General features: G+C 38.4%; 48 protein-coding genes and 1 tRNA gene (1 of these 49 running past the window's edge). 11 read left to right on the forward strand and 38 right to left on the reverse strand.

The window, feature by feature from the left end:
- Positions 1 to 933: 933 nt before the first annotated feature.
- From EO112_RS06840 to EO112_RS06855, 5 genes are all read right to left on the reverse strand, one after another.
- Positions 934 to 2,061 (reverse strand): efflux RND transporter periplasmic adaptor subunit, encoded by a 1,128-nt coding sequence (locus tag EO112_RS06840; protein WP_164723963.1) that lies wholly within the window; start codon positions 2,059 to 2,061, stop codon positions 934 to 936.
- Positions 2,062 to 2,392: 331 nt separating this feature from the next.
- Positions 2,393 to 2,473, reverse strand: coding sequence for a putative holin-like toxin (locus EO112_RS08435; protein ID WP_370106745.1), 81 nt, complete (start codon positions 2,471 to 2,473; stop codon positions 2,393 to 2,395).
- Between the two features lie 355 nt (positions 2,474 to 2,828).
- The gene (locus tag EO112_RS06845; RefSeq protein ID WP_164723964.1) at positions 2,829 to 5,720 is read right to left on the reverse strand and encodes an AAA family ATPase; all 2,892 of its coding nucleotides are present in this window, start codon (positions 5,718 to 5,720) and stop codon (positions 2,829 to 2,831) included.
- A complete protein-coding gene (locus EO112_RS06850) occupies positions 5,710 to 6,954 on the reverse strand; it encodes a DNA repair exonuclease (RefSeq protein ID WP_127163597.1) in 1,245 nt (414 codons plus the stop codon). Before EO112_RS06850 ends, EO112_RS06845 begins: the two co-directional genes overlap by 11 nt.
- 1 nt (position 6,955) lies before the next feature.
- Positions 6,956 to 8,356 carry a PLP-dependent aminotransferase family protein gene (locus tag EO112_RS06855; protein ID WP_126941127.1) on the reverse strand — a complete coding sequence of 467 codons (1,401 nt, stop codon included), beginning with the start codon at positions 8,354 to 8,356 and terminating at the stop codon, positions 6,956 to 6,958.
- A gap of 701 nt (positions 8,357 to 9,057) precedes the next feature.
- On the opposite strand from EO112_RS06855, the gene bioB reads away from it, so the two are divergent.
- Positions 9,058 to 10,074: a biotin synthase BioB gene (gene bioB, locus EO112_RS06860; protein WP_127163599.1), complete on the forward strand. Its 1,017-nt coding sequence runs from the start codon at positions 9,058 to 9,060 to the stop codon at positions 10,072 to 10,074.
- Between the two features lie 284 nt (positions 10,075 to 10,358).
- Here the strand turns inward: bioB and EO112_RS06865 are convergent, their stop codons facing one another.
- The 3 genes from EO112_RS06865 to EO112_RS06875 are packed head-to-tail and all read right to left on the reverse strand — an operon-like array spanning position 10,359 to position 13,732.
- A complete protein-coding gene (locus tag EO112_RS06865; protein WP_127163602.1) occupies positions 10,359 to 11,675 on the reverse strand; it encodes a DUF445 domain-containing protein in 1,317 nt (438 codons plus the stop codon).
- Positions 11,672 to 12,901 (reverse strand): DUF445 family protein, encoded by a 1,230-nt coding sequence (locus EO112_RS06870; RefSeq protein WP_062401270.1) that lies wholly within the window; start codon positions 12,899 to 12,901, stop codon positions 11,672 to 11,674. The genes EO112_RS06865 and EO112_RS06870 overlap by 4 nt, the downstream gene beginning before the upstream one ends.
- Positions 12,902 to 13,732, reverse strand: coding sequence for an MBL fold metallo-hydrolase (locus EO112_RS06875; RefSeq protein ID WP_062401272.1), 831 nt, complete (start codon positions 13,730 to 13,732; stop codon positions 12,902 to 12,904).
- A 241-nt stretch (positions 13,733 to 13,973) separates the two neighbouring features.
- Here EO112_RS06875 and EO112_RS08440 point away from each other — a divergent pair, with 241 nt between their 5' ends.
- Entirely contained in the window at positions 13,974 to 14,054 is an 81-nt protein-coding gene (locus EO112_RS08440; RefSeq protein WP_370106747.1) for a putative holin-like toxin, read from the forward strand.
- Between the two features lie 488 nt (positions 14,055 to 14,542).
- Here EO112_RS08440 and pta read toward each other — a convergent pair whose 3' ends face one another.
- The 13 genes from pta to EO112_RS06940 all read right to left on the reverse strand — a co-directional run bounded on the left by pta (position 14,543) and on the right by EO112_RS06940 (position 38,429).
- Positions 14,543 to 15,541, reverse strand: coding sequence for a phosphate acetyltransferase (pta, locus tag EO112_RS06880; RefSeq protein ID WP_062401348.1), 999 nt, complete (start codon positions 15,539 to 15,541; stop codon positions 14,543 to 14,545).
- A gap of 121 nt (positions 15,542 to 15,662) precedes the next feature.
- Positions 15,663 to 16,448 (reverse strand): HAD family hydrolase, encoded by a 786-nt coding sequence (locus EO112_RS06885; protein ID WP_062401346.1) that lies wholly within the window; start codon positions 16,446 to 16,448, stop codon positions 15,663 to 15,665.
- 9 nt (positions 16,449 to 16,457) lie between these two features.
- The gene (locus EO112_RS06890) at positions 16,458 to 16,712 is read right to left on the reverse strand and encodes a DUF1653 domain-containing protein (protein ID WP_127163604.1); all 255 of its coding nucleotides are present in this window, start codon (positions 16,710 to 16,712) and stop codon (positions 16,458 to 16,460) included.
- 299 nt (positions 16,713 to 17,011) lie between these two features.
- Positions 17,012 to 17,707: a hypothetical protein gene (locus EO112_RS06895; RefSeq protein WP_009353957.1), complete on the reverse strand. Its 696-nt coding sequence runs from the start codon at positions 17,705 to 17,707 to the stop codon at positions 17,012 to 17,014.
- Positions 17,708 to 17,974: 267 nt separating this feature from the next.
- Complete coding sequence (locus EO112_RS06900) at positions 17,975 to 26,143, reverse strand: ESPR-type extended signal peptide-containing protein (RefSeq protein ID WP_127163606.1); 8,169 nt, start codon at positions 26,141 to 26,143, stop codon at positions 17,975 to 17,977.
- Positions 26,144 to 27,784: 1,641 nt separating this feature from the next.
- Positions 27,785 to 28,795 (reverse strand): ketol-acid reductoisomerase, encoded by a 1,011-nt coding sequence (ilvC, locus tag EO112_RS06905; protein ID WP_062402290.1) that lies wholly within the window; start codon positions 28,793 to 28,795, stop codon positions 27,785 to 27,787.
- 164 nt (positions 28,796 to 28,959) lie between these two features.
- Positions 28,960 to 29,763 carry an ABC transporter ATP-binding protein gene (locus EO112_RS06910; protein WP_062402287.1) on the reverse strand — a complete coding sequence of 268 codons (804 nt, stop codon included), beginning with the start codon at positions 29,761 to 29,763 and terminating at the stop codon, positions 28,960 to 28,962.
- Positions 29,763 to 30,257 carry an acetolactate synthase small subunit gene (gene ilvN, locus EO112_RS06915; RefSeq protein ID WP_009353959.1) on the reverse strand — a complete coding sequence of 165 codons (495 nt, stop codon included), beginning with the start codon at positions 30,255 to 30,257 and terminating at the stop codon, positions 29,763 to 29,765. The genes EO112_RS06910 and ilvN overlap by 1 nt, the downstream gene beginning before the upstream one ends.
- The gene (gene ilvB / locus EO112_RS06920) at positions 30,250 to 31,971 is read right to left on the reverse strand and encodes a biosynthetic-type acetolactate synthase large subunit (protein ID WP_062402283.1); all 1,722 of its coding nucleotides are present in this window, start codon (positions 31,969 to 31,971) and stop codon (positions 30,250 to 30,252) included. Before ilvB ends, ilvN begins: the two co-directional genes overlap by 8 nt.
- Before the next feature lie 32 nt (positions 31,972 to 32,003).
- Positions 32,004 to 33,230: a threonine ammonia-lyase gene (ilvA, locus tag EO112_RS06925; RefSeq protein WP_127163608.1), complete on the reverse strand. Its 1,227-nt coding sequence runs from the start codon at positions 33,228 to 33,230 to the stop codon at positions 32,004 to 32,006.
- Between the two features lie 114 nt (positions 33,231 to 33,344).
- Positions 33,345 to 35,015, reverse strand: coding sequence for a dihydroxy-acid dehydratase (ilvD, locus tag EO112_RS06930; protein ID WP_127163610.1), 1,671 nt, complete (start codon positions 35,013 to 35,015; stop codon positions 33,345 to 33,347).
- Positions 35,016 to 35,958: 943 nt separating this feature from the next.
- On the reverse strand, positions 35,959 to 37,293 hold the full coding sequence (locus EO112_RS06935) for an NAD(P)-dependent oxidoreductase (protein ID WP_127163612.1): 1,335 nt from the start codon (positions 37,291 to 37,293) through the stop codon (positions 35,959 to 35,961).
- 332 nt (positions 37,294 to 37,625) lie between these two features.
- Positions 37,626 to 38,429, reverse strand: a complete 804-nt coding sequence (locus EO112_RS06940; protein ID WP_062402273.1) for a MetQ/NlpA family ABC transporter substrate-binding protein — start codon at positions 38,427 to 38,429, stop codon at positions 37,626 to 37,628.
- A gap of 231 nt (positions 38,430 to 38,660) precedes the next feature.
- Here EO112_RS06940 and EO112_RS06945 point away from each other — a divergent pair, with 231 nt between their 5' ends.
- Positions 38,661 to 40,004: a PepSY domain-containing protein gene (locus EO112_RS06945; RefSeq protein ID WP_062402270.1), complete on the forward strand. Its 1,344-nt coding sequence runs from the start codon at positions 38,661 to 38,663 to the stop codon at positions 40,002 to 40,004.
- A gap of 155 nt (positions 40,005 to 40,159) precedes the next feature.
- Here EO112_RS06945 and EO112_RS06950 read toward each other — a convergent pair whose 3' ends face one another.
- The 4 genes from EO112_RS06950 to EO112_RS06960 form a co-directional block, all read right to left on the reverse strand.
- Positions 40,160 to 40,645 carry a Rha family transcriptional regulator gene (locus EO112_RS06950; protein WP_127163614.1) on the reverse strand — a complete coding sequence of 162 codons (486 nt, stop codon included), beginning with the start codon at positions 40,643 to 40,645 and terminating at the stop codon, positions 40,160 to 40,162.
- 534 nt (positions 40,646 to 41,179) lie between these two features.
- A complete protein-coding gene (locus EO112_RS06955; protein ID WP_127163616.1) occupies positions 41,180 to 41,428 on the reverse strand; it encodes a hypothetical protein in 249 nt (82 codons plus the stop codon).
- 13 nt (positions 41,429 to 41,441) lie between these two features.
- Entirely contained in the window at positions 41,442 to 41,576 is a 135-nt protein-coding gene (locus EO112_RS08405) for a hypothetical protein (protein WP_255416891.1), read from the reverse strand.
- A gap of 47 nt (positions 41,577 to 41,623) precedes the next feature.
- Positions 41,624 to 41,851 carry a hypothetical protein gene (locus tag EO112_RS06960; RefSeq protein WP_127163618.1) on the reverse strand — a complete coding sequence of 76 codons (228 nt, stop codon included), beginning with the start codon at positions 41,849 to 41,851 and terminating at the stop codon, positions 41,624 to 41,626.
- Between the two features lie 88 nt (positions 41,852 to 41,939).
- Here EO112_RS06960 and EO112_RS08290 point away from each other — a divergent pair, with 88 nt between their 5' ends.
- Entirely contained in the window at positions 41,940 to 42,083 is a 144-nt protein-coding gene (locus tag EO112_RS08290) for a hypothetical protein (protein ID WP_164723965.1), read from the forward strand.
- On the opposite strand, the gene EO112_RS08295 is transcribed toward EO112_RS08290, so the two are convergent.
- Positions 42,084 to 42,245: a hypothetical protein gene (locus tag EO112_RS08295; RefSeq protein WP_164723966.1), complete on the reverse strand. Its 162-nt coding sequence runs from the start codon at positions 42,243 to 42,245 to the stop codon at positions 42,084 to 42,086.
- 60 nt (positions 42,246 to 42,305) lie between these two features.
- Here EO112_RS08295 and EO112_RS06965 point away from each other — a divergent pair, with 60 nt between their 5' ends.
- The 3 genes from EO112_RS06965 to EO112_RS06980 all read left to right on the forward strand — a co-directional run bounded on the left by EO112_RS06965 (position 42,306) and on the right by EO112_RS06980 (position 44,408).
- The gene (locus tag EO112_RS06965; protein WP_127163620.1) at positions 42,306 to 42,572 is read left to right on the forward strand and encodes a hypothetical protein; all 267 of its coding nucleotides are present in this window, start codon (positions 42,306 to 42,308) and stop codon (positions 42,570 to 42,572) included.
- Positions 42,573 to 43,309: 737 nt separating this feature from the next.
- On the forward strand, positions 43,310 to 43,876 hold the full coding sequence (locus tag EO112_RS06975) for a hypothetical protein (RefSeq protein WP_127163624.1): 567 nt from the start codon (positions 43,310 to 43,312) through the stop codon (positions 43,874 to 43,876).
- A 49-nt stretch (positions 43,877 to 43,925) separates the two neighbouring features.
- Positions 43,926 to 44,408, forward strand: coding sequence for a hypothetical protein (locus EO112_RS06980; protein WP_127163626.1), 483 nt, complete (start codon positions 43,926 to 43,928; stop codon positions 44,406 to 44,408).
- Between the two features lie 220 nt (positions 44,409 to 44,628).
- Here the strand turns inward: EO112_RS06980 and EO112_RS06985 are convergent, their stop codons facing one another.
- Positions 44,629 to 44,859, reverse strand: a complete 231-nt coding sequence (locus EO112_RS06985; RefSeq protein ID WP_127163628.1) for a helix-turn-helix transcriptional regulator — start codon at positions 44,857 to 44,859, stop codon at positions 44,629 to 44,631.
- A 179-nt stretch (positions 44,860 to 45,038) separates the two neighbouring features.
- On the opposite strand from EO112_RS06985, the gene EO112_RS06990 reads away from it, so the two are divergent.
- The 4 genes from EO112_RS06990 (at position 45,039) to EO112_RS07005 (ending at position 48,323) form a co-directional block, all read left to right on the forward strand.
- The gene (locus tag EO112_RS06990) at positions 45,039 to 45,440 is read left to right on the forward strand and encodes a helix-turn-helix domain-containing protein (protein ID WP_127163630.1); all 402 of its coding nucleotides are present in this window, start codon (positions 45,039 to 45,041) and stop codon (positions 45,438 to 45,440) included.
- Between the two features lie 22 nt (positions 45,441 to 45,462).
- The gene (locus EO112_RS06995) at positions 45,463 to 45,672 is read left to right on the forward strand and encodes an ImmA/IrrE family metallo-endopeptidase (RefSeq protein ID WP_240629360.1); all 210 of its coding nucleotides are present in this window, start codon (positions 45,463 to 45,465) and stop codon (positions 45,670 to 45,672) included.
- A gap of 104 nt (positions 45,673 to 45,776) precedes the next feature.
- On the forward strand, positions 45,777 to 46,925 hold the full coding sequence (locus EO112_RS07000; protein WP_127163634.1) for a Fic family protein: 1,149 nt from the start codon (positions 45,777 to 45,779) through the stop codon (positions 46,923 to 46,925).
- Between the two features lie 402 nt (positions 46,926 to 47,327).
- A complete protein-coding gene (locus tag EO112_RS07005; RefSeq protein WP_127163636.1) occupies positions 47,328 to 48,323 on the forward strand; it encodes a site-specific integrase in 996 nt (331 codons plus the stop codon).
- A gap of 117 nt (positions 48,324 to 48,440) precedes the next feature.
- Here EO112_RS07005 and EO112_RS07010 read toward each other — a convergent pair.
- The 11 genes from EO112_RS07010 to EO112_RS07055 form a co-directional block, all read right to left on the reverse strand.
- Positions 48,441 to 48,517: transfer RNA gene (locus EO112_RS07010), tRNA-Arg, on the reverse strand.
- Positions 48,518 to 48,691: 174 nt separating this feature from the next.
- Entirely contained in the window at positions 48,692 to 48,850 is a 159-nt protein-coding gene (locus EO112_RS08385) for a hypothetical protein (protein WP_370106749.1), read from the reverse strand.
- A 66-nt stretch (positions 48,851 to 48,916) separates the two neighbouring features.
- Positions 48,917 to 49,549 (reverse strand): helix-turn-helix domain-containing protein, encoded by a 633-nt coding sequence (locus EO112_RS07015; protein ID WP_240629361.1) that lies wholly within the window; start codon positions 49,547 to 49,549, stop codon positions 48,917 to 48,919.
- 616 nt (positions 49,550 to 50,165) lie between these two features.
- Complete coding sequence (locus tag EO112_RS07020; RefSeq protein ID WP_127163638.1) at positions 50,166 to 50,480, reverse strand: hypothetical protein; 315 nt, start codon at positions 50,478 to 50,480, stop codon at positions 50,166 to 50,168.
- Between the two features lie 119 nt (positions 50,481 to 50,599).
- The gene (locus EO112_RS07025; protein ID WP_127163640.1) at positions 50,600 to 51,949 is read right to left on the reverse strand and encodes a hemolysin family protein; all 1,350 of its coding nucleotides are present in this window, start codon (positions 51,947 to 51,949) and stop codon (positions 50,600 to 50,602) included.
- A gap of 213 nt (positions 51,950 to 52,162) precedes the next feature.
- On the reverse strand, positions 52,163 to 52,480 hold the full coding sequence (locus EO112_RS07030; protein ID WP_062402264.1) for a YbjQ family protein: 318 nt from the start codon (positions 52,478 to 52,480) through the stop codon (positions 52,163 to 52,165).
- An 83-nt stretch (positions 52,481 to 52,563) separates the two neighbouring features.
- The gene (locus EO112_RS07035) at positions 52,564 to 52,893 is read right to left on the reverse strand and encodes a branched-chain amino acid transporter permease (protein WP_062402260.1); all 330 of its coding nucleotides are present in this window, start codon (positions 52,891 to 52,893) and stop codon (positions 52,564 to 52,566) included.
- Positions 52,890 to 53,600, reverse strand: a complete 711-nt coding sequence (locus EO112_RS07040; protein ID WP_127163642.1) for an AzlC family ABC transporter permease — start codon at positions 53,598 to 53,600, stop codon at positions 52,890 to 52,892. The genes EO112_RS07035 and EO112_RS07040 overlap by 4 nt, the downstream gene beginning before the upstream one ends.
- Positions 53,601 to 53,907: 307 nt before the next feature.
- Positions 53,908 to 55,350: an amino acid permease gene (locus EO112_RS07045; RefSeq protein ID WP_126941290.1), complete on the reverse strand. Its 1,443-nt coding sequence runs from the start codon at positions 55,348 to 55,350 to the stop codon at positions 53,908 to 53,910.
- Positions 55,351 to 55,361: 11 nt separating this feature from the next.
- Positions 55,362 to 57,263, reverse strand: coding sequence for a DNA topoisomerase (ATP-hydrolyzing) subunit B (gene gyrB / locus EO112_RS07050; protein WP_062402249.1), 1,902 nt, complete (start codon positions 57,261 to 57,263; stop codon positions 55,362 to 55,364).
- Between the two features lie 108 nt (positions 57,264 to 57,371).
- A protein-coding gene (locus EO112_RS07055; protein WP_009353971.1) for a DUF721 domain-containing protein crosses the window boundary here: on the reverse strand, positions 57,372 to 57,671 show its 3' end. It continues 594 nt past the right edge of the window; 300 of the gene's 894 nt are visible here — the last part of the coding sequence; its start codon lies beyond the right edge, outside the window; it ends in the stop codon at positions 57,372 to 57,374.

Consider the following 57,671-nt stretch of genomic DNA (forward strand, 5'->3'; position numbering starts at 1 on the left):
TATGTGAAACCCGCACTCTGGCTTATGTTTACTTCTTTCGAAGTAATTACCTTTTATTGTTCAGTTTTCAAAGATCAACTTTGTCTTCACAACACTACGTTGTGGCGACTAGATTATAATAACAGATTCACAAGTTCGTGTCAACAGTTATTTTTAATCTTTTTTCATTTTAGGTTCATCTAAGTATGAACCGCATGTTCTCTCGAACATGTTTAATAGTATATTCTATTTCCAAGCAAAAAGCAACCCCTAATTTTAAATTTTTATACTCATCCTCTATATGTATATAATAATTTAATGCTCCTAGTAGACAACAAAGTTATACCTATAGCATCTTAAAACTTTCATCAAATAATATCCTTATCTCTACACAAATAGAATGCCGTACTCTACCAATTTTTTATCTCTACTTAACCAACCCTATCATGTGTTGGACCTTTATAGCTATGTTATTGACTACATCATACAAATATATGCCCCCTATCAACCACTCATATACTTCCCATCTGAGGAACGCTGTTTTGAGTAGTAGCCTTGTGGTGTTATTATTGACTAAATCAAGCAAACACGAGAAGAGCACGGTGTGCCCCCGAACAAACATTATGAAATACCGTTTGAGAGGGGGTATACCGTGCTCTTCCCTTTATTATATTAAGTTAAAACCACCACAGGCTTCATAGCATCACAAGAGACGATTCATTATGAAATACCGTTTCTAAAGGAATGTACCGGCCTCTTCTCACACATCATCCCCGAAGAGAACGCAGTCATGCGTAGTAGCCTTTGGACGGTCTTTTATTAGCTAAGTAAACCAATCAGCATAGAAATGAGCAACATGTTCCTAAACAAACATTACGTAGTACCGTTTGTGAAGGAATGTGTTGCTCGTTTCCCTTTGCTATACATAACCGAGACCGTCCAGCCTACATAGCATCACAAGTGAACGCTTTCGCCCAGTTCGAAGTTCCCTTTACTTGTGACTACTCGATCTGTCGGATTTAACCCATCAAGTATGGTCACAGCACCATCCACTTCTAATCCAATCTCAATTGTCTTAATATCAATTGTATTTTCATCTGTTAACACATATACAAACTTACCATTCTCACCATCACGAATAACTTCTTTAGGCAAAGTAAGCGCCGGTGCTTCCACTTTCGTTTCAATCACCAATGTATAGAACTCTCCAATCGTCACTTGTCCAGATTGTACGTTAAAAGTTGCTTTCACCGTGATACTCGGCCCTGATTCGGTTCCCACAAATGTAATCTGTCCCGGCGCCTGTGTTCCATTTACATCTAAATAGACATCCACGCCACCAGTAATGCTGGGCTGCTTCAAAATAGATCCAAAGCTTTGTGGGACACTCAATGTGGCCACCACTGGAGAATCTTGTTGTATAAGAATAAGTGGCTTCCCTTCGATGGCAATCTTTCTATCTTCATTATAAATAGCTGCTACTCTACCTTCCATCGGTGAAAGCACTTGCGCTGCTGCTATTTGTGCTTGTATTTTAGCGATGGCTGCTTCAATACCCGAGGTATCCGCCCCAGATCCGCCTGAATAGGAAGGAACCGTTACCACTTGCGATTGCGCCCTCGCCGCAATCGTTTCAAACTCGCGATTCGTAATAATGCCAGCATCACGCATATATCGTGCCCTCTCCACATCCGCTGATGATACACTACCACCCACTACTGTAGTCGATGTACTCTGTTGTGGCACCCGACTCCGCGCCTCCTGCAACTGTCCTAATAGCGATTGCAACTGTTGTTGTAGTGACGTCGTGTCAATCATAGCCAACACTTGACCGGCTTTCACCATGTCACCTACTTTCACTGTGAAAGTAGACACTGGTCCCGACACCGTCGGTTCCACGCTAGCCTTATGCAATGCCGTAATGTTCGCTTCATGACTGATGCGCACCGGCATTTGACGTTCTACAGGGTTCATCACTTGCACCGTTTTAGGCAGCATCCATGCGAATACACCACCTGCAACGAGTAGTGCCGCCACCACTATTATATATATCCAATATTTACGTATCCAAAAATAGTTCATCATACACTCCTCTCATATAGAGAGTATTATACTACTCTCAATCAGTAATATCTAGCACACACTAGACTAGACCGTACTAGGTACTAAAAACACATTATATACCGATGGTATCTCCACATACAGATAATCAAGGCCTTAAGCCTTAAGGTAAACCGTTATCCATGGTAGCCTTGTAATACATCTATAAACCGTGCTATAATAAATGTAACAAAAGAAGAGCCATCAACGTGTGAAGGCGTTAGGCTCATCTGGAATACTATAAAATGATGACCTAACGTGTATAAGTAATGGGAATACTTATTAAATCGTTAGGTCTTTCACATATCAAAAATTACTTTTTTAAGTATGTGAGTAATGCTAATAATAAAATACCGAAACCAATTATCAAAGATAATGCTTCAAATACCGTCATATTACCCACCTCCTTTACCGAGTAAAGAAGATGAACCTAACATCACGTCAATGACTCTTCTAATTTTATATTATACTACAAAAATTTCTCGTATCGTGAACTTTTTGCTAAATAAATCTATAAGCCAACCTGTGCTATAATGAATCTAACAAAAAAGAGCCCCCAGAGGAACGCCGTCACGCGTAGTAGCCTTGTGGCGGGCCTTTCTACCTAAATCACACAAACACAAGAAGACCGTAACATACCCCTGAACAAACATAACCACTGTATAGTTTGAGAAGGGGTGTGTTACGGTCTTCTCTTTATCATATTTAGTTAACCCCACCACAGGCTACATAACGTTACAAGTGACGACTTATATAGCGTTAGAAGTGATGCCCATACCTATAAACTCAAGATTATATGTATGCGCATTTTCGCTAGCTAACTGGCTCGTCGTCTCATGGCAAGTAAATAAAAATACTTGTGTATGTTCACTAATTCTTTCTATTACCTGTAACGTCAACTTTTGCCGTTCTAAATCAAATCTAACTAACACATCATCTAACAGTAACGGTAAAGATTCTACTTTTTCAGCAAATGACTCCGCCAAACTAAGTCGCAATGCCAAATACACTTGATCTCCCAGTCCACTACTCCATTTACATAAAGGAATCTCTCGTCCCGTTGTATCTTTTACATATGCCCCTTTATGCGCATCATCCATATGCAGAGTATAGATACCACCTGTCATGGCTTTCACATAGGCAGACGCTCTCGCCAGCATCGCCGGTTGCCGATCTGTTTCGTATTCTTGTTGTGCTAGTTCCATGCCATGGTTGATGAATACATAAGTCATCCACTCTTCTAAAGCTTCTCGAAGCTCCGCTTCTAGTTGTTCTTTTTTCAACAATGCTTCGGACACTGCATGAGATGTGCTCAAGTGGCGCATAGATTCCTGCAAGGTCCCCCGCTCTTCATACAATGCCTGTAAGGATGATTCAATATTCGCTAATTCCGTTTCACTGCGGGAGTACTCTAATTCCCACTTCCCTTTATCATTGCCTTGTAAACGACGATACCACACATCCTTATGAAATTCTTTCGGTGCCAACAAATCCAATTGTCGCTGACTTTGCCGATAAATCGTCTCCCACTGCTTATATTGATCCTGTTCCAATAAGCGCTGACGATATTCTGCCGCACTCTTAGCACCACCTTTTTGAATCAACTCTTCTTGGGCTAAGAATAACTCTTTTTCTTTCTTGCTCCACGTAGCATATTCTTCACGATAGTTTTTACGCTGGCTTTCCTTTTGCTCCCACCGCACACGATTCTGCTTATGTAATTGCAATTGATGATAGACTACACGCAGCTCTACGATAGATGGCAATGTCTGCAACTGCAAGGAGCTCCACAATTTTCGACACCGATTCACAATCGCATCCAATTGTTCATGATGCAAGCCCACTTGCTTTTGGTAGCCCTCAAACTCACGTAATCGCTCATGATACGCTTGATATTCTTCTTTCATGCCATAGAATGCATCATCTCGGTTCGTCTGTTTAGCCGCCTTTGGCAACCAGGCTTCCCAGACATCCATGGCCTCAGTGCCTGCCGCTTCCAAGGTTTTACCTTCCGTCACCCACTGCGCTTTCATTACTTCGTAAGCCTTAAAATGGCTTACATCCTCTTCATAGCCTTTGATTTGTTCCGCTACTTCCTGTATATCTGAAAGTAAACTTTCATACTCCTCTTCCGTAGTTGGCATAGTTCGTTTAGCTATCTCTTCCAAACTTGAGAAGTCTTTAACAGATGTGTTCGCACCTACTGAATCTGTTTTTCTCGCCTTATATTTTTGAACTATTAGAGCCACGCCTAGCAATACCCCTAGGATGCCCGCTATAGCCTGTGTACCAAACACATCTGCATAAGTCATATGCCAAGCTAATAGGATTATACCTAACACTACTAATACTGTTCCACCTATATAGTAAGCTCGTCCCGATTTCACTATTACCTCAGGCTCAGCCTGTTGTCCTAATAGGTATGCATTCTTGAGAGCTTCTAGGGCAGTTTGTTTTTCTTCTAGCCCTCTCACTGCATCAGCTACCTGAAGGGCTCTATCATCCTGTGGAAACGGCTCTCGACGTTGCCATGCCTCATAGGCTTCACGAGCACTTCGTAATTGCCGTGCTGCTTGTTCCCCATCATGCCAATTCACATCTCTAGGAAACTCTTCTACATCACGCCAATACTTATGAGATTTTCCTATGATTGCCAGTTGCGCCTGTACTTTTTCTAGATAGAGATCTCCTTCACGGCATTCTTTTTCTAACTGTGTCCACTTAGATATCTCTTGGTACAAACTTTCAATTTCTTGCTCATACATTCCAAGCCTATCTTCGGGATCAAAGTTATCTGGTACTAGCCCTTCCTCTTTACCACGCCACACACGCATATACTCTTGGCAGCGACGAATTTCTTCATCTAACGCTAAAAACGTTTCTCGTTCTAAAGGCTCATTCACATGGAATTGATGCATATGTTGTTTTGCTTCTTCTGCCCGTTTATACGTATCCCAAGCACGCAAAACACGTTCCACTTCTTGTAGATACTCCTTGCGCTCTTGCCGTTGCTCTTGCAATGCAGTTTCTTTCTGCTCTAGCTCTACTAAAGAAGCTTGCCATGTATAATACTCCTGTTCTCCTTGCTGAAGTTTACGGATTTCCTGTTCTGACTCTTGCAAACGGTCCAACAAAGCATTAATGGTTCGCTTACCAGTAGGTGATGCTACTAATAACTGACTGGCTAATTCATCTACATCTTTCACAAGTGTACCCAGAGATTCTCCGCCCTCAGCACCAAAAAACCGAGTTCTCACGTTTACTTCCTGTATGATGTCTACCCCTTGTAGATCATCTAAGGTAATAGCAAAAATGCGATCGTATGTCTTTTTATCTAGTCCTTGCCACCATAATTCTGCTGGCTCTACGGTATAGCGCTCTCCTCCTACCTCGTAAAAGTCTAGTTCTTTTCCTTTACGCCCAATATGGTATGTGTGACCTCCTCGCTCCACTAGAATATATCCATCTACAGGCTCTTCTTTCCTCTTTGTTCCCAGTAAAATACCACGAAAGGCTTGGAGCAATGTAGTTTTTCCGCTCCCGTTCGGTCCATATAACACATGTAATCCTGTATCATGGGGCTGAAATCTCCACTTAGTATAGGGGCCATATTGTTCTATATATATCTCTTTAATCTTCATGATCATTCCCCTGTAATAAACGGACTCCATCACGTCTCGCCTTTTCATAGGCAGATTGCAACATAGCCTCTGTCACTAGTCGACTATGCGTTCCTAATCGCTTCCATTCTGGGCGAGCTTTTACAATCATTTCTAGTGCTTCTATCCCCGTATGCATGGAATCGATAGCTTTCACATAATCCCTAATCATCCCCGGTGCTATACTTGGATGACTAATACTACCTAATTCACAATCGATACCGATAATATACACTCCATATTTACCTGTCTCTTCAGCATGAGATTCCTCTATCCAAGTAGCTCGAACCTTGCTATCTCGTGCCATCTCTGATAAAGGTCCTGCTCCTATTAAGCGAATCGATAACAAAATAGATATATTAGATTTCCGTAACATCTCTTTTTTGTGACGCAACATTTCTAACATCTCCAATACAGATTTTACTTGTCCTAAATCAATAGTCTCTTCAGCAAAACGGATGGCATTCGTCTCATAAAATTGCGTTTCTACAGTACCACGACTAGATACATCCACTACATAGCAACCTTTCGGCCCGCTTTCACCACGATGCAATCCTTGTGTATTTCCTGCATACACAATATATGGATGATCGCTAATAATTTGACGCTTATGAACATGCCCAAAGGCCCAATATTGAATAGGAATGCTACGCAAGGATTCCAGTGTACAAGGTCCTGTCTGATCATGCCCTTCATGGATGCCTACTGTACCATGCACCAGGGCAATGGAAAAAGGATCGCTCCGCAATGGATGGATAGTAGAGGCCATATCTTCATATTGTGTACTATGGTCAATACTCCGTCCATACAGACCCGCTACCTCTTGTCCTCGCACTAGAAGCGGAAACCGTTCCACCCATTCAGATGAAAAGATATGCACATTCTTTGGCAACGGCATATGTCGCTTCCAACTATCAGCAGGGTCATGATTACCTTGTACTACATAAACAGCAATCTGTTCCTTATCCAAACTTTCACATCCACGTACAAAATGCATCTCTGCTTCTAAAGGATGGTCTACTCCATCATATACATCACCTGTAACCAGAACTGCTGCTACACGCTGACGAATAGCTAGATTTACAATATTCTGAAAGGATGTATAGGTAGCACGTACCATGGCTGCATCTAAGGATCTGCCAAATGATTTTAAATAGCGAAAAGGCGCCCCTAAATGGAGATCCCCACATTGTATAAATCTAAATGGTATACCCATATTATAACCCTTTCCATGCCTTTGCTAATATCTGTACTGCCCGTTCTAATTCACAGGTAGGAATACCGCTAAAAGACAATAAAACCTCCACCATATCGGTGTCCACTGTATCTAACACCTTAACATCACAAGCCGATGCTAAGGCTCGTAATGCCAACTGTTCTCCATCCACATACCTGAGTCGCACCCCTGCATAGACTCCTCCTTCAGGAGCAACCACTTCATAAGTATCACCCAAATAGCGTCGCAATAAACTAGTAAAATACTTACTTTTTTCTAAATAGTGTTTTCGAAGCCGACGAATTTGTTTATTCCATTCCCCTGCATTCATATACATAGCCCATGCCAACTGTTCTAGGACACTAGCACTTTGCCCGTAATCTTTACGATGACTATGAAAGTCTTTATACAAAGTGATTGGCAATACAAGATAGCTTAATCGAATAGAAGGTGGTAATACCTTCGATGGTGTGCCCATGTAAATCACGCAATCATTTCTATCCATTCCTTGTAAGGATAATACAGGCTTCCCATAATAACGAAGTTCACTATCATAGTCATCCTCGATAATATATGCCTCTTTATGCTGAGCCCATCGCAACAATTCCATTCGTTCTTGTATCGTCATGATGCGTCCCATACTATCTCCATGAGATGGCATACAATAGACCACATCTATCTGCGCTTTTTGAAGAGTATGGATTCGCCCCGGAGAACGCATATCTAGTTCTAGCACAGAAAATCCATAGTCCTTCCAAACTGCTTTCGCAAAACTAGGACTTTGACGATCCAAAGCCACCTTAGATTTTCCTTGACGTTGCAATAAAGAGACGATCATTTGCAAAGAATTAAGAGTACCACTAGTCACAAGAATACGATCTGCTGTAGCTCTTACACCTCGTGCCTGTTGCAAATATTGATTCAACGCACCCCGCAGTTCTGGTTCCCCTTCTAATTGACCATAGGTCATAAGACGTTTCGTATCTCGTAAGGCATATCCAATAAAACGCTTCCATCGCTTAAAATCAAATCCTTCTGGATCCATGTCTCCGGTAGCAAAATTGTAGAGAATCGGAGATTTCACTGGTGAAAGACTTCCTTCACAGGACATATTCCATGTAGGATAATTCTGCATCATAGTATCACAATCGCCACCTAGAGGCTGCACAATCTCCAATACCTCATAAGGGGCCTTGTTATGAGCTTGAATATATCCTTCCGTAGCCAGTTGTAGATAGGCTTGTTCCACCGTAATCTTACTGACCCCTAACTGTGCCGCCATAGATCGTATAGAAGGAAGCCGTTCCCCTGGACGGTATAAGCCCTGCTCAATATGTACTTTTACAGCCTCATATACCTGCTCGTACATGGGAATCCCTGCATTTGCATCTAGGACAATCATCTAGGCCCTCCAGAATAACAAACCTTACGCCCTTACATGTATATATCTATCTTTAACTCTCAGTTCTTGGGCGGTTCCTTTTATTACTCCATTATCCCCAAAAATTAAGCTATTATTTCTAAAATATATTCTTACTCTCTATTATAAAAGTAAACACGAAAAATGACTACACCAAAAATTACAACGATTTTTCTCCATATATTCACGTAAAGTCTAGTGATATTTGCATTTAGCAATAAACAATGCTATACTTAGCATATAAACAAGAAGAGCTAATAACGTGTGCTGGCGTTAGGCTCATCTCAAAAGAATGCAAAATGAAATATGCCTAACGTGCTAAGGTGTGTGAGACCTTATCCGTTAGGCTTTTTCATTGTCTATTTTACTAGATCAATGAACTGAATTGCTAAACTAACAATAGAAATCATCAAGGAGATTTTTTCATATTTAGTCATAGCAACCACCTCCTCCCTTACGAGGAAGAGATGAGCCTAACAACACGTCATTAACTCTTCTACGAACCCATTATACCACAAATTCTACATATGGAATAAAATTCTATAAGCGCAGAATACCTGCATAGCAAAATAATCTCCGCTCTCTGTTAACGCTTATACTATTGACGCAAGTTAACAATAATTATATAATGTAGTCATTATGATGTAGTCATTAAAATCAAACAACTATTACGAGGTGTAATTATGGAAACTGTATCCAAATCTATTTCCTATGAAACAATCATAGCCTACGCGCAAAAAGTATTAGATGGTGGCGAGATCACTCGTGAAGAGGCAGAGCAGCTGATTCACACATCTGACGAAGACACTATGATTCTTTTAGCTATGGCTGATAAAATCCGTCAAAAGTTCAATGACGATACAGTAGACCTATGTGCCATCGTGAACGCCCGTTCCGGTAAATGCCCAGAAAACTGTAAATTCTGTGCTCAATCCGCCCATCATGACACTGGTGTTACTGTGTATCCTTTCATGGAAGAGGATGAAATCGTTAACGTTGCTAAAAAAGCGAAAGAAGCTGGCGCTATCCGCTTCTCCATCGTTACAAGTGGCCGTAACACAAACAACCCAAAAGAGTTCGAGCAAATCTTGAGTGCTCTCACTCGTATTCGTAAAGAAACTGGGTTAGAGATTTGTTGCTCCCTTGGTTTATTGACCTACGAGCAAGCCGTTCAATTAAAAGAAATTGGTGTGACACGTTATCACTCCAACATCGAAACAGCACCAAGCCATTTCCCAGACATTTGTACAACACACTCTTATGAAGATAAAATGTTCACTATCTCCAATGCACAAAAGGCAGGCATTCGTGTTTGCTCCGGCGGTATCTTGGGATTGAATGAAACCAAAGAGCAACGTGTTGAAATGGCATTCGAGTTAAAACGATTAGGGGTAGACTCCGTTCCTTTGAACATTCTTAACCCTATCAAGAACACACCATTCGAAAACAATAAACCAATTCCTCCATTGGAAATTCTTCGAACCTTTGCTGTGTTCCGCTTCGTATTGCCAAAGGCTTTGATTCGTACGGCTGGCGGTCGTGAAGTGAACCTTCGTGACTTACAATCTTACGCATTAAAAGGTGGTTTGAACGGTATTATGGTGGGTGGTTACCTAACAACAGCTGGTCGCTCTCCATTAGATGATCTACAAATGATCAAAGACTTGGAGCTCAACCTTAACACCGTGCAAGAAGCATAATCCTATCACTGTAACAACGAAACTTTTCATTACCTATATGTCTCAATTAGAGAGCTGCAACCATATAGAACTTTCAAATGAGAACAGGGGACCCGATTCCATCGAATCTGGGTCCCCTGTTTTTTTAATATATATTCGATTTGCTAAACAATGCGCATCACAGAACGTGTATCCTATATACTATTAATCCAATCAGAAAACAGCCATATACATTCTATTCCAATCGAAATACATCCACACTATAGAACTGCACTCCGCTTACACTATAAAATATTTTCTAGAAATTATAGTATTCCTAGTCCATGCAACACTGGCTCATACACATAATACAAGAACAACCAGGTCCCCAATCCTGCTACGCCGCCTACGAGGGCACCGTTAATGCGGATCCAAGCAAGGTCTTCTTCCACCTTACTTTCAATAAAATGGATGAACCGTTCTGTACTTAAGCTTTGTAGTACTTCACGGATGATGATACCGATAAACCCATGGCTCTTCGAAGCAATGTGCAGCATAATATGAGTTAAGGCTTCTTCTAACCGTTCCACCATGCCCGGCTCTTCACAGTAATGATTCCACAACTCTTGAAAACTCGATTCCAACGCAATGGCCATTGGCGATGTCCCATCCGCAGATACCATGCCTTCACGAATCCGTGGGCATACATACTCTTCTAACATGAGCTCCCAATCTTGCACATCGATCCACTGTTGAATAGCATCGTCCAAGGTCTTTGTGATGCTTCGGTTCGACGCCATATGTTGCAAAGGTCCTACCCATTGATGCAACCACACGAGGCGTTCCGTACTGTTCGGCTGTTTCCAGCGCTCCAACATTTGATGCACTTCTTCGATGATGGCCCGTGCCATTTCTTGGACGTTCACGATGTTCAATCCTTCTGAAAGTCCAATGAGCATGGCAGACACTACATCTTTCTTGCGCTTTTCGATTTCTTCCTTAATAACCGCTTCTAGCCATTGCTGTGCTTTCGGTGTATACAAAGCCCTCTGCAAATAATCGATACCTCGAATGACCACACTTTCATAGCGATTGTGCTCACACACATGCAGTAAAGTCTGTTGCATAGGACCGATAAAAGACTGATTATGCAAAAATTTCCGCAACCGCTGTGCTCCCCATTGGGCCCACTCCCGATCACTACGTCGCTCCCACAACTCCGACAACACAGTAGCAATCCCTTGGCGCACCGTATTCCGTCCTACATCACTGCGAATATATTGGTCTATAAACGGTACAAACTGTACCCGTTCAATAGCCCTTTTACATTGATCATAGGTGAGAAGTTTCGTATTCACCATGCGGATAATCCCCTCAATAAGGCGATTCTTATTCCGTGGAATCAGTTCCGTATGAAAGGACACACCCAAAGGTTTTCGAAATAAAGCAGTCACCGCAAACCAGTCCGCTACGCTACCGATGAGGGCAGATTGGACAAACCAATACAAACCATCATACCAAGGAGCTGTGATATACCACTGTCCCCACCACACCAAGCCAAACAAAACCGCCATGGTGAGCAGCAAGCGATTCGCATAGGTTGTATAGGGCGTTCTTGGTATTTCTATAACACGAGGGCTCATACAATCCCTCCTTTTAGCAAGGTCAATCCGTAGAAGAGACCGCCTAAAATAGCACCTACCAAGGACCCATTAATGCGTATCATCTGTAAATCATAGCCCAATTTAGATTGTAATATGCGAGTAATTTCCTCTGGTGTGAATCGATTCATCTCGCGCACGACAATCTGTTCAATCCAAGGGCGTACGTAATTTAAGACATGCAACAATTGGAATAGAATAAATCGCTCTGCCTTACGACCTTTCACAGCATTCGTTTCCAAGCGCTCAAAGAAATGGTACAATTCCGTTTCTCCTTGCTCCACATAGCGTGCCAAGTCCAACGTATCTTCCAACACATAGCCATCTTCGATGAACTCCCGGAACCAAGCATTTTTTTTATCTTCTAATTTCCGTTGCCACTGTCCATTCTGTGCAAGTTCATCCACTGCCCATCGAGCCTTCGTGTATACCGCAGATCCCAAGGGCGACTGCAAAGATTCTTGGCTCATCAAATAGGCGCAGCCTTTCACCTGTATCATGTGTGTAATGTATTCCGGTGAAAGTGACTCCCCACCTAATGCTAACGCCAATTCTCGCAAAAATGAATGGTCTGCATAGCGATTCATCACAGAGGATACTAGCCCTAATAAGTAGGGGCGAATCCCTTCCGCCGCTAGCAATCGTTGAAGCATACGGTTGATGTGCATCCATAGCACCTCTGCTCGTTCTGGTTCTAACAGCTGACGACACAAACTAACCACAAAAGGTGTCACTCGCCAAGATTCCACACCATTCTTGATATGCCCTAGCAATTGTTCTTGCAGTAAATTTTCTTTCACATGGGGCAACACATGGTCTTTCAGTTCCTCAAAACACACATGAACATATCCCCGACCAGTGGCACTATTCATAAATGACACAATCCGCCCTGGTACACGTTCCTGTTTTAGTACCTCGTACATATGAGATACCCGAAGGAGTTCGTCCACCATCATATGCCGTGCCATTTCCACGAACCGTTCCTTATTCCTAGGGATGAGCGCCGTTTTGAAAGGAATCCCCAAGGGTTTCGTAAACAGTGCTGTCACCGCATACCAATCAGCTAAGCCACCAATCATGGCGGCCCCTGAAATATGCGTGATGAGACCCCAGAAAGGATCTCTATGCAAAGGATAGGATACTAAGAATATGACACTCATCAGTACTAGTAACGCCGTTGCTCCATGACGTTGTAACCACACTGTCATTTAGTTCACATCCTCTATTACATCACCCGGTTGTTCCGGAATCCAGCAACGTTGGTTTGGGTATGTGTGGCGGAATGTGTCCGAGGGCACCCAAATAGATCCATTGGCATGCATAGGAATAAATAGTTTCGTGTTCATTATACCTAACACTTCTAAGGCTCCCCACTCGCGAGCTACTTCTAACCGAGCATCTACAGGGAACATCATAATATCCACAGACAAACCTGTTAGAGGTGCGAATTCTTTCTCCTTTAACGCTTTTGCCTCTGCAATATTCTCAGGCGTATCTCCAGACCAATGCCACCAGTTTAAATCTCCTGCGTGAAAGATGCGATGCGTACCTGTATCCACCAAGAATGAACCGCCCTCATCAGTGGAACCAAACATGGTGACAGTCAGATTGTCCGATTCTAATGTGTCGCCTACTTTCATGGAGTGCAAAGAAAACACTTGTTGTACCAACTCTTCTGTCAGATGTTCCTCTGTCATATTTTGGCCTTGATTAGAACACCCTTGTTTGATTCTTTCTAACACCAAACTAGCTTTCTCAGCATCTTGCTTAGCCTCTGCTGTCTCCTGCAATTCCTTGAAAATATCTCGCAAAGCTGGCACATCTTCATGGTACCAAACACTGTGTATATATGGTAAATATTTGAAAATTGATTTCACGTAATGGTCATGATGGATATGGGATACAAAAACATGTAACTCGTAGCCTTGTGCTACTAATGTATCTATCACTCCGGCTGGATCTTTCCAGTAATCAAATACATAGGCCCGTCTGCCATCTTCAATGACAAAACCGCTATGTTCTAAATAGGTAACTTTCATATTAACTCCTAATTGATAATTTTATTGATTACCTTCATTATAACATATTTTCCTTTTCACATATATAAAAAGGCAATCTGTCACGCCCAATCAACCTACAAAAGATTAGAAAACGGATTGCCCTTTTATTAGTAATTACTTTATTTTTCACATTACGAATATTATTATGATATACTATAGCCATGAGAGTCTCTAACGTGAGTTAGGTTCATCTTTCTTCTTAGTAAGGGAGGTGAGTAATATGACCGTATTCGAAGCAATTTCTATCATGATTTTATTCGTTATGTTCGTATTAGCATTACTCACTTATTTGAAGAAATAATCTTTAAATATGTGAAAAGCCTAACGCTATAATAAGTATTCCTACTACTTATGCACGTTAGGCCCATTCTATATCCCAGATGAGCCTAACGCTACCACCACGTTATTGGCTCTCTTTTTATATTCCCATTATATCACATATCAGGTAACACTAAAAGCACAAATTAGAAAAACCCTCCCAAGGTATGCACCTCAGGAGGGTTTTCTTGTGAAAGTCTATGACCTTTCATTGTGGGGAATAGAATTGCTTCTATTATTTAATACCCATGTGAGCCATAAGCATTTTAGGACTTCTTTCTCTGAGGAACGCCCTTAGGTGTAGTAGCCTTGTGGCGTTTTTACTGACCGAATCACATAAACGCAAGAAGAGCACGACATGTTCCGGAGCAAACCTACCGTAGGATCAGTTTGCGGAGGAATGTGTCGTGCTCTTCCCTTTATATTATTCAGTTAAAACGCCACAGGCTACATAACGTAACAAGAGACGACTTATTTTGCTTCCACTGCAGCAATCGCACAAAGGTCAACGATATCGCTTACGGAGCAACCACGGCTAAGGTCATGGATTGGTTTTGCTAAACCTTGAATAATTGGTCCGATAGCAGTAGCGCCAGCAAAACGTTGTACTAATTTATAACCAATGTTAGCAGCTTGTAAGTCAGGGAAAATTAAGATGTTAGCTTTACCAGCTACTTGAGATCCTGGAGCTTTACGTTCTGCTACAGATGGAACGATGGACGCATCTAGTTGCAATTCCCCATCAAATGCGAAGTCTACATTACGGCCTTTCAAGTCTTCTACAGCTGCTACCACTTTATCAACTTCTGGAGAAGAAGCAGATCCTTTTGTGGAGAAAGACAAGAAGGATACGCGAGGTTCTTTCATGCCTGCTACAGAACGAGCTTTACCAACACTGGACTCAGCGATATCAGCCAATTGTTCAGATGTTGGGTTAGGAATAACGCCGCAATCGGAGAAGATCAACAAACCGTCATCGCCGTATTCTTTTTTATCAGTGATCACAAGCATAGAGCTGGATACAGTTTTCAAACCAGCTTGTGTACCTACCACTTGGATAGCTGCACGAAGTACGTTTGCTGTAGGGCTAGCAGAACCTGCTACCATGCCGTCAGCCAAACCTAAACGCACTAACATAGCACCGAAGAATAACGCATCGCCAGTCATAGTAGCATGTGCTTTTTCAGGTGTCATGCCTTTTTTCGCGCGCAATTCTACAAATGTATCTACCATTTTGTTTAATTCGCCGAATGTAGCTGGGTTGATGATTTCAGCACCTTCCAAAGATACACCAGCTGCTGTAGCTGCCGCTTGAATTTTATCTTCTGCACCAACCAATACAGGTACACAGAAACCTTCTTTCAAAATCGCAGCCGCTGCTTCGATGACACGGCTATCTTCGAATTCTGGCAATACAATTTTTTTACCCAAGCCTTTTGCTTGCTCTTTTAAACTTTGAATTAAATCCATGGTATGTCCTCCTTTTAAGACCCATTTCGATATATCTACGCTTTATTATACTATAACTAATTTTGATGTTCAAACCGCTTCATATAGTTATGATGAAAGTATACTATCTACTTCATTCATACTAAAACTGCTTCGGTATGAAACCAAAATGTTGCAATGCTTTATAAATTCCATCATCATAGCAAGATGCAGTCACATAGTCAGCTTTTTCTTTCAGAGCATCACGGCCATTACCCATGGCAATGTTCAGCCAGTCTGGTCGGAACATGGATAGGTCGTTATAGCCATCACCGAAGACGATGACATCTTGATAAGATGCGCCAAAGCCATCGATCATTTTCCGGATGCCATAAGCCTTATCCATAGGTTCAAACAAAATGCATCCTTCTCCATAGCGAATTAAATCCTTCGTCATGTGTACAATACCACGTCGCTGTTCCTCTTCTTCTGTGATGAACGCATAGACCTTGTAAAAATGCTCGATATCCTCAGGCACCAAGTCTGATACGACTTCATTTTGCATCATATCCCACTTAGGATTCCATGCTAGGACGCTTTCATAAGGAGTAATACGGACAAATTCATTCTTGTGGGTCACCCCCCAAGGCACATTGTGGCTTGTTAAATACTTAAGGTACTGCACGCAGCGATCCCGGTCCATGCCCTGCATCCATTGCACTTCATAATTTTCTGTAATGCTATAGCCCCCATCAGCCACAAAATTCGGAGTCTTTGCCATCTTGGCAAAGCGCATAGCATCTGCCTGTAAACGGCCCGTAGCAAGCGCCACGTGATGCCCTTTATCCTGCAAATACTCCAAGGAGTATTGAGCACTTTCAGGAATCGTTCCATCAGGCCACACTGCTAGTGTATTATCAATATCAAAGAAAAAATATTTCCTATTCACAGAACCTCCTTACCGCAACTGCTGTTCTACATCCCAACCATTGACCAACTGAAAGCGATCTTTCTGATCCACATCAGGATATTTTTCATGGTCCACTTCACTAGCAAACATCACAAGGGGACGTACAAACGTTTTGCGCTCACCATACAACTGTTGGTACACCACATGAGGTTCATCTGTTTCAGAATGAATAGCAATATCAATCACATAATATAACATGCCTTTAAAATGACGATATAAACCGCCTACTACAATTTCTTGCATAGGTATCCTTTCTTATACTTATATAACGTATACAACAGTATATAGTATAGTGTTATAACACATCATCTTTCTTACAACGAAAGTACTTTCAATATTCCAAGTATTCTATATCATACATATAGTATACACTATTCCTCTAACGATTTATATAGCTTTCCTTAGTACTATAGCAGGTAGTTTTTATAGTGAATACCCTAGGATAACACATGCATCCAATATAAAAATAGAGAATGATTGCCTTCTGGCAAATCATTCTCTATCACTTCAAATAGGATACTACAATCCTATGAATCTCTCAATTATTTTAAAACATGAGATAATTGTTTATTTGTTTCTTTTACTGTTTGTTTTGCAGTGTACCAAACAAGTTCGTTAATGTAGTAACGAAGTTCTTCGTTATTTACAGTCTCTGCATTGTTGCTTGCTGCAGCAAGAATTGCTTTTGCAATATCTTCGCCACGAACAGTTTCACCTTGTTGATCCAATACTGCTTTTACATTGGATAATGCATCTTGACGCACACTGCGTAACACATTCCAACCATAGCTATTGCTGTAACCATTTACAGCTTCTGTAGCCTTTTCATTATGTTTATTAAGGAATGTTTCATAATTACCAGAATGTTCGTATTTGTTATCACCATTCCAGTTATGAGCACGTTTGAAGAATTCCACACGGTTAGTTAAGTTGCGATCTAATACAGTAAGGAAGTCTTGGTTTACATCATGTTTAATAAAACGATCTTGACGATCTGTCAAACGTTCACCAGCTACTTGGCGTTTTACCAAGCCTTGACGAACTTCATGAGCACGTTCCAATACTTTACCCAAATCTTCTACAGCTACTACTGTTTCTTGCATTGGTGCTACTAATTCATAGCCAACAGCTACGCCTGTTACGTTTGCTAGATTCTTTTGGCTATACAATTCATCGCTCATAGCAAAGCTAGAGCCTACTGTTACTAATAACGCTGCTGTTAAAATTGCTTTTTTCAATGTTATTCTCCCATTTCAAACATTACATAATATGATTCTAGTTTAGTATAAGTGTAAGTCAGTAGTACATATTATACACCATATCAATATCTTTTGTATACTATAATTTTCGATATACACTAATATTTTATCAATAAATTGCTTAATTATACAAAATCGATAAAGAGCTGCAATACAACATGTCATTACATATCCATTGCAGCCCTTTTATCTTAGTTCACAGATTTCTACTTCATTCTTCTAAGAAATATACCTCTGTAAGAAAGATTAACCTTTCTTAACATATTGAAGCACTTCCGCTAATTGTGCTTTTAAGTTATTAATTTCATCTTTTTGCACTTGGTTTTGTGCTTCTAAAGCTGATACTTTATCTTGTAAAGTATAGGAAGAACTGATAGGGCCTTGACGGAATGTGTCTTTTACAGCCGTTTCGTCAGCACGAGCACCGAATTTCCAGCTCACACCTGCGTTCGCCATTAATTCATCACCACGGCTACCGATGGATGCGCCTGCATGGAATAAGGTAGACTCATTTTTGTAATGTGCAATACCTAATGCTAAGGCAGCTTCACCTTTATATGCACCCACGCCAGCCATGATTGTTGTAGGTTCCAATGGATCATATTGTAAATGACGTAAGCCAGCCATTGCTGCCGCTTGTGCACCCAGACGGTTCACACGATTATTTACATTCATCACCATGTTGGATACACCTTTCAACTGAGATACGTTAACCGCATCTGTATCAAGAACACCTGGTGCCACATTCGCCATCACTTGACCACCTGCAGAGATGCCAGATTTCATCACTGGTTCTCCAGTTTTTGGATCTACCATTGGTTTTCCTGTCTTAGGATCTACTGCGATAGTCGGAGAGCCGAAGGATACTACTTTCGTAGGGTCTACCACTTCTCTACCATCTTTATCAAGGACAGGGTTGCCATTCGCATCTCTTACTTTAGCCGTTTCAGGTGTTACCACCAATCCATCTGGAGTAAATGCAGTAGATTGTGCTGGTTTCACAGGCTCAGCTTTTGCATCTGCTTTTGGTTTACCATTTTCTAAGTTATCAGCTTTATAGTATTTGCCGTCCACTAATACTAATGGGTTACCGTTTTCATCCTTAGGTGTTGGCGTATTGAAAGTCAATCCTGTACCAGTCAATCTAGATGTAGGACCATCTTGTACTTGTTTACTATCGATTGGGTTAATCGGTGTTGCTTCTGTCGCCGGTTTACCATTGTGTACCACATTACCTGCCGCATCTTTTGTAGTGCCTGCTGGATATGGTTTGTTATCGATAATCACAGTACCTTCAGGATATACTTTACCTTCTTTTACCACAGCCTTTTCAGGATAGTATTTACCGTCCACAACTTTCAATGGGTTGCCAGCTTTGTCAGTTTTACTTTCAAAGTTAGCGCTGTTCAATTTCTCTAAATCTTTTGCTAATTGAATAGATAATTTACCTTTGTCATGGAATACACCAATATTGCCTGTTGTTGTAGCAGCTTTCGCTACTGGTTTACCAGTATCTTCACGGTTACCACCTGTAAATTCCATAGTAGAATTCAACGGTTTACTGATAGTTTCCCCATCATCACCTACGAAACGAAGACCGTCATTCATAGTCGCTACATTGTAAGATGTACCCTTACCATCAGTGTATTGGATACGATCCATCGTTGGTGCATTTGGAATCGGAGTTTTACCTGCTTTTGGTGTTACTACAGTTTTTCCATCTTTTACTTCTACGGTAACATCTGCCGGCGCATACCAGTTACCATCATTAGCACGAACTGCATCTTTTGGTGTATTTTCCAAGTCAGCAGGTGCTTTTGCTGTAGAAATATCTACTTGAGAAGCATCTTTACCATCTTTTCCAACATCTTTCAATGTTAAAGTACCTTTGCCATCTTTTGCTGTCGCAGATACGCCATCGTTACCTTTAGCGTCTTTCACAGTCATAGCACCATCTTTACCATCTGCTAACTGATCTTTTGGAGTTGCTGTTAATGGTTGTGCTTCTGGAGCTGGTTTACCATCTTTAAGAACCGTTTTTGTTTTAGGGTCTTTTGCAGAACCTGCTGGATATGGTTTGCCATCGATCATCACTGTACCTGCTGGATATACTTTTCCATCATTTACTAATGCATTTTCTGGATAGTATTCACCATTAACTGGTTTCAATGGGTTACCAGCTTTATCTTTTACAGGACCACCAGTTGTTACACTGTCGATATGAAGCTCACGGTTTACATCTACTTTTACATACGTAGTTGTTACTGTAGCACCATCTTTATCTTCCGCTGCATCCACTGCCATAGATACTGTTGTATTCGCACCATTCACATATTTTACGTTATCCTTAGGGTTAACTCTTTCATATGTTTTAGCCTCTTCACTGAAAGCTTTATCTGTAGAGCCAATACCAATATTCCACCCAGATTTTTGAATAGCTGTAGCTACAGAGTTACCTGTTACATAAGCATTGCCATCATTTTCCACTGTATCGGAAGGTGTTACTGGAATCTCTTCGTTTGTAGCTTTACCTGTTTTAGGATCTTTCGTATAGATTTTACCATCTTCACCACGTACACCATGAGTTACTTTACCATCTTTATCAGTAATAAGAACATCATTTGTGACACGACCTTCTTTTAAAGCTACAGTAATTTCACGAGTACCATCAGCTAATGTTTTACCAGTTACTTGTACACCATTATCACCTTTGAACTCTACTTTATTGGCATTACGCATTTGCTCTGTATAACCATTATCTTTAGCAGATACTACAAATCCCATGTTTTGTAAGTCGCCTACAGTAGCTGCGTTGTTAGGGTTAGAGTTTTCAAAGTTAATCAATCCTGCTTTATCAGCATTTTCTGGTTTCGCCACTGGGACTTGTTCCTTTGCATTAGGCTTAGGTTCACCATTTTCTAGATCACTAGCTTTGTACCAGTTACCATCATTACCTTTTTCAAGAATATCACCAGCTTTATTTTTAGTGGACAACGGGTTAGCTACTGGAGCTGGTGCTTTTCCATTGTTTTCTTCTGCTGTTTTTGGTGCTCCATTAGGTTTTACATCTGCTGCATTATACCATTTACCATCATTCGCTAATTTGACATCATCAGCAGGTTTGAATGTTTCTGCACCATTCGCTACATTACCCAATTGTGTTGGAGTCGTAGTTTGGTTATTTGGAGCTGCTTCAGAGTTAGCAACATTAGGGTTAACCATATTAGATTTCAATGGATCTTTTGCTGTATCAATTGGTTTAATTACATTTCCATCTTTATCTACCAAATCACCATCATTATTTGTACCTACAGCTGGATTACCTTTTTCACTTACTGGTTGACCTTTTTCATTCACTGGATAGTATTTATCACCAATTTTAGATACTGGTTTACCAGCTTTATCTGTGAACGTCACAGGCAATCCTGTTACATTGTATGTAACATTGCTTGTTGTACCATCTGTATTAGTTGTTACAACTGCTGTTGTATTCGCACCATCTACAAAGTTTACAGTGTCGAATGGTTTCACGAAATCTTTCGCTGTACCATTATTTTGTAAATTCCAACCTGCATTTAATACATCAGATACTGTAGCTGCATTGTTACCAGCAAAGTTAGGGTTAGGTTTTCCATCTTTTGTTGGTTTCAATAAGTCAGCTGCTTCCGTTGCTGTCAATGGAGCTTTGTTGATATTGTTTACATCTCCTGCAGTTCCTTTTTCTGTACCATCAGGGTTTGTAACTTTTTTATCAGCATCATTCACTGCTGGGATATTGTTTTTCACATTATTCAATGTTGTTGGAGTGGTTGTGCCTTCAGGACCATTTAGAGATGTAATCACATCACCTGCTGGTACTGTTTCATCTCCTTTACCTTTTCCATCTGGAGTTGTATGGTAAGTTACATTGCCATTTTCATCTTTTACTGGATATACTTTTTTACCATCTTTATTGGTGTAGTTCACAGGTGTTTGTGCATTATTCGTAGATACTTGGTCATCCACTTTTACAGTGATAGTACGTACACCGTTCTCATCAGTTTTACCAGTAACACTCGCTGTACCTTCACCTACGAATTTCACTTCGTTAGCATTACGTACTTGATCAGAGTACTTATTACCTTCTGCAGATACAATCCAACCTAAGTTTTGTAAATCACCTACAGTAGCTGCATTATTAGGGTTAGACTTGCTGAAGTCAATCAAACCTGCTTTACCAACATTATCTGGTTTGGCTACTGGTTGTACATTCTCTTTCGGTTGACCATTAGGCTCCACTTGGTCCGCTGGATACCATTTACCATCATTAGCCATCTTTTTGCCATCTACTGGCTCAAATGTGTTAGCACCATTCGCTACATTACCCAATTGAGTTGGACTTGTCGTTTGGTTATTTGTTTTCTCTGTTGTATTAGCAACGTTAGGGTTCACCAAATTGGATTGTAATGGATTTGCTTTTGTATCGATTGGCTCGATAACAGTTCCATCTTCTGCAACTGGTTTACCTTCTGCATTAGTTTTTACAGCTGGTTTACCATCTGGAGTAATAGGTTGACCTTTTTCATTCACTGGATAGTATTTATCGCCAATTTTAGATACTGGTTTACCATCTTTATCTGTGAACGTCACAGGCAATCCTGTTACATTGTATGTTACATCACTTGTTGTGCCATCTGCAGATGTAGTTACTACAGCTGTTGTATTCGCACCATTTACGAAGTTTACAGTGTCATATGGTTTTACAAAATCACGAGCTTCGCCATTATTTTGTAAATTCCAACCTGCATTTAATACATCACCTACAGTAGCCGCATTATTAGGATTTACATAGTTAGGAGCTGCTACATCTGTTGTATTAACAGGAGCATGTTCAGTACTTGGCGCTTTTGTATCTTTTTTAGCACCATCCAAGTTACCTGCTACATTAGATAATGTAGTTGGTGCCTTAGTACCTTCTGGACCATTGATAGATGCAATCACATTCTCTTTAAGGATCTCAGTACCTTTTCCATTTGGCTCAGAATAATATTTAACTTCTTTGGTTCCATCTGGTTTTGTTACCGTCTTAGGATATACTTTCGTACCATCTGCAGTTGTATAACTTACAGGTTGCTCAGGCATTTCTTGAGCCTCAGCTTTCACAGTAATAGTACGAACACCATTTTCTGTTTTACCAGATACAGTAACTCCACCTTCTCCTACGAATTTTACTTCGTCAGCATTTTTTACTTGGTCTGTGTAGGCTTTTGTTAATTCACCTGTTGTTTTGTCAGAAGATACAACCCAACCCATATTACGTAAATCACCTACAGTAGCTGCTGTAGTATCAGGAACTGGAGTACCTGTAGCTGGTTTACTTAAATCTACAAGACCTGCTTTTGGTGTTCCTGTTGGGTAATTTGTCAAACCAGATGTAACATTTTTAATTGTTTTGCCACCATTATCTAAGCCATCTTTTGTTAAAGATACTGGCTTTGCTGGCGCATCTTTTGGAGTGATTGTCATACCATTGCCATCAATCACAGTGGTGTCACCAGCCGCATTTTTGAAACCAGCACTCGTTAAACCTGTCAATTCAGGTTTTAGGGAATAGATAAAGTTTTTACCAGCTTGTTTAATAGCAAGATTGTCACCAGCTTTGAAAGTAACTACATCGCCAGCTTTAATTTTTTCTTCTGATTTACCAGTTTCTGTACCAGAACCATCGTTTCCAGCAGTTGCTTTCCAAGCAGCATTATTCACAGCATTTACCACTGTATCTACAGTAGCTAATTTATTTCCATCTCCTGTCTTAGGAGCTGCTTTTCCGTCATCACCAGTATTAATAGTACCAGTATTAGCTTTTAGTTTGCCATCTGTTGTTTTGCCAATTGTATCACCATCTGTATTCACAGAAATACCATTTGCATCTGATGTAATAGATCCATCTGCAGCTTTAACATCAAATTTTACATTCGCACCTTTAGCTGTAGTTACAGTAGTACCATTTTTTACTTCTTCTTGTTTCGTAACAGTCACAGTAGTACCATTACCATTCACAAAGTTTACTTGGTCTTCTGTACCAATACCAGCCACTTTAGTTTTAGAATCACCAGCAATGTTCCAACCTGTAGCTAATTTTTTAGAAACAGAGTTTAACTGAGAACCATTGATAGCGTCTGTAGAATCATCTGCTACACGACCAGCTGCTACGTTTTTCAATTGACGTTCTGCCCCAGAACTACCAAAGGATACTACGTCACCTTCAGATGTGTTAGTACCACCAGCCCAGTTGAATGTATACGCCTTATTTGGTGAGTTATCGTCAACAACATTGCCATCTTTATCGTAGCTTACACTTAATTGACGTGTACCTACTAAATCAGTAGTAGAACCAGTACCAATAGCCACCGCATTTTGACGATTAGCACGAGCGCCTACACCTAAGGCTACAGATCCAATTGAGTCAGCACGAGAGCCAGCACCAATAGCTGTACCTAAATCACCTCTAGATAATGCATGTACACCTAGGGATGTGGAGGCGTGACCATTTTTATATTTATTATCCGCGAAGTTAAGCGCATTCGTTTCCATATCACGGCCAGTTAGCTCTTTATAGGCTGCCGCTACGGTGTCATTAGTTTTAGTTGTACCCGCAAATGTGTATTCTCGGTTTACATTTTTACCATTGATTTTTTCAGTGACTGTTTTTTTAGTTACTGTGTTATTACTTTTTTCAAAGCTTGTACTTTGAGCCGCTGCAGAGGCAATATTCGCACCACCGATCATGATGGAGGAATCACCTTGTGCATTCGTAGCACGACCCATAGCAATAGCGCCATCTTTACCGCTTGCTTTCGCTTGGTAACCTAAGGCAATATCACCATATTCCGCCCAAGATGCTGTACCACCTGCTAACGCATAGGCACCATTCGCTACGGAACCCATACCGATAGCTACTGCAGCTTCCGCATTTGGTTGTACAGTAGAACCAGCACCGATAGCTGTAGCGCCGAAAGCACCCATACGAACTACAGAGTTAGTACCGATAGCTGTACCCAAAGCCGTAGTGGAATGGGCTTCCATACCAATAACTACGGAACCAGATTGACCATACGTGGATCGATACCCAGTTGGCATATCACGACCTACAAGGTTTTTGTATTGTCCCGCTACTGTTCTTGTACTTTCCGTATAGGCTAAATTATAGTCATCAATAGTATTTACATTCGTTCTGTTCACCGCATCGTTTGTTACCACCTGGTATTTATTACCACGCAATTGATCTGTATCATTACCACCTAAGGCAACAACACCGTCACCAGCAACCACTTGTCCACCGATAGCGATAGATTGGTCACCAATGGCACGAGCCTCCGCACCTATGGCAGTCGCTTCATTGATAGCACTTTTACGATAGAAACTTAAACCGTTTGCTATATCAGTGCTTTTTCCACTATCCCCCGTTTTATCAAGTCCATTATGTGCAAATCCAGCTTGTAAAAAGGCTTTGGTTTTATCCATCTCAACCTTTTGAGCTGCATCTTTAATATCTTGAAGCCCATAGCCTGCTTTTACCAATACATTTTCATTACTATCGGCATTTGTATTATTGTCAACTAGTTTATTATTAGCTTTACTATCCACACGAATACCTGAACCGGCTTGGAAACCAAGAGCTGTAGCCGCGTTCATACGATACGTCCCATTTTCACCAAATGCTGTGTAGGCACCACGACCAACCACTGTGTTAGGACGGTCCGGTTTACCAGATCCTTCACTGAATGCATCACGACCAATAACAACGGTACCTTCCGCATCATTTGTAGTTTTAGCATTTTTACCGATAACAATACTAGTGTGACCTTTTGCATTAGTCTCAGTACCAATCGCAATTGTATCTTGACCACTACTAATTGCTGCTTTACCTATAGCGATAGCACGTGCCTGATTCGCAATTGCCGCTTCACCAAGGGCCATAGCATTGTCTGCAGTAGCCTCTGCTTTTCTACCTAAAGCAACAGCTTTATTTTTTGAGGCTTTACTTTCTACACCTAAAGCCATCGTACTATCAGCAGTAGCTTGAGACATAGAACCCACTGCGACCGATAAGTTCCCTTCAGCTTTAGCACCCTTACCTAATGCTGCTCCCTCAGTTCCTGTTGCTTTGGATTGCTTACCAAGTGCAACAGCTCCATCTTGAGATGCATTTGAATCAGGTCCTAAAGCAACCGCATTAGCATGACCTTGCCCAACTGCATTTCCTGCCGGGGCTGCATCTGCCATCATAGGGCTTACCGCCATCGCCATGGCAGCTGTAGTCATCACAATCGCTTTTGCTTTATTACGACCTACACGCTTTGCCAATTCAGATACTACTACATAGCATCCCTTAGTTTTGTTCCAAACTACTTTATAAATCCGATTTAATCCCATATAAATCTCCTTTACAACATTACTTATAAACTAAGTCCTATACATCGACTACATTGAATAACTTATATTCTTCTCACCCAGTATTCTTCTACTATCAAAATAAACCTTTAGTTTCCTAAAGGTTCTTTCGTGGAAAGCAATATTTATACACGAACCATACACACTACATATACTTGTTAGCCAAGACCTAGCAAATAATCTATTGTGTAAATCTAGTTCAAATTATTTCGATATCATTATACATGAATTTGTATACATTATCAACAACTAATTTAAAAAACTTTCACAATTTATCTGTAATCTATAGAATAATAGTATTCTTACTATCTACCACTATCTTCATATACTATTCATTTATTACATGTTAATTCATTTAAGTTTTAATTTTATGTATAAATTACCAATTTCTAAGCAATAGTTCGCATTTTTATTCCTAAATAAAATTAAGCATCAATAGATATGTATTATTACATCCCAAGCAAACAATTTTACACTATTTATTCAAAATGTTTATAATTAAATTATTGTATATATTATTGTAGAAGAATTTAGATATTATGTTTCTATTTTGCTGAAATCCTTCATCAATTTATACGATTAAAATTTACACAATATATTGTATGTTGCATTTAAAAACTGTGTATCTATATAGTATAATTAGAAATAACAATTATTGCTGAATCCTGCTTTCTCCTGAGGAACGCCGTTACGAGTAGTAGCCTTTGTGGCGTTCCATTACTACTCGAATTACACAAATACAAGAAGACCGTAACATACCCCTGAACAAACATAACCACTGTATAGTTTGAGAAGGGGTGTGTTACGGTCTTCCCTTTATCTTATTCAGTTACGAATAACACAGACTGAATAGCATCACAAGTGACGATACATTATGAAATATCGTTTGTGAGGGGTATGCCGTGCTCTTCCCTTTGCTTCTATTTAGTTACAAACGCCACAGACTACATAGTGAAACAAGTGACAATTGTATTTAACTCTGAACTATGCTATACTTGAGGTATCAAAAAGAAGAGTCATCAACGTGTAGCTGGCGTTAGGCTCATCTCAGAAGAATAAAGAGAAATGGCCTAACGTGTATAAGTACTGCGAATACTTATTGTTACGTTAGGCTTTTTCATTTCTATTGAAAGAAACGATAAATATCTATAATCAACTTCAAAAACTTTATCAATAAAGATAACTTTCTAAAATTTCTCATAGAAATCACCTCCTCCCAAAGTAGGAAGAGATGAGCCTAACAACACGTCAATGACTCTTACTGAGGAACGCCGTTACGAGTAGTAGCCTTTGTGGCGTTCCTTTCTACCTAAATTACACAAACGCAAGAAGAGCACGACATGTTCCGGAGCAAACCTAACCACTGTATCAGTTCGGGTCGGAATATGTCGTGCTCTTCCCTTTGCTTCTATTTAGTTACAAACACCACAAGGCTACATAGCGAAACAAGTTCCGTCACAAAAAGCCCCCAAAAGTAAATAGCCTTCTTTTCCTCTAAGTATCCTGTAAGCAAAAAGCACGCAACATGCTCCTGAGCAAACATTATGAAATACCGTTTGTGAAGGAGTGTGTTGCGTGCTTTCCTTATACTACTTCATGATTTATATGAAGGCTATTTACTTTTTACTTTTTGATCCAAGGCATCAATTTACGTAATTCGCCGCCCACTTCTTCTACTTGATGTGCTGCAGATTGTTTACGTTGTTCGTTAAGGTATGGGTAACCTGCTGCATAGTCACCAAGGAATTGATCAGCAAATTTGCCGTCTTGGATATCTTTCAATACACCGCGCATAGCTTCTTTCGCTGCTGCTGGGATTACTTTTGGTCCTGTAATATAGTCACCGAACTCAGCTGTATTGGAGATAGATTTACGCATTGTTTCGAAACCACCTTCGTAGATCAAGTCGATGATTAATTTCATTTCATGAACACATTCAAAGTATGCATTAACTGGATTGTAACCAGCTTCTACCAATACTTCGAAACCAGTTTGCATCAACGCACATACACCACCGCAAAGTACTGCTTGTTCACCGAATAAGTCAGTTTCAGTTTCTTGACGGAAGTCAGTTTCCAAAATACCGGAACGGCCACCGCCTACACCAGATGCCCATGCCAATGCCACTTCTTTAGTGTCTCCGCTTGGATCTGCGTATACTGCGTACAAGCAAGGAACGCCAGAACCTTCTTGGAATGTACGACGTACTAAGTGACCAGGTCCTTTAGGAGCGACCATGAATACGTTTACATCAGCAGATGGTTTAATTTTACCGAAATGAATGTTGAAACCATGAGCAAATGCCAAGTATGCACCTTTTTTAAGATTAGGAGCGATGGATTTTTCGTAAGTTTCTGCTTGCAATTCATCTGGAATCAAGATCATCACAACATCTGCACCTTTTACAGCATCCCCTGTTTCTTTTACTACGAAACCAGCTTCTTCTGCTTCTTTCCAAGATTTGGAACCTTCACGAAGACCGATTTGTACGTCCATGCCGCTTTCTTTCAAGTTCAATGCATGCGCATGACCTTGGGAACCGTAGCCAAGAACTGTAATTTTTTTACCTACTAATGCTTGTAGATTGCAATCTGCATCATAAAATACTTGTGTGCCTAAAATGTTACCTGCCATTGTGATAACCTCCTACTTTGTAATACATGTGTTAATGTTTATAATTTACTAGATTTTCTAGTGAAATTCAACTGATTTTCAGCCTTTCGGCTTACTGATTTACCATACTTAGTATGATAAATTTGTATAATTAAAAATATCTTTGTGCACTCTATAAAAACATTTTATAAAAGTACTTGCAGCCAAGGTCGATCTTGGACCCAAGTTACTTTCACAGACAAACCATAGAGCGCCGATAAAATCTCATCGGTAATGACCTCTCGTTTCGGCCCCGATCGAAAGATTTTGCCTTCTTTTAATAGTGCCACATGGGTCACTGTGGGAAGGATTTCCTCGATTTGGTGGGTCACGTAGATAAACGGACAAGGACTGTCCTGAGTCCCACGTTGATTGAGATGACGGAGCAATTGTTCTCGGCTCGGTACGTCTAACCCATTGCATGGTTCATCTAAGATGAGCAAGTCTGGCCTCGTCATCAGTGCTCGACCGATGAGGGCTCGTCGTTGTTCACCGGTGGACAATAACCCAAAGTGGCGATGTTGTAAATGTTGTAATCCCATATCTGCTAGGACCATATCACAACGTTGTTCTTCTTCCTCTGTCACTTCTCGATACACACCAATAGTGCCATGCGCTCCAGATAGCAAAATTTGTCGCACCGTTTCGTCTCGCATAGTACGTTCAAATTGCCCCAAGGTAGAGCTGACGAATCCAATACGATCTTTCACATCTTTCCAGACGCATTGTCCAAAGGTATGCCCTAGGACACGCACCTCACCACGGGTGGCACAGGTGTAGGCCATAATCATGCCTAGCAAGGTGGACTTCCCTGCTCCATTAAGGCCGAGTAATGCCCAGTTTTCCCCTGTGTTCACATGCCAGTCCACACCTTGTAAAATCGCTTCTCCATTGCGGACAAAGGTAACTCCTTCGTAATGTAACAACTCACCTTGCTTTGGTATAGCCATTACATTTTTTCTCCACGACTCATAGCGGTGCAACCTGTTTTTGCAATTTCCAGAATGCCATATTCTTTCATAATTTCTATGAAAGCATCTAGTTTCTGTGTTTCTCCTGTAATTTCCATCATGATGGAGTTAGGACCTACATCGAGTACATTACCACGATACACATCTGCTAATTGGATAATCTGCGGTCGCACAGATACATCTGCTTTCACCTTAATAAGCATCAATTCACGGCGCACCACTTGTTCTGGAGAGAAAATTTTGACCTTAATGACGTCAATCAATTTATAGATTTGTTTTTGAATTTGGTCTAATTGCACTTCGTCTGTTTCTACGGTCAATGTGATCCGTGCATGATGATTAGGGATAGATATGCCAGATGTCATTTGTGTAACGGAGTACCCACGACGATTAAAGAGGGACAGGATACGAGCCCCGATACCTGGTTTATTTTTAGTAATGACTAGCACTTGGTGTTGTCGTACTTTACTCATTGTCAGGGCCTCCTTTCAATCCAATCATATCTTTGGCGCTGCAACCTGCTGGAATCATTGGGAACACATTTTCTTCTTTTTCCACAACGCAGTTAATCACCACTGGCTCATCGGATAGGATAAGGTCTCGTAATTGGCTACGCAAGTCTTCGATGGTGGACAGTGTCACCCCTCGCACGCCATAAGCTTGTGCCAACACTTCAAAGTCTGGACTAATGGATAAATCCACGAAGGAATAGCGATGGTTATTAAAGAGTTCTTGCCATTGGCGAACCATGCCCAAGAAACCATTGTTGATGATGACCACTTTCACAGGGATATTATAAGCTTTTAATAGGAGTAATTCTTGGCTGTTCATCTGTAGGCCCCCATCCCCTGTGATGAGCACCACTTTTGTATCTGGTTGTGCTACTTGCGCACCGATAGCTGCTGGCAAACCAAAGCCCATCGTACCAGCTCCACCAGATGTAATGATAGTATTCGGTTTCGAATAGGTAATAAATTGAGATGCCCACATTTGATGTTGCCCTACGTCTGTGACCACGATGGCATTGCCCTTCACAATATTATCGATTTCTTGAATTACTTTTTGCGGCAATAAAGACTCTCCCTCATGAGGACGAACGCGAATTGGGTATTCCTCACGCCATTCACGGATGCGTTCCAACCAATCTTCATGGGTTTGTGGTGTTAGCTCATGATTCATTTCATTCAACACATGTTTCAAGTCCCCTACGATAGGTACGTCGATTAATTTATTTTTTTCAATTTCTGCTGGGTCAATGTCTACATGTACAATTGTTGCCTGTGGGCAAAATTCTTTTGGCACTCCTGCAATACGATCATCAAATCGTATACCCAATGCCAAAATTACATCCGCTTCATTGGTGGCATAGTTCGCATATACGGTGCCATGCATACCTAACATCCCCAAGGATAATTGATGTTCTCCCGGGAAAGAACCCAATCCTAGTAAAGTATTTGTAACTGGAATGTGACAGGTAGTAGCTAATTTATATAGCTCTTCTGTAGCGCCTGATAATAACACCCCATGGCCAGCGATAATCAACGGTCGTTTCGCTGCTTTTACAATTTCGATAGCCTTTTTGATTTGCTTTTTATGTCCAATATAGTTTGGATCATAGCCTTCTAGGGAAATCGGTTCATTAAAGATTGCTTCAAATTCTTCATAAGAGATTTCTGCTAATTGCGCATCTCGTGTGATATCTACTAGCACAGGGCCTGGACGACCGGTTGTGGCCAAATAGTAAGCTTCTTTCACCGTTCTCGCAATATCTCGAATATCTTGTACCAAGTAATTATTTTTCGTCACTGGCATGGTAATCCCAATGATATCGGATTCTTGGAACGCATCTTTTCCTAGCAAGTGGCTAGCCACCTGACCTGTTATGGCCAAGAGAGGAATAGAATCCATATGCGCCGTCATAATGCCTGTCACAAGGTTCGTCGCCCCTGGGCCAGAGGTAGCTAAGCACACTCCACATTTGCCAGAAGCACGAGCATAGCCGTCTGCCTCATGAGCCGCCCCTTGTTCATGGCGTGCTAAGTAATGGTTGATTCCCTCAAAATCATAAATTTCATTGTATATAGGAATTACGGCGCCGCCGGGATAACCAAATATGTCTGTCACTCCCAATCGCTTCAATGTTTCTAGGAGTATGCGAGCTCCTCGAATCATCTTCTGTTCACTCATAGTTTGTCCTCTTTCTATATCCATCTCATCCATTAGTCATGTTCATTAAATTCATTAGAACTGATACGGTGAATCGTATATCCACGGTCCGCCATGGCAGCCGTAATTTTTTTAATATGATCTTCCCCATTCGTTTCTACAGTCACCACCAACTCCACTTCATGGAAGCGATCTAGGTTCTTAAACTGATTATGTTCTAGTTTGATGACATTCGCATTTTGTTCTGCTAAGATTTCAGATACTGCCACTAATTGACCTGGTTTATCTGATAAATTCACAGCAAATGTAAAAATACGACCTCGTACGACTAAGCCTTTAGTAATCATGGACGCAATGGTCAATACGTCGATGTTACCACCGCTCAAAATACTAACCACTGTTTTGCCTCGCACCCGCAATTTTTTCAAACCTGCCACTGAAAGTAAGCCAGCATTTTCACCGATGATTTTATGTTTTTCCGCCAATAATAGGAAAGCTTCCATCAATTCATAGTCCGATACGGTTACGATTTCATCTACATAATTTTGGATGTATTCCAAATTCTTGGAACCGATTAATTTTACGGCTGCCCCATCTGCAATGGTACTCACGGATGGGAGTGCTATTGGTTTTCCCTCTTCTACAGCAGCTCTTGCACTGGCTGCGCCCTCTGGTTCTACGCCTATGATCTTTACTTGTGGATTTTTTAGCTTAGCTGCTGCTGCCACGCCGGAGATCAATCCGCCACCACCAACTGGTACTAAAATAATATCTGCATTGGGTAATTCTTCTAAAATTTCTAAGGCAATGGTCCCTTGCCCTTCAATGACATCTTCATCATCGAAAGGATGGACGAACACATAGCCGTGCTTTTCTTGTAGTTCACAAGCCTTTTCATAAGCTTCGTCATAGACTTCGCCAGCGAGCACTACTTCTGCTCCGTATTGGCGCGTCGCCTCTACTTTAATGAGCGGTGTATGTCGTGGCATAACGATAACTGCTTTAATGCCCAATCGTTGTGCTGCTAGCGCCACACCTTGCGCATGGTTACCTGCAGAGGCGGCGATAACGCCACAGGCTTTTTCTGCTTCTGTTAATTTGGAAATTTTATTGTATGCGCCCCGTAATTTGAAAGACCCTGTGCGCTGTAAATTTTCCGGTTTAATATATACATGATTGCCTGTTTCTTGCGAGTACACAGAGCTATGAATTAATTTTGTTTTCACGGCGATAGTAGCCAATCGCTCCCTAGCCTCCATGAAATCGTATAATTTATGCATATAAACGTCCTTTCCTAAGTATATATTCTATCTACGGACCTGTACTTCCCTCATAGATATGTATCCTGACTGCATTCCCTCATAGATAATTCTATATCCTGACTACATTCCCTCTTATGCTTCGTCTAGGATTTCGATGGCACCTTGTGCTGCAGAGGATACATGCATAGCATATTTTTTCAAGTATCCTGTGACATCTGATGTATACGGTGCTAAATTTGCTTTTCTTCTTTCAATTTCTTCCTCTGAAAGTTTCACATTCAAGGAACGATTTGGAATGTCGATTTCGATGATATCTCCATCTTCTACGATGGCAATAGTGCCACCAGATGCTGCTTCTGGAGATACGTGACCAATGGATGCGCCACGAGTAGCACCAGAGAAACGACCATCTGTAATCAAGGCTACGTCTTTACCAAGACCCATACCTGTGATCGTCGCTGTTGGTGTCAACATTTCACGCATACCTGGACCACCTTTTGGACCTTCGTAGCGAATGATGACTACATCGCCTTTCACAATTTTATGACCCATGATTGCTTCTACTGCTTCTTCTTCACTGTTGAAGACTTTTGCTGGACCAGAGTGAACGAGCATTTCTGGATCTACAGCACCTTCTTTGACCACGGAACCGTCCGGAGCTAAGTTACCTTTCAGTACAGCGATACCACCTGTGGTGTACACTGGGTCACTCCAAGGATGGATCACATCTTCGTCTAGGACTTTCATAGTTTTAGCAATCGTACCTTGATCCACCAGGCTCACAGATTTTGCACTTTCATGTAAATGTCCTTGTTCTTGTAAACGATGCATTACCGCATACACACCGCCTGCGGCATGTAAATCCTCGATGAAATATTTACCAGATGGAGACAATTTAGCCAATTGTGGTGTATCACCTGCAATGCGGTTGAAATCATCCAATGTTAAGGATACGCCCGCTTCATGAGCGATGGCTGGTAAATGTAGCGCCGTATTGGAAGATCCACCCAATGCCATGTCAACTGCTACCGCATTTTCAAAAGCCTCTTTCGTCAATACATCTTTTGGACGTAAGCCTTCTTGTAACACTTCCATCACTTGCATACCCGCACGTTTTGCTAGACGTAAACGCTCGGAGTAAACCGCTGGGATTGTACCATTACCTGGCAATGCCATACCCAATGCTTCTGTTAAGCAGTTCATCGTATTCGCTGTATACATACCGGAGCAAGATCCGCAAGTTGGGCATGCTACGTTTTCAATATGTTCTAATTCTTCTTCGGAAATGAGGCCTGCTTCAAATTTACCTACTGCCTCAAATACATCGGATAAACCAATTTTTTTACCATTGTGCACTCCTGCTAGCATCGCACCACCAGAGACGAATACAGATGGTAAGTTCAAACGAGCCGCCGCAATCAACATACCTGGCACGACTTTATCACAGTTAGGAATAAATACCATCGCATCGAATGGTGTGGCCATGGCAGAGGCCTCGATGGAGTCAGCGATAATATTGCGTGTCACCAAGGAATATTTCATACCGATGTGGTTCATAGCCAATCCGTCACAAATACCGATAGTATTAAATTCCATAGGAATACCGCCAGCTTCGCGGATACCATCTTTTACAGATTGAACGAGATTTTTCAAATGTACATGACCTGGAATGATTTCATTGAAAGAATTGGCAATCCCGATAATTGGTTTTCCAATTTCCTCGTTAATAAATCCTAATGCTTTTAATAATGAACGATGTGGAGCTCGTGTAGCTCCTTTTGCTACTCTATCACTGCGTACCATATAATGATCCTTTCTACTTATATAAACATGATTTATAACACTTGTTATAGTCGCATATTGTTGTCTATATACTATGTGCATAACACTGAAATAATTGAATGGGATTTCTATTGAATAGTTCTATGATTTTATATCCAACAGGTTCCCAATCCACATCTAGTATTCTGACATACTATATTAGACATAAAAAAGGGCGATCCCTAAGGAATCGCCTTTTCATATATATGTATGCACGTTAATCAAATAGACTACAACACCCTAGATTCCTTATGTTGTACACAAAGAAACCTAAGATGGTAGCTCTACCGAAGAAAAGGCGACCTCTATGGAATTGTTAGTTCTAATGACGTTCACTAAAATGAACAGGACGAGCACGAGAATTGCTAACAATGCCATGATAATCTCCTTTCTGTACGATATGCGTACGAATCTTAACTATAAGTGTAATACTTTAAAAATAAAATAACTGTCTACTATTGTAACACCTTTGTCCACTGTGTGCAAGTACATATCTATATTTTTTTACTCTTTCAGATGTGTTATTTTCCACAATTTGTTATACTATAGATGTTACTTCCCCTATACTGGTAACAGAAAGGGGGGTGAGATTTGTGGAATTAATACTCCTTACTCTTTTTATCTCGATTACGGCAAATGTCCTCGCTTACTACATTTGTAAATGGCTAGATCGAGTATTTAAGAAGTAACTAGCCTAGCCTTGTCAGCTATATAGACAAATAAAAACACCCAGGTCTGACCACCTGGGTGTTTTTTTGGTGAGCTTTATGGAATCACCATTACTCTTTTTCGCTTGTCTAAATTGTATCATAAATTATAAAAAAATAAAACCCCATGGTTAGCAGACCATGGGGTTTTTGCTTGTAAATGGAAATCATCAACTTTTCCATTCCAATTATATCACAGGTTAATAAAATTTTAAATCTTACTCCCCTAAAAAGCGTTTTGCCTCGCAGTAGTTTACGATACCTTCTACTACTTTTTTAGCTTCACGCATAGCCAATACTACGGTAGCTGGTTTATGCACTACGTCACCGCCTGCGAATACACCTTGACGGCTTGTCATACCATATGGCATATCTCGTGTCACCACATAGCCAGACTCATTCACTTCAATACCATTACCAGGACCCACTAAGCGTGTGTTTGGTTTGTGACCGATGGCCACGATGATTTTATCCGCTGGTAACGTAAAGTCTTCGCCAGTGCTTTTCACAGATCCATCTTCTTGTAATTCTTGTCGTGTAAATGTCAACCCTTCCACGATATCTGAACCTATTACTTCTTTTGGAGCGGCTAAGAATTCAAAATGAACGCCTTCTTCTTTTGCTTCTTCAAATTCAGATGGGTTTGCTGGCATTTGTTCTTCTCCACGGCGGTACGTCACTGTTACACTTTCAGCACCAAGACGAACACAAGTACGAGCCGCATCCATCGCCACATTACCGGCACCAATAATGAGAACTTTATCACCTTTGTATACAGGAATTAATGATTCTTCAGCTCTACCATTTTGTACTAATTGTACAGATGTCAATAATGCCATCGCCTGTAACATACCTGCTTTGTCATCACCTGGTAAAGAAATTTCCATTGGCACATGAGTACCGGTAGCAATAAAGATAGCATCAAAACCTTCTTCAAACAGAGCATCTAAGTTACGATCTGGACCGATAGTGACATTACATTCAAAAGTAACACCTAATGTTTCTAAACGCTTCACTTCACGACGTACAATTTCTTTGCCTAAACGGAACTCCGGAATCCCAAACAATAGGATACCACCTGGCTCATCTTGGCGTTCAAATACTGTCACATCATAGCCTAATTTTGCCATATCTCCAGCCACTGTTAATCCAGCAGGGCCAGAACCAATAATAGCGATTTTACCTTGGTCTTTACGATTTGGTTTTATCTTGCGAAGATTATTATTGCTTTCAAAATCTGCAGCAAAGCGCTCTAATTTACCGATATTAATGGGTTTATTCGCACGATTTAAAATACATGCCCCTTCACATTGTTTTTCACGAGCACACACACGGCCGCACACCGCTGGCAAGCTGCTACGCTCTGCAATAATATCGTTGGCTAATCCAAAATTACCATGTGCAATAGCTTGGATGAAACGAGGAATTTCATTTTCAATAGGACAACCTGTACGGCACAATGGCTTCGCACAGTTCAAACAACGCTTTGCCTCTGCAAAGGCCTCTTCCATCGTATAATCTTTATCAAATTCTAGTTCATGTCTTAACTCCATAAAGACCTCCTTGCACCACTCTGGTGACACACTTTTCCTTTATATACTCTATGTATAGGTTCTTATTGATTCCGATATCATATCTATAGTATACCATAGGCAACTATACTTCACTGTAACAATGGCTACACCCTTGCTATATCTATGACTATAAGTGCTCCTTTTCTTAGTGAAAGTACTAAAAGATATATTCTATAGTATATCATATGTGCGCACTGTGTGTAACTATGTATTTTTATATATTATGAAACGATACGCCTATCGTTTCACTATCCTTGCAACGATGCAAAAAAGAGGTCCACCTCATGGGTAGACCTCTATATTCATAGTGATTAGTTTGCAGATGTAATGGTTCCTTTGAAAGTTTCTGCAATGAATTGTTTAATGGCCTCAGACTGATAAATCTCTGCAATTTTTTTGTATGTTGCGTTGTCTTTATCTTGTTCACGTGTAGCCAAGATCATCACTGCTAATGGCTCATCTTTTGGTTCTAAGTACAATCCTTTTTCACCTACGTTGATACCTGCGCTTTGCACGTAGTTCATCGGAATCGTCGCTAATGTCACATCATCTAAGCTACGAGGTAATTGTGCTGCCTCTAGCTCTTGAATTTTTAGGTTCTTAGGATTTTCCACAATGTCTGCTACTGTAGCTTTAAAACCAACGCCTTCTTTCAATTTAATAAGACCTGCTCGTTGTAACAAGGCTAAGGCACGTCCACCATTCGTTGGATCATTTGGAATTGCTACTGTGTCGCCGTCTTTCACATCGATAGGAGATTTTACAGAATTACTGTAGATACCCATTGGCATTAAAATGGTTTTGCCGATTGGCACTAGTTTAGAATTATTTTGCTTATTAAAGTTTTCCAAGAACGGCACATGTTGATATGCGTTCAATTGGATATCTCCGTCTGCCAAGGCTTTATCTGGTGTGATATAGTCGGAAAATTCTACTACTTTCAACTGGATGCCTTGCTTTTGTGCTTCTTTCGCTACCGCCTCAGCCACTTGTGCATGAGGACCTGCCGTAGCGCCAATTTTAATTTCTTGCGTTGTTGTCGATGTACTACAGCCCGCAATACCTAACGCCAATATACCCACCAATAGTGGTGTGAATAGTGATTTTAATTTCATAATTCTATCCTTTCATAACTACAAATACTACTAATAAAATTTATATTTCAATTCTGAGTATACAGAATATCATAAGAATCTTCTCTTGCCCAATATAAATTTTATTACACTATTAATAGGTAAAAACTATAAATTATATACATTAAAACTTTTTTTCATAGTCATAGATGATTGAATTTCTAGCCTATTTAAGCTATTATAACTATGATTTTATATGAAAGGAGTAACTATATGTCAACTTTTTACAAATGGCATAAGAGAATATCTATCTTTTCTATTATATTTTTTCTTATGTTTTGCATTACCGGTTTATTATTATTATTTAGAAATGAATTAAATGCTTGGTCTTTAGGACAACCCTCTCATAGTACATCTACTATGACAATGAGTCCATACTCATCCTCTATATTTGATGCAGCAGATGCGGGTGCTGCATTAGTAAAACAACAATATCCATCCAAAGATATTTTGAATATTTCTCCAACCATGAATAGATCTAACCTATTACGCTATAGAATTATTGATTCATCAGCCACATCTGCCCCACCTGCACGAATGGGTATGGGAGGAGACTATACCTTATATAATCCAAATTCTAATACACTTGTTGAATCTCATCGTGTCACCCCTACGCATCCATGGGTACGAAGTGCACTACACACAATTCATGAATTACATACTCGATTAGCCTTAGGAAAATTTGGTATTTATCTTGTAACTATTCTATCTATGATATGCTTCTTATCCATCCTTAGTGGTATCTTTTTATACGGCCCTTTCAGTTCCGCCTATAAACGAAGTACACAAACATCAAATCGATTACAAATCAGCGCTCTGCATCGTGAATTTTCTATGATTGCTTCTGTTTGGGGAATTATATTATCTCTAACAGGTGTATGGATTGGAGGTTTTTTTATTGCTAATGATTATTACACAAAAAATGTAGCCTCTATAGCAACACAAGAATTAGCTAATCATACATCCGAAATTTTATCTCCTTCTGAAGCAATTCAACGAATCCTATCAACCTATCCTAATCGTCAACTTATTTCTATGGATTATCCATCAAAATTTAACAATTATCACTATGCCTTTTATTTAGGTAGCCAAAATGATGAGGATCCTGCCATGTTTTTAGGTCAGCCTGTATATGCCAATTTATATAGTGATTCAACTCTCGATCAATATGCAACAAAAGAAATTCCTTGGTATTTCACCGGAATGAAAACTATGATAAACTTACATATTCATAATCATAATTCCATGGTATTAAAAATATTATGGGCCATATGGGATACTATTATCATCATTGGTATGTTATTAGGTATTATCCTAACGATTATGAAACGATATCATATCCCTATGAAAACTACATCTATAAAATCTACCTTATCTCCTACTCATATTTGGAGAATTCCTGCTATATCTAGTGTATTCATCGCTTGTGGTCTTATCATTCCAATGTGGCCTAATTCTATGACAGAAACAATTGGTGCTATTTGCTTATTGATTCCTTTAGTACTATTTATATACTCTTTATATCAACACTATACTCGAATACGAGAAACTCTATAATATATTCATGGTAATCCTTCTTATCAACCTATAAAAAGAAAAATAGAGGTCATTGTTACATTGTATAACGATGACCTCTATTGTTATGTTTGGTGCGGATTAGGGGTTTATACTCAACGCTCCGCACCACTACTATATTATTCAAACTCTACATTTTAAAAAGGGGCAAATTTTTCTAACAGTTGATATGATAAGCCTTTATCTTTTAAATGCCATAGAATACTTGTTCTATTTTTCTTTACTATTTCTGCAAAATCACCAATGGTTATAACAGGTACACCTTTATATGTCTTACAATGTAGTTCACTTGGGTTTACATTCTCTTCTAAATAGACTTGTTTTAATGTTTCTTCCATTTCATTGAAAGCTTGAATATATTTTAACTTCCATTGTAATGCTTTCTTTCCTGTAAATCCCATGGCAAGCAGTGAAAAGCCATCACGATTCATTAAGTAAAATGGAAGATGTCTACCATTATAAGAATATGATTTCTCTTGGAAAAATTCATTGGCACAATTTTGTTCCAATAAAATTTCTCTGATTGTTCTTAACACCACTTTATGCTCTTTGCCAAAATGTTCCGCTATATCCTTACTTGATACTACTATTTTATTATTTTGAATAACTACTAATTTTTTCATGATTTTAGCTCCTTAGCCTTTAGGGGAACAATGCACTCATGATATAATATTTCATAGAGAACATTGTTCTCGCTCCTGTAAGACACAGTAACTTTCCACGGTGGCTGAGTCTTATTTTTTTGCTCAATCAACTCAATTCCTTTAATAATAGCATCTGTCCGACTTATACCTAATCGTTGAGCGCATCCATTAATCATATTCAACTCCGCATCAGTCAATCTAATATTTAAGTTTTTATTTATTGATTGAGTTCCACCAAACTTTTCTTAAACTAAAAGCGGTTATAAGTAATATTTTTAATTTTTTCTCTTAACTCATTGACCTCTGTCTCATTGAACTTTAGATACCTTCCTAACAGTGATAGACCTTTCCCTTTTGTTTTCATGTATAATCACCCCTTTTAATGCACTTAACAGGAATATGATTGCCCCTGTTAGTATCATCATCAAAACGTTTAATAATATATTCTAGCCATGTAGAAACTCTATGCCTCCACATAGTCCTAGAATCATTCCCCATAACATCAACTGAATATTATTGATAATGTCTAACTTGGTTCTCATTGTTATACCCCTTTAACCACTTCATATTCTGGCTTTTCATCCATGTTTCAAATTTATCTACATGAACCAGTATTTGTTGTGATCCAAGTTGCATACATATTTCATTGAACTTTCCTTCATTGCGGATTATATCTACTCTTCTGTATATATACATTCTGCTGCGCCCCCATATCTTAGCTAATGTGCTAATAGGCACATACTTTGGTTGAACACTTTCCATAACTACTCCTTACCTATCTTTCTTTATCAGATAAATAAACTACATCAACTTTAATCCCTAATTCTTCTAACTCTATAAGTGCAAGTTCTAGTTCTCTTTTGTCTTTTGATGCGTTCTCATAAGTTTTCTTAAATTTATCTCCTTGCATTTTATTCATCTTTCTATTTCAATCGTTAGCATTAATAATCACCTTCTCTATTTCAATTGGCACTTGCCTATAAGCTCAATAATTTTCTTTTCGTCTAAATTGCCATGTGTGTTAACTGTTACACGTGACAATTTATTTTTTGTTACTAGCTTATTAAGTCTTTTAAGCTTTTTAACTGCATAGTCTAATTCAGTTGTATCTACTTTGATTTTTACTGTGTATTCTTTTACACTATTGATATTTCTTTGCTCTCCCTCTACTGACTTATTTTCCATATGTGTTTATAATGGAGTTTTCAATTTTATTTCACCTCTTACAATTTTTATCACTCATGCTATACTCATCTCATAAGAAGGTAAGTATATGGAAATTGACTTTTCTAAAATCGATGCAATTGCTCGTGCCCATACACTAACAATCCAAAGTGGTAATAATGTTCCTAGCGCTATTACGGCTGCAATCGTTGAAGCACTAAAGGAATATCACAAACAACTAAATAAAGATTAATTATTTAGAGTGTTCTGCTTGTTGTGGAACACTCTTTTCTTCTAAACTTTCGTATAATTCAATGTATGAAACAATATATGGATCTGTATAATTTGTTTCATTTATTGCCATGTCTAATCTTTTTAAAATTACTTGATGTAATTTTTCTTTAATTTCTTCCATTTGTTTCTCTTTTGTATCGCTTTCCCTAGTGCTATAATTACTCTGAAAGGAGGTAATTATATGTCTACTACATTTGATGGTGCTGTAATAAAAGAACAAGGTGTTACTTTTGCAATTGCCGTTGTAAAACGTGGCACCTTGGCAAACTTTTTACAGAAAAAAGATGCATTTTCTTACTTTTCTCGTTTCTTTGGTAATATCCCCACCGTACTAATGGAACAAGATATTCATGGTGTACCTCAATATTATGGGCGTAAAGACATAGTAAAATTCTTAAGCAGTATTCATCCAAGCCGAATTCCTTGGAAACGTTACACCATTAATTAATAATTAGCGCTGATCTATTTTGAGATTGGCCCTTTCTTATTAATTCCACCTTTTCTGATTTTATCTACTTCAAATAATTTGCCTTTAATAACTTTATTTTTTGACTTGACTACATTAATACTAATTACTTCATTAGTTTTAAATCTTTATCTAATTCAATCTTGATAATCATCTTTACTAAACCTTCTTAATTCCTTTAAACAATTTATAACCTTTGCATGTATCTGAACTGCAATTGTATTTTCTCTTTAACACCCAACAATCACATTCTTCTTTTAATTTCACCCGCAATGTTCGCAGAAGTTTCCATCAATTACTTCCACATTACATTTGGGGCATTTTACTTTTTCTCTTTCATGTGATTTCACCTCTTTGTTTTATTTTCATCATTTGTTCATGTATAATGTTTTTTGATAGGATAATGACATATGCTGAACTACTTGGTAACAAGTAGAAGTAAAGGATAAAAAGCCTTTTCGATAACATCTTGGTGGTCCAACCACAATTAGAAATTCTTAAAAATACAAATAAAGTTATTTCTATGATTAAAGAATCAGAAAATAACGCATTCGCAAAAGTATTTGAAACTCAATCAACAATTCAAGGAGCTCTTGCATTAGCTCAAAATGTAGCTAATAACCCAATGCTTCAATTAGCGAAATCCTCTGGTATCGCTCAATTACGTGATTTTAATTTGATAACGTATTTTTGCACATCCTGTGAAAAGAGGTGATTATATGAGTTTTGATTTAGTGTCATGTATCCTTATATTTTTTGGCATAATTTGTATTGTTTTATTAACTAACCTTTATAAGTGGTATAGAACTAACAAAATATGTAATTTATATGTTGAATGGCTTGCTAAATCTAAAATAACGTTTAATATTCATCATTACAAATCCGAAATATTAAGCTTAGTTGCTGTTGTCCCACCCAAAATGATTGCTTATAGTCAACCACTTGGTTACGGACAAATCGCTAATGGTCAGGCTTATGTTATGGACCAATTCCCATCTAGACGAGAAGATTTTGCTTCAGCAATTTTACAAACAATGGAAGAGGCAATAGGATATTATAAATTTCAAGTACGGCAATGTATTAACCCTATTTATTGGATTGAATCCTTTGTTTGGTTGCCAAAGCGATTGACTACTTTTTTAGGTCTTAATTCAGAATTAAAAGCAATGAAATTAGTTAATCTTTTCTTTCAACTAATCTATTGGTCCATACTCCTTTTGAAATTCTTTGGGTATGATCTCATTCCAATCCTTCATCATGTATTGCCCGAATATATAGCCACATAAAAACATTATTGACTTATCTAAACTCCCAGCCATAATAGCAAGTTTATTTGTGATTGCTAAAACAATTAGAGTTGCCATCACCTTCATAAGAAGAAATGCAAACTTTATAGCAATACCTTTTATAAGAGCCGCATTATGTGGCTCTTCTTTTTTATTCATTTATACTCCCCCTTTTATTTCCTCTCTTAGTGCTATAATTAGCTTGAAAGTAGGTAATTACGTGGAATTTGAAATTAATGGATTTGATGAACTAAAGGCCCATCTTTCCAAAATGGAAGATAATCTTTCTAAAATGAGTAAAACTGATAGTCTTAGTTTTGATGAACTCTTTACTAGTGACTTTATGTTTAAACACACTGACTACAGTTCTTTTGGTGAGTTCTTATCAGCTAGCGGTTTCACTCAATCGTTTGAAGATATTCCAGATAATGATTGGGATATCTATGTTTCACAGCATTCAAGCTTTACATCTTGGGAAGAAATAGTTGATACTGCTGCAGAACAATATGTAAGTCAAAAACTTGGTTTTTAATAATCTTCTTAAAAACACACCATACAATTTGGTGTGCTTTTATTTTCTCTACTAACTTATTCATCTTCTTAAGCTTGTTGATTGCTTCATCTAATTCAGTTGTATCTATTTTGATTTTTAATGTGTATTCTTTTACACTATTGATATTTCTTTGCTCTCCCTCTACTGACTTATTTTCCATATGTGTTTGTAATGAGTTTTTAATTTTATTTCATCTCTTCTAATTTATAACTTGTATATTATGCAAGTTATTGTGTAAAAAAATATCTACTCTACTAGAGTAGTCTAACCCAAGACAATCACTAATCATTGTAGCCTCTACTACATCAAACTGTGTTTTCCCATTCATTTTACTGTTAATAGTTGTAATAGATACACCTAATAACTCTGCTAAATCTGCATATGTTTTCTTATGTTCTACTGACAATCCTTTCAGTTTTTCTAGTTTCATCTTTTCACCTCACTTTTCTTGCCCTACATGCAAGTTTCTGATTACATGATAAGCCTATTAGAAAAACCTGTCAACCATTCTATGCAAGATTTTATAAAAGTTTTATAATTTTTCTTGAATTTTATTCAAGTTTATTATAATATATTTTTGTAAGGGCGATTCTTATTTGGAGGCATATTATGAGTACCGATGAAAGAAATACAATAAACAAAGAAATAGGAGAAAGAATAAAAGCTATTAGAAAACAAAAAGGCATAACATTAGCTGACCTAGGAGCAAGATTAGGTATTAGTGAAAGTAATATGCAAAGATATGAATCTGGTAAAATCGCTAGTGTTTCTATTGATTTTATTAATAGATTAGCTCCCATATTAGAAGTAAAGCCAGAATGGTTAATCGGTTGGGATAAAGATGATACGCCACAAGGTTACTACCTTGATTCTGAAACTGCAGAATATGCTGAAATGCTTCGTACTCGCCCAGAAATGCGTATTTTATTCTCCGCATCACGTGAAACTTCAAAGGAGAATATGGCAAAAGCAGTAGAATATATTGAACTTCTCAATCTGAAACATAAATAATTTATTATGAGGGGATATTATTTTGATTGTTAATATTATTGAGTGTGATATTCCATCTGTGAAAGCTATTTCATCTACTGGGGAAGATGAAGGTGTTCACAATATTTATATCCGTAAAAATATGTCTATTGAAGATATGCGTAATGAAATTAGACATGAATTGCTGCATATCATTAATGATGATTTCCATATAAATCAACATCTTAATCTTATTGAATATATGGTAAGGTGAAAAGAACTTACAGATGATATGTTAGAAACTATTGATTTTTATCATCATGTTTTGTAATAATTACTGTTTACTTAGTTTTTCTTATTTTTTAGGAGATAACTTTTATGTCTAATATTACTGATGAAAGGCTTGCAGAATTACGTAGGTCTGCACCTCCACCACACGAACCTCAACGTTTACCTTTTGATACATTTAATTTACTCACTCCTGAGTTAATTAAATTATCTTCAGAAGCAAATATGGCTCTAGGTGAATATAAAGGCTTTTTAGTGAATACGCCTAATCCTGTTTTGCTTTTATCACCTATTACTACACAAGAGGCTGTATTATCTTCTAAACTAGAAGGTACTCACGCAACGCTTGAAGATATTCTTAATCATGAAGCTGGTAACCAAACTGATATTCAGGATGATGAGTTAAAAGAAATCCTCAATTATCGTTCTGCATTAAAACATGCATTAGATACTATTTCACCATATAATCAATTGTCAAATCCTAATAGTAAAGAACCATTAACAATAAAAATTATTAAAGAAATGCATGCCATTCTCCTAGATAATGTTCGTGGTTCTACTAAACATCCAGGGGATTTTAAAAAGTTACAGAACTATATTGGTGGCTATGATTTTATTTCTTATACCCCAGTTTCCCCTCAACTAACAGATTCTTATATGTCTAATCTAGAAACGTATTTACACTATGATGAGATAAATCCATTAATTCAAGCTGCTATTATTCATGCACAATTTGAAATGATTCATCCATTTGAAGATGGGAATGGTCGTATAGGCAGATTACTAATTCCTTTATTCTTTTATTACCGTGGAATAATTCCATCTCCTATATTCTATATGAGTTCTTACTTCGAACGGAATCGTGATGAATACATTCATAATTTAGCAAATATTTCTAAAAATAATAATTGGGTATCTTGGATTTATTTCTTCCTAAATGGCATAATTACTGAATCTCATAACAATACAAAAAAAGCTTTAAATATCTTATCTTTATATGAGCAATTTAAATCTTTAGGAGATTCTATAAAATCATATTACTTTATCCCAATTTTAGACTTTATTTTCCAGCATCCTATATTTACAAGTAAACAACTTATCGAAGAAATCAATGCTAGTAAGCAAACTGTATTTACACTTTTAAATAAAATGGTAGATCAAGATATTTTAATTAGTTCAGATAAAGCTAAAAACAGAACATTTGTTTGTCCAAAATTATTAAGTATTATAGATAGTTAAGTCTAATATTTTAATCTTTTTTAGACTATATATTTTTATAGTCCAATATATCTCATTATATTGGACTATATTTTTTAATAGTCCAATATATATAAAAATATTAGACAAAATAAAAAATCCTCCATCTAGCTACTACTAGATAGAGGATAGATGCCTTAGAGACACCGCATATTTACATTATAACATACCTCTAAGGCTTATTTACTATACCATTTTTTAGCCTAGGAGGTATTTATATAGTGTGAAACTGTAACTACCAAAGCAGGTATTACTAAGTATAAATTTCAAGAACGTTATATAGATTCGTATAGCAGTAAAACAAAAAAAATATCTGTTAAATTAAATAGTAATAGTAGGCGAGCTTACAAAATCGCACAAGCTGAATTACAAAATAAAATTGATTTGGCCACTAATACAGATATTGCCAAAGATATGACATTGAATGATGTTGTATCTGAATATTTAGAATCTAAACGTGCCTTTAGAAAATCATCTACACAATATAGTATGGATAATCTGCACAAACAGATTATGAAATGGTTTCCTGCTGATATATTACTCTCTAAACTTTCACCATACATTATCCAAAGTACGTTTGATAAATTCGCTTGCCAATATTCCTACAACTATATAAAACTGGCCCTTAGTCTTATTAGACAATCATTAAAATATGCAAGGCGCATAGAATATATTCGTGATATTTCATTCTTAGATAATATCGAATTACAAAAGCCAGTAGCTAATGTAGACCGCATCAAGAAACAACGTTCTAAATTCCTAACCAAAGATGAGCTAAAAGATTTGCTATCACAATTAGATGCTATTAATCATCATGTATCCCTATTATGTGAGTTTCAATCTTTAATTGGTCTTAGATTTGGTGAAATGGTAGCATTGCGCACTCAAGATTATGATAGAGAAAATGCAGAAATAGATGTAAATGCAACTTTATCTAATCATGGTAGCTTTCCTGACCCTACTATGCGCCTTCCACCAAAGAATATTCATTCTATCCGTAAAGTAAAATTGGATGCAAGGGCCGTACAGATTATTAATCATTTTATAACCGCCAATCAAGTAAGGCGACTATGGAAATCTAAATTTGCTGACCTCGGTTATATCTTTGTTACGGATGGTGGCTTGCCATATGATCTAAATTATGTAAATCGTACTATAAAAAAACTTGGGTTTCCTAAACCAGTAAGCACCCATACCTTTAGACATACTCATATTTCTATTCTTGCTGAATCTAATGTTCCTCTTAAAGCAATTATGGAACGTGTTGACCACAATGAGCCACGTACTACACTTGCAATTTACACTCATGTAACAGATGAAATGAAACAGGAGGTAAATGCAGCAATTACTAATATGGGTAAAGTACTATCAAATAAATAAAAAATGAGCCACCGCATCATGTGCAGTGGCGCTTTTTTCAACCCTCATATAAAAGGGGCAATAAAGGGGCAAATTGTTGTTACAATGCGTTACAATCTGTTAATCAGTAAGTAGAAATGGTGCGCCCAGAGGGAATTGAACCCCCGACCTGCAGTTTAGGAAACTGTCGCTCTATCCTACTGAGCTATGAACGCATGTATATGTATATTATAGTCTAACTGTACTATACCTAGCAATATGAAATCTAAAAATAAGATTTGATTTATTCTATAGTAGTCAAATATTTGTGACACAACCTTCTAAAGATTTATTTAAGAAGTACTCTGCCATATATTCATTGGGTGATTTAAATCCCAACACTTTCTGTGCTATGTTATTATATCTACTTGCATATCGTTGATGAGCCTTAAAAGAGCATTAAGGCTTCTAAACTTTCTGGTATAGAATCTCTCTCCATCAACCTTATGGCTTCGCTCTACCTTTCCATTTTGCCATGGGGAAAATGGTCGTATTAACTTATGTTTTATCCCTAATTTACGTAATACTCGATCAAATAATCACTCTCGTTCCTTAAGACCATAATTCGTAAATTCTCATCCATTATCTGTCTGTATCGTACGTATTTTAAAGCCCATACGAGCCTCTAAATCTACTAAGAATCTACTCGTATTAGTTACACTCTTTTCATCTACAATAGATAATATACGCTTTCTAGAATATTCATCAATAGCAGTAATCTGGTAATATTTAATACCATCAGTTGGAAACAATAGACACTCTTGTGGAACATATTTTATATCCACCTGTACTTTTTCACCTAGGTATGTAACTACATCAGGCTTCCAATTACTTTTATAATATTGTTTTTTCACTTTAACTTTAGGTATATTCCGTCGAATTTGACAACACATTGATCCATAGGATCGAGTATAGCCTCGTTTTTTAGCTTCCGTATATACTTGTGCCAACCCTTCATGTTTAAACTTTGAGTATACGCGCTTAATTAAGGACAACTCTTCTTCTGTATGTTGATTTGGATGAGAATGAGGTCTACGACTCTTTAACCGCAAAGATTCAATAGTTCCATCATAGCGCTTTACCCAGCGTTGTACTTGTTGTCTACTTGTATGATACCGTCTAGCTGCTTCAGCATTATTTTTGTGTTTTATGGCATATTCACAAACTAGTTTACGAAAGCGTAATTCTTCAGTTATAATAGATGACATAAGAAGGTCTCTCCTTTGAAATAATGATTCGGTTTAGCAACTTTCATTATAACAGAGAGCCTTCTTATTTTTTTGTCACAAATGTATTATACTCTTACAAAATCTAAAAATAAGATTTGATTTATATTATATGTGCATATCCACAATACAGAACATTCTTTCTTAGCTAATACGATTCAATAAAGCCTTATAGTACAAGGGTTATTCACTTTTTGTGTATAAAATGTGGATAACTATAGAGTTATTAACACTAAATACACAAGGTATTAACAAGCTATTCACAACCTATACCCATAGTTATGCACTAAGTTATCCACAATCAGGTGGATAACTGCTCCATATGTACGATAAAAGTATTTAATTTTCTTTTTAAGTCTTCGATACATATACACAATTAATAGATTTAATAGATCTACTAGATGTTCTAGATACTTTACTAACGATGCAGTTCCTATACCTTCATCATAAACACAATAAGCCTATAGAACAACTTTCAACTGTTCTATAGGCTTTCGTATATCTTCTGTATTAGCTATTCTCTTACAATCACACTTTCATCGGTACTATGCACCGCATCGTACCTTACAAGTACTGAGTATCCACCATATGATCTTGCTTATTCAGCAAAATATAATTGGCCATCCACTTCTACTGGAATGCCCCAGTCAACTTGTACACCATTTTTATTCCACATACGAGTTAATGCTAATTTTAAATTGTCGTAGGAATCCAACGGTTGTACTGTTAATTCATCATATGTATTCAATCCTGTAGCATGCATTACTATTTGTTCTGCTTGCAAGTAAGATTCTACTTTTTCTTTCCAAGCTGCATCGTCTAATACCACTTGGCATTCTTTTGTTTCTTTGTTATACGCAATATGACCGCGTTCATTATCTCCATAATGAATTGCTAAATATACCCATTCCATGGTGTACCCTCTTTCATGACTAACATAAGTTACGATGTATACTATACTCATACTTTGATGTATTCTGTTCCTATTATATCGTATCTTTCCAAATGGTGGCAATATAGATAGTTTTTACATTATTCAGGACTACTCTCCATTACTACTTTCCGTGTCACCATTACTTTATCCACCCGCGTGTTATCCATATCCATGACCTCAAATTGCAATGGCCCATAGTGACAGCGATTAGCTTCTTTAGGAATACGACCGATTAAGTAGGTCACGAATCCCCCTAATGTTTTATACAGATCCTCTTCTTCACCTGGTAATAATTCATCCACTTCAAAGTATTCTTTCAGTTCTTCAATGCTGATAAGACCATCCACAAGATACGTACCATCTTCTCGTTGGACGATGCGATTTTCTTCTTCTTTCTTTTCCTCTTCCCCAGATGGCATCAATCCCACGATTTCTTCCATAATATCGTGGAATGTAATCATCCCACTCATACCACCATATTCGTCTAGCACAATGGCTTCATGAGTACCTTCTTCTCTGAAAGTAGATAATACTTTCATTAAGGACAAGGATTCTGGTACGAGCACTGGTTTACGCATGCAATAAGCTAGAATATCTTTCATCGGACGATGACTTTCTTTCATCTGTTGTGCCAACACATCTACAGAAGAGACTAAGCCTTTCAACTCATCTAAGGAATCATCACCTACTGGAATACGATGTTCGTTGCATTCCATAATGGTTTCTAGGATGTCCTCATCACTAGCGTTAATATCAATCCACGTCAACTGCGTACGAGGTGTCATAATATCGCTGGCATCGAGGTCAGCTAAGCGGAAAATATTTTCTACTAACACTGGCTCTTCCTCTTCATAAGCGCCTAGTTCCACACCTTGTACAAGCATTTTATTAATTTCCGATTCCGTTACCGGTGCTTCTTCCTTGTGTTTAACGCCTAATACTTTCAGTAGCACCGTTGTAGACATACTGAGAAGTGCCACAAATGGTTTTGTGATGGTGGCAAAGTATTTCATAGGGATTGCCATCATGATGGCAATGGATTCTGGAGAATTGTATGCCAACCGTTTTGGTACTAATTCCCCTATGACTAAGGATAAATAGGTTGTTAAAGATACGATGAAAATAGGGCTTATCGTATCGGCATAATCAGCTAACCACAAGATATGTTCTTTGATATAGGTCGCCATAGGATCGGAAAAAGTAGCCCCTGAATACAAACCAGTGACGATACTAATTAAAGTAATACCAATTTGTATAGTGGAAAACATTTCATTCGGATCTTCCGCTAGCTCGATGGCCATGCGAGCTCCACGATTACCGGCTTCTGACTTTTCTTCTAATAATCCTTTACGAGCATTAATAATGGCTAATTCCGTCATGGAAAATAAACCATTTAAAATGATGAGTATGACTACAATTAAAATTTCTATACCTATGTCACTGCCCACTGATTCTATCTCTCCTTATCGATTCCTATCTATAAAACTATACTATATGTATCTAACTAATCATCTACTAACTTTAAATAGTTATGTATTCTAGTACAATACTTACTGTCTATTTTTACTAAATTATATTTCAATACTTAAAAATATATTGAAATACTTCTGCATTCTTATATAATACTTGTTTGCTATTTGTAAAAGTAACTCTAATACATACTAAATAACAACCGCTGTTCCTGTGCATGTTACCATGAGCATACCATTCGTTTCACCTAATGTTTCATAACTCACAGATACACCTACGATCGCATTAGCTCCCATATCTTTCGCACGTTTACTCATTTCTTTTAAAGATGCCTCACGAGCGCTAGATAAAGATGATTCATAACTATTACTACGACCCCCTACAACATCTCGAATAGAAGAGAAAAAGTCTTTCACAAAGTTACGACCTTCTACAACTTCTCCAAAGACGATTCCTTTATATTCTTTAATTGGTTGTCCTTCAATTTGCATCGTTGTTGTAATAATCATAGGTGTCTCCTTTATTCTCATATTGATATGATTTAAACCTTATTATTCGTATTATATCATATTTAGAATACTTCCATATAACACTATATAAATACTTGTTGAATCAGTACCATATACAGAATTGTTCCACCCCCAATGGATAGGAACATATTTCCTTTCCATAGGTGTAGTAATACTGTCACAGCTACTGCGATTATGTCCGGCATACCATGATATACGCCAGATAAATCTACATGTCGTAAGGAAAATACTACTAACAAACTCATCGTTGCCGACGGCAATACTTTCCCTAAATACTGCACATAAGCAGGTGTTTTCGTTTTCGAATTAAATATGACAAATGGTAAAAACCGTGTTGCCATAGTGCCTAGCACAACAATGGCAATGGTTATGATTTGTTCCGTGAAAGTCATTGCTCTCCCTCCATTGTTCTACGTAACAGACTTAATATGACTACGATTCCAATCATAGCAGGAATCATAAAGTGTTCACTGCCAAAGACAATCAAGGCAACGCCAGGAATCACTAATCCTATGCCAGAGCTAATCAAATTTCGTTGCATTTTATATTGCTCCAAAGCCAATACAATAAAGAGTGCAGTCAGTACAAATTCTAGTCCTTTTGTATTAAAAGATAATACAGATGCAAAAAGATTACCTATGACAGAACCCACAACCCAATATAACTGATTCAATAAAGTTACAAAAAAATAACACCATTTCTTGGAAATTTCAGCAGGAATTTGTGATGTATAGTTAATGGAAAAACTTTCATCCGTCATTCCAAATATGAGATATGGTGTTAGCCATCCCATATGTCTATATATAGTTAACATAGAAATTCCATAAAATATATGACGCCCATTGACCATGAGTGTAATTAAAAAAGCACCTACTGGATCGAAAGGAGATAGTAACATAGCTACTGTTACAAATTCCATAGATCCTGCATAAATGAGAGCACTCAATGCTAGTGTATAGCCCCAAGAAAATCCCATAGAATACATATAAATACCATAGGATACACCTAAAAATAAAAATCCGAATAAAATAGGCGTTGTTTTAGGAAAGGCATATCGAAAGGCAGATGTTATTGTATTTTTTGTTGGTTTAGGTTCCATATATACCATCCTTTCTTTCATCGTGTATCATTAGTATTACTAGATTATCAAATTTTATAAAATACTGACAATAATTTTATATAAATGATTAAATACATATATATTCAAAATATGTACATGGATACAAATAACTTAGTGCCACTTTTACTATACTATCAAATTCTAGAATACTTATATATTTATATAATATATAATAGGTTAATAAAAGATTATTTTTTAACCTATTTCCTGTAGTATCCTATTTTAATTATAAAATTAATGAACAGAAAAACAGCCCATGGGAACTTCTTCCCGTAGGCTGTTTCTATTAGTCCTCAAAATCGCGAGATAAATCCACTTCTTTTAGAGGAACTACTTTTGTTTTATGTTTTGCTTTATACCATAAGTATACAGCGAAGAATACTGGAAGACCAATATAAGCAACGGATACTCCGTACCAGTCAATACTTTCACCCATGAAGGCTGTATAGTTTTGACCAGCAATAATGATCAAACACAATGCCAAGGCAAACAATGGACCAAATGGGAACCAAGATGCTTTGTAAGGCAATTTGGATACATCATGACCTTGTGCCACATAAGCACGTCGGAAACGATAATGTGCAATCGCAATCCCTACCCATGTGATGAATCCACTCATACCACTGATATTAATCAACCAAGTATAGGCTTGACCTTCCCCAATTAAAGATGTTAAGAAAGCAAACAAACCAAAGGCTGCTGTTGCTAACAATGCTGGAATTGGCACACCACGTCGGTTAATAGAACTAAATAATTTTGGTGCATCTCCTGATTTAGATAATGCGTATAACATACGTGTAGAGGAGAATAAACCAGAGTTACCAGCCGATAATACAGCGATCAACAAAATAGCATTGATGAAATGTGCCGCCCAGTCAAATCCAAAACGGTCAAATACCAATGTAAATGGACTAATGGACACATTTTCTACAGAACTGTTCAATAAATTTGGATCATTGTAAGGGATTAAAAAACCGATGACTGTGAAAGAACCAATATAGAACAGTAAAATACGCCAGAAAATAGAGTTAATAGCTTTAGGAATATTTTTTTCTGGATCCTCAGACTCACCAGCAGCAGTACCGATTAATTCTACCCCTTGGAAAGAGAAACCAGCAATCATAAAGATAGCTAAGATAGAGGAGAATCCCCCTACAAATGGAGCCTCTTCGATAGTCCAGTTATGGAATCCTGGAGATTCAGTACCAACCCCAAGAATCAATAAAGATCCTAATAATAAGAATACAATAACAGTAATAACCTTGATGCTAGAGAATAGATATTCACTTTCACCAAAAGAACGAGCTGATAAATAATTCAACACAAACAGAATCAATAAGAACAAAGCAGACCAAACAATAGCTGGCACATCAGGGAACCAGTATTTCATGATGAATGCACTGGCTACCAATTCCGCTGCTAATGTAATAGCCCAGTTAAACCAAAAGTTCCAACCTAAGGCAAAGCCCAAAGCTTTATCTACATAGCGAGAGGCATGAGTACCAAAAGAACCAGATACTGGCAAATACGTAGTCATTTCCCCTAAACTAGTCATCAAGAAATATACCATGATACCGATGAAGCTATAAGCAATTAACGCGCCACCAGGACCTGCTGTACTCACTACTTCACCACCGGCTACGAATAAACCTGTACCAATAGCACCGCCTAAGGCAATCATATTCATGTGGCGGGATTTCAAACTTCTTTTTAATTTGTTATTTTCCATGAGACTTCTCCTTATAAGTCAAGATTTCGTACATATTCTGCATTATCTTCGATAAATTTTCGACGAGGCTCTACCTTATCCCCCATCAAAACGCTAAATATCTTGTCTGCTGCAATACTGTCTTCCATGCTGACTTGTAGGATGGTTCTATGTTCAGGGTTCATAGTTGTATCCCATAATTGTTCTGCATTCATTTCACCAAGACCTTTATATCGTTGGATCGTAATGCCTTCACGGCCAATTTCATCCAATCTATCTGAAAGTTCTTGGTCACTGTAGGCATACCATTGTTTTTGACCTTTTTTAATTTGGTACAACGGTGGTTGTGCAATAAATACATGACCTTCTTCAATCAATGGTCGCATATAGCGATAGAAGAATGTCAATAATAAAGTACGAATGTGTGCGCCGTCCACGTCCGCATCTGTCATAATGATGATTTTATTGTAACGGCTCTTCGTAATATCAAAGTCTTGTCCGATACCTGTACCAAAAGCAGTAATCATAGAACGAATTTCTGCATTAGCTAATATTTTATCGAGACGAGCTTTTTCTACATTTAGAATTTTACCGCGCAATGGTAAAATTGCTTGGTAACGGCGATCACGACCTTGTTTTGCGGTACCACCCGCAGAATCACCTTCGACAAGGTAAATCTCTGTCATAGTTGTATCTTTTTCAGAACAATCTGCCAATTTACCAGGTAAGGAGCTCACTTCTAACGCATTTTTACGGCGTGTCAATTCACGAGCTTTACGGGCTGCTTCACGAGCACGACTCGCATTGGTTGCTTTTTCGATAATTTTCTTCGCTTCTGCTGGATGCTCCTCTAAGAAGACACGCAATCCATCAGACACGATAGTATCTGTAATCCCTTTGACTTCGCTATTGCCTAGTTTACCTTTTGTTTGGCCTTCAAATTGTGGTTCCAATACTTTTACGCTCACCACAGCTGTCAAGCCTTCACGCACGTCTTCCCCAGTCAAGTTGCTTTCATTTTCTTTCAAAATGCCAGCCTTGCGACCATAATCGTTTAAGGTACGTGTTAAGGCTGTACGGAAACCGCTCAAGTGCGTACCACCATCAATGGTGTTGATATTATTAACGAAGGACAAAATCGTTTCGCTATAACTATCGTTATATTGTAATGCCACGTCTACTACCACATCGTCACGAGTATTATCGATGGAAATAACACTTGGTGTGATAGCTTCTTTCGCTTCATTTAAATATTCAATGAATTGTACTAAGCCACCTTCATAATGGAAACTTTCACTGCGACCTTCTCCACGTTTATCAGACAAAGTAATACGTAAACCTTTATTCAAGAACGCCAACTCTTGTAAGCGAGTTTTTAATACATCAAACTCAAAGATGGTGGTTTCAAAAATTTGTGCATCTGGTTTAAATCGTACTGTCGTACCTGTGCAATCCGTCGTACCGATTTCTTTCAAATCAGACGTTTTATTACCACGTTCAAAGGAAATTTCTTGAATTTTTCCATGTTGGTATACATCGACAATAGTCCACTCACTTAAAGCATTTACTACGGAAATACCTACCCCATGAAGACCACCGGACACTTTGTATCCACCACCGCCAAATTTACCACCTGCATGAAGTTTGGATAATACTAGTTCTACCGCAGGCATACCTGTTTCATGCATTCCTGTCGGAATCCCACGACCATCGTCAATAACTTCAATACTATTATCTTCACAAATGGTCACTTCAATATGCGTTGCATACCCCGCTAGGGCCTCATCCACACTATTATCTACAACTTCATACACCAAGTGATGTAATCCACGGGCAGATGTGCTACCAATATACATACCAGGTCGCATACGAACGGCTTCTAAGCCTTCGAGGACCTGTATATTACCGGCATCATAATTTGTTTGTTCTGCCATCTGACATCCTCCTACTATTTATATAATGACATCCCATACTGGTCACCATATTCTATATAATACATTCTATTATACAATACTTTACTATCTCTGTGAAAGTCTAAGCCTTTATTTCACTTGCATTTTATCTGTTTCATTCCAACGATACTTATTTGTAATATTTACAACTTGTTCATAAGACAATTCTTCTTGCGATTTCGATGTAATTAACATAGTAGCCCAATACATATCATTCGCATCCGTAGATCCTTGGAACAAGCGAGTTAAATAATAATAAATACTTTCTTCTTTTGCCACTTCATACCATTCATAGGTGCACCAAGGAGCAATTGCTTTCATTTGGTCATACTTATAATGAGGATAATCCTTCAATAAACCTTTTACCGTACGAATGATATGTCTATACTT

It is taken from the genome of Veillonella sp. VA141, assembly GCF_003992175.1.
In the GTDB taxonomy this organism is placed as follows: domain Bacteria; phylum Bacillota; class Negativicutes; order Veillonellales; family Veillonellaceae; genus F0422.

What these genes read in the sequence shown, in the direction of transcription:
- EO112_RS06840 (WP_164723963.1), bottom strand. Translation starts at nt 2,061, where the DNA reads ATGAACTATTTTTGGATACGTAAATATTGGATATATATAATAGTGGTG.
- EO112_RS08435 (WP_370106745.1), bottom strand. Translation starts at nt 2,473, where the DNA reads ATGACGGTATTTGAAGCATTATCTTTGATAATTGGTTTCGGTATTTTA.
- EO112_RS06845 (WP_164723964.1), bottom strand. Translation starts at nt 5,720, where the DNA reads ATGAAGATTAAAGAGATATATATAGAACAATATGGCCCCTATACTAAG.
- EO112_RS06850 (WP_127163597.1), bottom strand. Translation starts at nt 6,954, where the DNA reads ATGGGTATACCATTTAGATTTATACAATGTGGGGATCTCCATTTAGGG.
- EO112_RS06855 (WP_126941127.1), bottom strand. Translation starts at nt 8,356, where the DNA reads ATGATTGTCCTAGATGCAAATGCAGGGATTCCCATGTACGAGCAGGTA.
- bioB (WP_127163599.1), top strand. Translation starts at nt 9,058, where the DNA reads ATGGAAACTGTATCCAAATCTATTTCCTATGAAACAATCATAGCCTAC.
- EO112_RS06865 (WP_127163602.1), bottom strand. Translation starts at nt 11,675, where the DNA reads ATGAGCCCTCGTGTTATAGAAATACCAAGAACGCCCTATACAACCTAT.
- EO112_RS06870 (WP_062401270.1), bottom strand. Translation starts at nt 12,901, where the DNA reads ATGACAGTGTGGTTACAACGTCATGGAGCAACGGCGTTACTAGTACTG.
- EO112_RS06875 (WP_062401272.1), bottom strand. Translation starts at nt 13,732, where the DNA reads ATGAAAGTTACCTATTTAGAACATAGCGGTTTTGTCATTGAAGATGGC.
- EO112_RS08440 (WP_370106747.1), top strand. Translation starts at nt 13,974, where the DNA reads ATGACCGTATTCGAAGCAATTTCTATCATGATTTTATTCGTTATGTTC.
- pta (WP_062401348.1), bottom strand. Translation starts at nt 15,541, where the DNA reads ATGGATTTAATTCAAAGTTTAAAAGAGCAAGCAAAAGGCTTGGGTAAA.
- EO112_RS06890 (WP_127163604.1), bottom strand. Translation starts at nt 16,712, where the DNA reads ATGCAAGAAATTGTAGTAGGCGGTTTATATCGTCATTTTAAAGGCATG.
- EO112_RS06900 (WP_127163606.1), bottom strand. Translation starts at nt 26,143, where the DNA reads ATGGGATTAAATCGGATTTATAAAGTAGTTTGGAACAAAACTAAGGGA.
- ilvC (WP_062402290.1), bottom strand. Translation starts at nt 28,795, where the DNA reads ATGGCAGGTAACATTTTAGGCACACAAGTATTTTATGATGCAGATTGC.
- EO112_RS06910 (WP_062402287.1), bottom strand. Translation starts at nt 29,763, where the DNA reads ATGGCTATACCAAAGCAAGGTGAGTTGTTACATTACGAAGGAGTTACC.
- ilvN (WP_009353959.1), bottom strand. Translation starts at nt 30,257, where the DNA reads ATGAGTAAAGTACGACAACACCAAGTGCTAGTCATTACTAAAAATAAA.
- ilvB (WP_062402283.1), bottom strand. Translation starts at nt 31,971, where the DNA reads ATGAGTGAACAGAAGATGATTCGAGGAGCTCGCATACTCCTAGAAACA.
- ilvA (WP_127163608.1), bottom strand. Translation starts at nt 33,230, where the DNA reads ATGCATAAATTATACGATTTCATGGAGGCTAGGGAGCGATTGGCTACT.
- ilvD (WP_127163610.1), bottom strand. Translation starts at nt 35,015, where the DNA reads ATGGTACGCAGTGATAGAGTAGCAAAAGGAGCTACACGAGCTCCACAT.
- EO112_RS06935 (WP_127163612.1), bottom strand. Translation starts at nt 37,293, where the DNA reads ATGGAGTTAAGACATGAACTAGAATTTGATAAAGATTATACGATGGAA.
- EO112_RS06940 (WP_062402273.1), bottom strand. Translation starts at nt 38,429, where the DNA reads ATGAAATTAAAATCACTATTCACACCACTATTGGTGGGTATATTGGCG.
- EO112_RS06945 (WP_062402270.1), top strand. Translation starts at nt 38,661, where the DNA reads ATGTCAACTTTTTACAAATGGCATAAGAGAATATCTATCTTTTCTATT.
- EO112_RS06950 (WP_127163614.1), bottom strand. Translation starts at nt 40,645, where the DNA reads ATGAAAAAATTAGTAGTTATTCAAAATAATAAAATAGTAGTATCAAGT.
- EO112_RS06955 (WP_127163616.1), bottom strand. Translation starts at nt 41,428, where the DNA reads ATGGAAAGTGTTCAACCAAAGTATGTGCCTATTAGCACATTAGCTAAG.
- EO112_RS08405 (WP_255416891.1), bottom strand. Translation starts at nt 41,576, where the DNA reads ATGCAAGGAGATAAATTTAAGAAAACTTATGAGAACGCATCAAAAGAC.
- EO112_RS06960 (WP_127163618.1), bottom strand. Translation starts at nt 41,851, where the DNA reads ATGGAAAATAAGTCAGTAGAGGGAGAGCAAAGAAATATCAATAGTGTA.
- EO112_RS08290 (WP_164723965.1), top strand. Translation starts at nt 41,940, where the DNA reads ATGGAAATTGACTTTTCTAAAATCGATGCAATTGCTCGTGCCCATACA.
- EO112_RS08295 (WP_164723966.1), bottom strand. Translation starts at nt 42,245, where the DNA reads ATGGAAGAAATTAAAGAAAAATTACATCAAGTAATTTTAAAAAGATTA.
- EO112_RS06965 (WP_127163620.1), top strand. Translation starts at nt 42,306, where the DNA reads ATGTCTACTACATTTGATGGTGCTGTAATAAAAGAACAAGGTGTTACT.
- EO112_RS06975 (WP_127163624.1), top strand. Translation starts at nt 43,310, where the DNA reads ATGAGTTTTGATTTAGTGTCATGTATCCTTATATTTTTTGGCATAATT.
- EO112_RS06985 (WP_127163628.1), bottom strand. Translation starts at nt 44,859, where the DNA reads ATGAAACTAGAAAAACTGAAAGGATTGTCAGTAGAACATAAGAAAACA.
- EO112_RS06990 (WP_127163630.1), top strand. Translation starts at nt 45,039, where the DNA reads ATGAGTACCGATGAAAGAAATACAATAAACAAAGAAATAGGAGAAAGA.
- EO112_RS07000 (WP_127163634.1), top strand. Translation starts at nt 45,777, where the DNA reads ATGTCTAATATTACTGATGAAAGGCTTGCAGAATTACGTAGGTCTGCA.
- EO112_RS07015 (WP_240629361.1), bottom strand. Translation starts at nt 49,549, where the DNA reads ATGTCATCTATTATAACTGAAGAATTACGCTTTCGTAAACTAGTTTGT.
- EO112_RS07020 (WP_127163638.1), bottom strand. Translation starts at nt 50,480, where the DNA reads ATGGAATGGGTATATTTAGCAATTCATTATGGAGATAATGAACGCGGT.
- EO112_RS07030 (WP_062402264.1), bottom strand. Translation starts at nt 52,480, where the DNA reads ATGATTATTACAACAACGATGCAAATTGAAGGACAACCAATTAAAGAA.
- EO112_RS07035 (WP_062402260.1), bottom strand. Translation starts at nt 52,893, where the DNA reads ATGACTTTCACGGAACAAATCATAACCATTGCCATTGTTGTGCTAGGC.
- EO112_RS07040 (WP_127163642.1), bottom strand. Translation starts at nt 53,600, where the DNA reads ATGGAACCTAAACCAACAAAAAATACAATAACATCTGCCTTTCGATAT.
- EO112_RS07045 (WP_126941290.1), bottom strand. Translation starts at nt 55,350, where the DNA reads ATGGAAAATAACAAATTAAAAAGAAGTTTGAAATCCCGCCACATGAAT.
- gyrB (WP_062402249.1), bottom strand. Translation starts at nt 57,263, where the DNA reads ATGGCAGAACAAACAAATTATGATGCCGGTAATATACAGGTCCTCGAA.